Origin of the sequence: Rhodococcus sp. DT1 (genome assembly GCF_049844875.1) — a bacterium.
Classification (GTDB): Bacteria; Actinomycetota; Actinomycetes; order Mycobacteriales; family Mycobacteriaceae; genus Rhodococcus.
Genome location: NZ_JBNCLW010000002.1, coordinates 1 through 55,021 on the forward strand (window position 1 = coordinate 1; position 55,021 = coordinate 55,021).

The 55,021-nt window shown below is 65.7% G+C and carries 61 protein-coding genes (1 of these 61 cut by a window edge); 31 read left to right on the forward strand and 30 right to left on the reverse strand.

What is annotated here, in order from left to right:
• Positions 1-101: 101 nt before the first annotated feature.
• On the forward strand, positions 102-401 hold the full coding sequence (locus ACLQ3J_RS04290; RefSeq protein WP_169622180.1) for a WhiB family transcriptional regulator: 300 nt from the start codon (positions 102-104) through the stop codon (positions 399-401).
• 103 nt (positions 402-504) lie between these two features.
• Complete coding sequence (locus tag ACLQ3J_RS04295) at positions 505-1,140, forward strand: trimeric intracellular cation channel family protein (protein WP_169651562.1); 636 nt, start codon at positions 505-507, stop codon at positions 1,138-1,140.
• 49 nt (positions 1,141-1,189) lie between these two features.
• Here the strand turns inward: ACLQ3J_RS04295 and ACLQ3J_RS04300 are convergent, their stop codons facing one another.
• Positions 1,190-2,023, reverse strand: a complete 834-nt coding sequence (locus tag ACLQ3J_RS04300) for an SDR family oxidoreductase (RefSeq protein ID WP_169621985.1) — start codon at positions 2,021-2,023, stop codon at positions 1,190-1,192.
• 43 nt (positions 2,024-2,066) lie between these two features.
• Here ACLQ3J_RS04300 and ACLQ3J_RS04305 point away from each other — a divergent pair, with 43 nt between their 5' ends.
• From ACLQ3J_RS04305 to ACLQ3J_RS04320, 4 genes are read left to right on the forward strand one after another with little or no spacing between them, the layout of a single operon-like run.
• Positions 2,067-3,686 carry a methylmalonyl-CoA mutase family protein gene (locus tag ACLQ3J_RS04305; protein WP_169621986.1) on the forward strand — a complete coding sequence of 540 codons (1,620 nt, stop codon included), beginning with the start codon at positions 2,067-2,069 and terminating at the stop codon, positions 3,684-3,686.
• On the forward strand, positions 3,686-4,087 hold the full coding sequence (locus ACLQ3J_RS04310; RefSeq protein WP_169621987.1) for a cobalamin B12-binding domain-containing protein: 402 nt from the start codon (positions 3,686-3,688) through the stop codon (positions 4,085-4,087). The genes ACLQ3J_RS04305 and ACLQ3J_RS04310 overlap by 1 nt, the downstream gene beginning before the upstream one ends.
• A 46-nt stretch (positions 4,088-4,133) precedes the next feature.
• Positions 4,134-5,090: an LLM class F420-dependent oxidoreductase gene (locus ACLQ3J_RS04315; RefSeq protein ID WP_425902294.1), complete on the forward strand. Its 957-nt coding sequence runs from the start codon at positions 4,134-4,136 to the stop codon at positions 5,088-5,090.
• On the forward strand, positions 5,087-6,145 hold the full coding sequence (locus ACLQ3J_RS04320) for a CaiB/BaiF CoA transferase family protein (protein ID WP_425902295.1): 1,059 nt from the start codon (positions 5,087-5,089) through the stop codon (positions 6,143-6,145). The genes ACLQ3J_RS04315 and ACLQ3J_RS04320 overlap by 4 nt, the downstream gene beginning before the upstream one ends.
• Positions 6,146-6,222: 77 nt before the next feature.
• On the opposite strand, the gene ACLQ3J_RS04325 is transcribed toward ACLQ3J_RS04320, so the two are convergent.
• Positions 6,223-7,284 carry a 2Fe-2S iron-sulfur cluster-binding protein gene (locus ACLQ3J_RS04325; RefSeq protein ID WP_425902296.1) on the reverse strand — a complete coding sequence of 354 codons (1,062 nt, stop codon included), beginning with the start codon at positions 7,282-7,284 and terminating at the stop codon, positions 6,223-6,225.
• 103 nt (positions 7,285-7,387) lie between these two features.
• Here ACLQ3J_RS04325 and ACLQ3J_RS04330 point away from each other — a divergent pair, with 103 nt between their 5' ends.
• From ACLQ3J_RS04330 to ACLQ3J_RS04350, 5 genes are all read left to right on the forward strand, one after another.
• Positions 7,388-8,839, forward strand: a complete 1,452-nt coding sequence (locus ACLQ3J_RS04330) for a class I adenylate-forming enzyme family protein (RefSeq protein ID WP_425902297.1) — start codon at positions 7,388-7,390, stop codon at positions 8,837-8,839.
• Positions 8,817-9,722 (forward strand): acyl-CoA dehydrogenase family protein, encoded by a 906-nt coding sequence (locus ACLQ3J_RS04335; RefSeq protein ID WP_296550686.1) that lies wholly within the window; start codon positions 8,817-8,819, stop codon positions 9,720-9,722. Before ACLQ3J_RS04330 ends, ACLQ3J_RS04335 begins: the two co-directional genes overlap by 23 nt.
• Positions 9,709-10,797: an acyl-CoA dehydrogenase family protein gene (locus ACLQ3J_RS04340; protein WP_425902299.1), complete on the forward strand. Its 1,089-nt coding sequence runs from the start codon at positions 9,709-9,711 to the stop codon at positions 10,795-10,797. Before ACLQ3J_RS04335 ends, ACLQ3J_RS04340 begins: the two co-directional genes overlap by 14 nt.
• Before the next feature lies 1 nt (position 10,798).
• Positions 10,799-11,566, forward strand: a complete 768-nt coding sequence (locus tag ACLQ3J_RS04345) for an enoyl-CoA hydratase/isomerase family protein (RefSeq protein WP_296550687.1) — start codon at positions 10,799-10,801, stop codon at positions 11,564-11,566.
• Between the two features lie 122 nt (positions 11,567-11,688).
• The gene (locus tag ACLQ3J_RS04350; RefSeq protein WP_425902301.1) at positions 11,689-12,612 is read left to right on the forward strand and encodes an alpha/beta hydrolase; all 924 of its coding nucleotides are present in this window, start codon (positions 11,689-11,691) and stop codon (positions 12,610-12,612) included.
• A 102-nt stretch (positions 12,613-12,714) separates the two neighbouring features.
• Here the strand turns inward: ACLQ3J_RS04350 and ACLQ3J_RS04355 are convergent, their stop codons facing one another.
• From ACLQ3J_RS04355 to ACLQ3J_RS04385, 7 genes are all read right to left on the reverse strand, one after another.
• Positions 12,715-13,041: a DUF4286 family protein gene (locus tag ACLQ3J_RS04355; RefSeq protein WP_169621996.1), complete on the reverse strand. Its 327-nt coding sequence runs from the start codon at positions 13,039-13,041 to the stop codon at positions 12,715-12,717.
• A 39-nt stretch (positions 13,042-13,080) separates the two neighbouring features.
• Positions 13,081-13,842, reverse strand: coding sequence for an SDR family oxidoreductase (locus ACLQ3J_RS04360; RefSeq protein WP_296550689.1), 762 nt, complete (start codon positions 13,840-13,842; stop codon positions 13,081-13,083).
• A gap of 32 nt (positions 13,843-13,874) precedes the next feature.
• Positions 13,875-15,146 (reverse strand): amidohydrolase family protein, encoded by a 1,272-nt coding sequence (locus tag ACLQ3J_RS04365; protein ID WP_425902304.1) that lies wholly within the window; start codon positions 15,144-15,146, stop codon positions 13,875-13,877.
• Positions 15,147-15,211: 65 nt separating this feature from the next.
• Positions 15,212-16,558, reverse strand: a complete 1,347-nt coding sequence (locus ACLQ3J_RS04370; protein ID WP_296550691.1) for a cytochrome P450 — start codon at positions 16,556-16,558, stop codon at positions 15,212-15,214.
• Positions 16,559-16,603: 45 nt separating this feature from the next.
• Positions 16,604-16,795 carry a ferredoxin gene (locus tag ACLQ3J_RS04375; RefSeq protein WP_169622000.1) on the reverse strand — a complete coding sequence of 64 codons (192 nt, stop codon included), beginning with the start codon at positions 16,793-16,795 and terminating at the stop codon, positions 16,604-16,606.
• 373 nt (positions 16,796-17,168) lie between these two features.
• Positions 17,169-17,921 carry an SDR family NAD(P)-dependent oxidoreductase gene (locus ACLQ3J_RS04380; RefSeq protein ID WP_296550692.1) on the reverse strand — a complete coding sequence of 251 codons (753 nt, stop codon included), beginning with the start codon at positions 17,919-17,921 and terminating at the stop codon, positions 17,169-17,171.
• Positions 17,918-18,685, reverse strand: a complete 768-nt coding sequence (locus ACLQ3J_RS04385) for an SDR family NAD(P)-dependent oxidoreductase (RefSeq protein WP_169622002.1) — start codon at positions 18,683-18,685, stop codon at positions 17,918-17,920. The genes ACLQ3J_RS04380 and ACLQ3J_RS04385 overlap by 4 nt, the downstream gene beginning before the upstream one ends.
• A 53-nt stretch (positions 18,686-18,738) precedes the next feature.
• Here ACLQ3J_RS04385 and ACLQ3J_RS04390 point away from each other — a divergent pair, with 53 nt between their 5' ends.
• Genes ACLQ3J_RS04390 through meaB form a run of 3 tightly spaced genes read left to right on the forward strand, consistent with a single transcriptional unit; the run spans position 18,739 to position 22,212 of the window.
• The gene (locus ACLQ3J_RS04390; RefSeq protein WP_169622003.1) at positions 18,739-20,175 is read left to right on the forward strand and encodes a class I adenylate-forming enzyme family protein; all 1,437 of its coding nucleotides are present in this window, start codon (positions 18,739-18,741) and stop codon (positions 20,173-20,175) included.
• Positions 20,168-21,307, forward strand: coding sequence for a thiolase family protein (locus ACLQ3J_RS04395; RefSeq protein WP_169622004.1), 1,140 nt, complete (start codon positions 20,168-20,170; stop codon positions 21,305-21,307). The genes ACLQ3J_RS04390 and ACLQ3J_RS04395 overlap by 8 nt, the downstream gene beginning before the upstream one ends.
• The gene (gene meaB / locus ACLQ3J_RS04400; RefSeq protein WP_206037175.1) at positions 21,304-22,212 is read left to right on the forward strand and encodes a methylmalonyl Co-A mutase-associated GTPase MeaB; all 909 of its coding nucleotides are present in this window, start codon (positions 21,304-21,306) and stop codon (positions 22,210-22,212) included. Before ACLQ3J_RS04395 ends, meaB begins: the two co-directional genes overlap by 4 nt.
• On the opposite strand, the gene ACLQ3J_RS04405 is transcribed toward meaB, so the two are convergent.
• The 3 genes from ACLQ3J_RS04405 to ACLQ3J_RS04415 are packed head-to-tail and all read right to left on the reverse strand — an operon-like array spanning position 22,205 to position 24,864.
• Positions 22,205-23,296 carry a dihydrodipicolinate reductase gene (locus ACLQ3J_RS04405; protein WP_425902307.1) on the reverse strand — a complete coding sequence of 364 codons (1,092 nt, stop codon included), beginning with the start codon at positions 23,294-23,296 and terminating at the stop codon, positions 22,205-22,207. The genes meaB and ACLQ3J_RS04405 overlap by 8 nt on opposite strands.
• A gap of 55 nt (positions 23,297-23,351) precedes the next feature.
• Positions 23,352-24,170: an acyl-CoA thioesterase gene (locus ACLQ3J_RS04410; RefSeq protein WP_169622005.1), complete on the reverse strand. Its 819-nt coding sequence runs from the start codon at positions 24,168-24,170 to the stop codon at positions 23,352-23,354.
• Positions 24,171-24,216: 46 nt separating this feature from the next.
• Complete coding sequence (locus ACLQ3J_RS04415) at positions 24,217-24,864, reverse strand: TetR/AcrR family transcriptional regulator (protein WP_169622006.1); 648 nt, start codon at positions 24,862-24,864, stop codon at positions 24,217-24,219.
• 180 nt (positions 24,865-25,044) lie between these two features.
• On the opposite strand from ACLQ3J_RS04415, the gene ACLQ3J_RS04420 reads away from it, so the two are divergent.
• Genes ACLQ3J_RS04420 through ACLQ3J_RS04430 form a run of 3 tightly spaced genes read left to right on the forward strand, consistent with a single transcriptional unit; the run spans position 25,045 to position 27,992 of the window.
• Positions 25,045-26,040: an acyl-CoA dehydrogenase family protein gene (locus ACLQ3J_RS04420; protein WP_169622007.1), complete on the forward strand. Its 996-nt coding sequence runs from the start codon at positions 25,045-25,047 to the stop codon at positions 26,038-26,040.
• Positions 26,024-27,199, forward strand: a complete 1,176-nt coding sequence (locus tag ACLQ3J_RS04425) for an acyl-CoA dehydrogenase family protein (protein ID WP_169651552.1) — start codon at positions 26,024-26,026, stop codon at positions 27,197-27,199. The genes ACLQ3J_RS04420 and ACLQ3J_RS04425 overlap by 17 nt, the downstream gene beginning before the upstream one ends.
• 10 nt (positions 27,200-27,209) lie before the next feature.
• Positions 27,210-27,992: an enoyl-CoA hydratase gene (locus ACLQ3J_RS04430; protein ID WP_169622009.1), complete on the forward strand. Its 783-nt coding sequence runs from the start codon at positions 27,210-27,212 to the stop codon at positions 27,990-27,992.
• Between the two features lie 60 nt (positions 27,993-28,052).
• Here the strand turns inward: ACLQ3J_RS04430 and ACLQ3J_RS04435 are convergent, their stop codons facing one another.
• On the reverse strand, positions 28,053-28,820 hold the full coding sequence (locus ACLQ3J_RS04435) for an SDR family NAD(P)-dependent oxidoreductase (protein ID WP_169622010.1): 768 nt from the start codon (positions 28,818-28,820) through the stop codon (positions 28,053-28,055).
• Positions 28,821-28,903: 83 nt separating this feature from the next.
• Between ACLQ3J_RS04435 and ACLQ3J_RS04440 the strand changes: the two genes are divergently transcribed.
• The gene (locus ACLQ3J_RS04440; protein ID WP_169622011.1) at positions 28,904-29,335 is read left to right on the forward strand and encodes a nuclear transport factor 2 family protein; all 432 of its coding nucleotides are present in this window, start codon (positions 28,904-28,906) and stop codon (positions 29,333-29,335) included.
• Between the two features lie 32 nt (positions 29,336-29,367).
• On the opposite strand, the gene ACLQ3J_RS04445 is transcribed toward ACLQ3J_RS04440, so the two are convergent.
• From ACLQ3J_RS04445 to ACLQ3J_RS04500, 12 genes are all read right to left on the reverse strand, one after another.
• Complete coding sequence (locus tag ACLQ3J_RS04445) at positions 29,368-30,186, reverse strand: acyl-CoA dehydrogenase family protein (RefSeq protein ID WP_425902308.1); 819 nt, start codon at positions 30,184-30,186, stop codon at positions 29,368-29,370.
• Entirely contained in the window at positions 30,183-31,271 is a 1,089-nt protein-coding gene (locus ACLQ3J_RS04450; RefSeq protein ID WP_425902309.1) for an acyl-CoA dehydrogenase family protein, read from the reverse strand. Before ACLQ3J_RS04450 ends, ACLQ3J_RS04445 begins: the two co-directional genes overlap by 4 nt.
• Positions 31,268-31,684, reverse strand: coding sequence for a nuclear transport factor 2 family protein (locus tag ACLQ3J_RS04455; RefSeq protein ID WP_169622014.1), 417 nt, complete (start codon positions 31,682-31,684; stop codon positions 31,268-31,270). Before ACLQ3J_RS04455 ends, ACLQ3J_RS04450 begins: the two co-directional genes overlap by 4 nt.
• A complete protein-coding gene (locus ACLQ3J_RS04460) occupies positions 31,671-32,882 on the reverse strand; it encodes a metal-dependent hydrolase family protein (RefSeq protein WP_169622015.1) in 1,212 nt (403 codons plus the stop codon). The genes ACLQ3J_RS04455 and ACLQ3J_RS04460 overlap by 14 nt, the downstream gene beginning before the upstream one ends.
• A 4-nt stretch (positions 32,883-32,886) precedes the next feature.
• Positions 32,887-33,210 (reverse strand): hypothetical protein, encoded by a 324-nt coding sequence (locus ACLQ3J_RS04465; RefSeq protein ID WP_169622016.1) that lies wholly within the window; start codon positions 33,208-33,210, stop codon positions 32,887-32,889.
• Positions 33,194-34,468, reverse strand: coding sequence for an aromatic ring-hydroxylating oxygenase subunit alpha (locus ACLQ3J_RS04470; protein ID WP_169622017.1), 1,275 nt, complete (start codon positions 34,466-34,468; stop codon positions 33,194-33,196). Before ACLQ3J_RS04470 ends, ACLQ3J_RS04465 begins: the two co-directional genes overlap by 17 nt.
• 245 nt (positions 34,469-34,713) lie before the next feature.
• On the reverse strand, positions 34,714-35,025 hold the full coding sequence (locus tag ACLQ3J_RS04475; RefSeq protein ID WP_425902312.1) for a DUF1330 domain-containing protein: 312 nt from the start codon (positions 35,023-35,025) through the stop codon (positions 34,714-34,716).
• Positions 35,026-35,257: 232 nt separating this feature from the next.
• Entirely contained in the window at positions 35,258-35,446 is a 189-nt protein-coding gene (locus tag ACLQ3J_RS04480; protein WP_169651547.1) for a ferredoxin, read from the reverse strand.
• The gene (locus ACLQ3J_RS04485) at positions 35,443-36,735 is read right to left on the reverse strand and encodes a cytochrome P450 (RefSeq protein ID WP_425902313.1); all 1,293 of its coding nucleotides are present in this window, start codon (positions 36,733-36,735) and stop codon (positions 35,443-35,445) included. Before ACLQ3J_RS04485 ends, ACLQ3J_RS04480 begins: the two co-directional genes overlap by 4 nt.
• 268 nt (positions 36,736-37,003) lie before the next feature.
• Complete coding sequence (locus ACLQ3J_RS04490) at positions 37,004-37,327, reverse strand: hypothetical protein (RefSeq protein ID WP_169622016.1); 324 nt, start codon at positions 37,325-37,327, stop codon at positions 37,004-37,006.
• Positions 37,311-38,585 (reverse strand): aromatic ring-hydroxylating oxygenase subunit alpha, encoded by a 1,275-nt coding sequence (locus ACLQ3J_RS04495; RefSeq protein WP_425902314.1) that lies wholly within the window; start codon positions 38,583-38,585, stop codon positions 37,311-37,313. The genes ACLQ3J_RS04490 and ACLQ3J_RS04495 overlap by 17 nt, the downstream gene beginning before the upstream one ends.
• Before the next feature lie 6 nt (positions 38,586-38,591).
• On the reverse strand, positions 38,592-39,059 hold the full coding sequence (locus ACLQ3J_RS04500) for a carboxymuconolactone decarboxylase family protein (protein WP_425902735.1): 468 nt from the start codon (positions 39,057-39,059) through the stop codon (positions 38,592-38,594).
• Positions 39,060-39,510: 451 nt separating this feature from the next.
• Here ACLQ3J_RS04500 and ACLQ3J_RS04505 point away from each other — a divergent pair, with 451 nt between their 5' ends.
• From ACLQ3J_RS04505 to ACLQ3J_RS04540, 8 genes are all read left to right on the forward strand, one after another.
• Entirely contained in the window at positions 39,511-39,822 is a 312-nt protein-coding gene (locus ACLQ3J_RS04505; protein ID WP_422424168.1) for a hypothetical protein, read from the forward strand.
• Between the two features lie 242 nt (positions 39,823-40,064).
• A complete protein-coding gene (locus ACLQ3J_RS04510; protein ID WP_169622184.1) occupies positions 40,065-41,231 on the forward strand; it encodes an acyl-CoA dehydrogenase family protein in 1,167 nt (388 codons plus the stop codon).
• A complete protein-coding gene (locus tag ACLQ3J_RS04515) occupies positions 41,231-41,998 on the forward strand; it encodes an SDR family NAD(P)-dependent oxidoreductase (RefSeq protein WP_296550701.1) in 768 nt (255 codons plus the stop codon). The genes ACLQ3J_RS04510 and ACLQ3J_RS04515 overlap by 1 nt, the downstream gene beginning before the upstream one ends.
• Positions 41,998-43,254, forward strand: a complete 1,257-nt coding sequence (locus ACLQ3J_RS04520; RefSeq protein ID WP_296550702.1) for a CaiB/BaiF CoA transferase family protein — start codon at positions 41,998-42,000, stop codon at positions 43,252-43,254. Before ACLQ3J_RS04515 ends, ACLQ3J_RS04520 begins: the two co-directional genes overlap by 1 nt.
• Complete coding sequence (locus tag ACLQ3J_RS04525) at positions 43,251-44,117, forward strand: enoyl-CoA hydratase/isomerase family protein (RefSeq protein WP_425902316.1); 867 nt, start codon at positions 43,251-43,253, stop codon at positions 44,115-44,117. Before ACLQ3J_RS04520 ends, ACLQ3J_RS04525 begins: the two co-directional genes overlap by 4 nt.
• Positions 44,110-45,258: a thiolase family protein gene (locus ACLQ3J_RS04530; RefSeq protein WP_296550744.1), complete on the forward strand. Its 1,149-nt coding sequence runs from the start codon at positions 44,110-44,112 to the stop codon at positions 45,256-45,258. The genes ACLQ3J_RS04525 and ACLQ3J_RS04530 overlap by 8 nt, the downstream gene beginning before the upstream one ends.
• Positions 45,259-45,366: 108 nt before the next feature.
• A complete protein-coding gene (locus ACLQ3J_RS04535) occupies positions 45,367-45,969 on the forward strand; it encodes a TetR/AcrR family transcriptional regulator (protein ID WP_378529018.1) in 603 nt (200 codons plus the stop codon).
• Positions 45,970-46,010: 41 nt separating this feature from the next.
• A complete protein-coding gene (locus ACLQ3J_RS04540; protein ID WP_378529017.1) occupies positions 46,011-46,472 on the forward strand; it encodes a hypothetical protein in 462 nt (153 codons plus the stop codon).
• 70 nt (positions 46,473-46,542) lie between these two features.
• Here the strand turns inward: ACLQ3J_RS04540 and ACLQ3J_RS04545 are convergent, their stop codons facing one another.
• Genes ACLQ3J_RS04545 through ACLQ3J_RS04560 form a run of 4 tightly spaced genes read right to left on the reverse strand, consistent with a single transcriptional unit; the run spans position 46,543 to position 50,619 of the window.
• The gene (locus ACLQ3J_RS04545; protein ID WP_425902736.1) at positions 46,543-47,511 is read right to left on the reverse strand and encodes an NADPH:quinone oxidoreductase family protein; all 969 of its coding nucleotides are present in this window, start codon (positions 47,509-47,511) and stop codon (positions 46,543-46,545) included.
• A 5-nt stretch (positions 47,512-47,516) separates the two neighbouring features.
• Positions 47,517-48,302, reverse strand: coding sequence for an enoyl-CoA hydratase-related protein (locus tag ACLQ3J_RS04550; RefSeq protein WP_169622027.1), 786 nt, complete (start codon positions 48,300-48,302; stop codon positions 47,517-47,519).
• Positions 48,299-49,321: a phosphotransferase family protein gene (locus ACLQ3J_RS04555; protein ID WP_425902318.1), complete on the reverse strand. Its 1,023-nt coding sequence runs from the start codon at positions 49,319-49,321 to the stop codon at positions 48,299-48,301. Before ACLQ3J_RS04555 ends, ACLQ3J_RS04550 begins: the two co-directional genes overlap by 4 nt.
• Complete coding sequence (locus ACLQ3J_RS04560) at positions 49,318-50,619, reverse strand: acyl-CoA dehydrogenase family protein (protein WP_169622029.1); 1,302 nt, start codon at positions 50,617-50,619, stop codon at positions 49,318-49,320. The genes ACLQ3J_RS04555 and ACLQ3J_RS04560 overlap by 4 nt, the downstream gene beginning before the upstream one ends.
• A 101-nt stretch (positions 50,620-50,720) precedes the next feature.
• Between ACLQ3J_RS04560 and ACLQ3J_RS04565 the strand changes: the two genes are divergently transcribed.
• From ACLQ3J_RS04565 to ACLQ3J_RS04575, 3 genes are read left to right on the forward strand one after another with little or no spacing between them, the layout of a single operon-like run.
• The gene (locus tag ACLQ3J_RS04565; RefSeq protein WP_425902319.1) at positions 50,721-51,164 is read left to right on the forward strand and encodes a VOC family protein; all 444 of its coding nucleotides are present in this window, start codon (positions 50,721-50,723) and stop codon (positions 51,162-51,164) included.
• Between the two features lie 40 nt (positions 51,165-51,204).
• The gene (locus ACLQ3J_RS04570; RefSeq protein WP_425902320.1) at positions 51,205-52,035 is read left to right on the forward strand and encodes an SDR family oxidoreductase; all 831 of its coding nucleotides are present in this window, start codon (positions 51,205-51,207) and stop codon (positions 52,033-52,035) included.
• Positions 52,032-52,889 (forward strand): TIGR03619 family F420-dependent LLM class oxidoreductase, encoded by an 858-nt coding sequence (locus ACLQ3J_RS04575; protein WP_425902321.1) that lies wholly within the window; start codon positions 52,032-52,034, stop codon positions 52,887-52,889. Before ACLQ3J_RS04570 ends, ACLQ3J_RS04575 begins: the two co-directional genes overlap by 4 nt.
• A gap of 33 nt (positions 52,890-52,922) precedes the next feature.
• Here the strand turns inward: ACLQ3J_RS04575 and ACLQ3J_RS04580 are convergent, their stop codons facing one another.
• Positions 52,923-53,582: a TetR/AcrR family transcriptional regulator gene (locus tag ACLQ3J_RS04580; protein WP_169622033.1), complete on the reverse strand. Its 660-nt coding sequence runs from the start codon at positions 53,580-53,582 to the stop codon at positions 52,923-52,925.
• Positions 53,583-53,671: 89 nt separating this feature from the next.
• Between ACLQ3J_RS04580 and ACLQ3J_RS04585 the strand changes: the two genes are divergently transcribed.
• Entirely contained in the window at positions 53,672-54,967 is a 1,296-nt protein-coding gene (locus ACLQ3J_RS04585; RefSeq protein WP_425902322.1) for a hypothetical protein, read from the forward strand.
• Positions 54,968-54,974: 7 nt separating this feature from the next.
• Positions 54,975-55,021, forward strand: partial view of an acyl-CoA reductase gene (locus tag ACLQ3J_RS04590; protein ID WP_422425076.1) — the 5' end (the start) only. It continues 1,363 nt past the right edge of the window; the window shows 47 of its 1,410 coding nt (coding positions 1-47); its start codon is at positions 54,975-54,977; the stop codon falls past the right edge of the window.

The following is a 55,021-nucleotide window of genomic DNA, read 5'->3' on the forward strand; positions in this document are numbered from 1 at the left end:
TTGGCGCCGGTGTTGGGGGGTGTGGGTGAGCCGGAGTCGGGTGATGCGTCTACGGACAACCTGATCCGCATATACCGTCGTATGGCGAAGGAGGTGTGACCGTGCCCGCGCTGAAGTTGCTCAAGTTGCCGCCGCCCGTCGCGGAGTCGTGGGATTGGCAGATGCATGCCGAGTGCCGCGACGTGGACGGCTCGCTGTTCTTCCACCCCGACAACGAGCGCGGTGCCGCGCGGGAGAACCGCCTCGTCGCTGCGAAGACGGTGTGCGGGCAATGTGCGGTGCGGGAAGAATGCCTGGAATACGCTCTGGAATCCGGCGAACGCCACGGTATCTGGGGTGGGCTTTCGGAAGACGAACGCACCCGGGTGCGACGCGGGCACAGGCGCACCCCCCGCTCCTAGCGCGAGCGTGTGCCTCCGGCTCGCCGGGACGGCGGTGGCTCGTCACACCTCCGATCCGCCGAAAACGGAGAATCTTCCGGTGGCACCGGGTATATCTCGTGCAATGCCGACCGAAACACCAGTGTGGCTGGTGCTCGACCTCGTCGGGACATTTGCGTTCGCACTCAACGGTGCGTTGACGGCCGTGCGGGCCGAGAAACTCGACATCGTCGGGATCGTCACGCTCGGCATGTTCACCGGTCTGGGCGGCGGGACGGTCCGCGACGTGCTTCTCGGGGCCCTGCCCCCGGCAACTTTCCTCGACTGGCGATATCTCGCCCTCGCTGCTTCCGGCGGTCTCGTCGCCTTCGCCCTCGGCCACAGACTCGATCGGCTCAACGCGACGATCACCGTGTTCGATGCGATCGGATTGAGTGTGTTCGCAGTGCTGGGCGCATACAAGGCCCTGGACTTGGGTTTCGGGGTGACACAGGCCGTTCTCGTCGGTGCCGTGACCGCGGTGGGTGGCGGGACCATCCGTGACGTCATGATCGGTCGTGTGCCTACCGTCCTGCGGAGTGAGCTCTACGCAATTCCTGCCCTCATCGGAGCCGGAATATTCACGGCTGCACACAGTTTCGGGTATCAGGGCACCCTAGTCGCGTTCGGCGCGGCGGCGGTGTGCTTCGTGATCCGCATGATCGGCGTGCGTTTCGACCTTCACGCGCCGTACCCACCCGGCCGGCACGGCGCAGGGTGAGTACGGCGCGGAGTGAGTACGGCGCAGGGTGAGTACGGCGCGGGGTTCGTCAGTCCTTGTCGAGGAACAGGTCCCACTGCGGGTTGTCGCCGCCGCCGTAGCCGGACAGATCGGTCACACCCGATTCGGTGAGTACATCCGCGTCGATGAAGCAGCGACCCGTGGCGTCCTTCGCAGAGCGCGACAGGATCGCCACCGCGGCGTCGGCCATGATCTCCGGGCTGCGCGAGGACGACAGGAGCGCGTCACCGTCCGGCATGTGCGCGACCGCCGACGTCGCGATGAACGTCTCGGGCCAGAGGCAGTTCGCCGCTATGCCGGCCTCGGCGAACTCGGCTGCGAAACCCAACGTCAGCAGGGACATTCCGTACTTCGACAGGGTGTAGGCGGGGTGCACTCCGAGCCAGTAGGGGTTCATGTTCAGCGGCGGGGAGATGGTGAGCACGTGGGCGTTGGGCGAGTTCCGCAGGTGCGGCAGCGCCGCCTTCGTGAGGAGGAAGGTGCCGCGGCAGTTGATTTCCTGCATGAGGTCGTACTTCTTGGCCGAGAGCTGTTCGGTCGGTTCCGTGGCGATCGCGCTCGCGTTGTTGACGCAGAAGTCGATACCGCCGAAACGCTCCACCGCGGCATCGACTGCCTGCTGGACGTCGCTTTCCTTGCGCACATCGCCGACGACGGCGACGGCTTTGCCGCCGGCCGCCTCGATCTCGGCGACAGCGGTGTGGACCGTGCCCTTCAGCCGGGGGTGGGGCTCGGCGGTCTTGGCGAGCAGGACCACGTTCGCACCCTGCCGGGCCGCTGCGGTGGCGATAGCGAGGCCGATCCCGCGGCTGGCGCCGGAGATGACCATGGTGCGGTCGGTGAGTGCGTTCTGGCTCGTCATCGTTCTCCCAGGTCGTATCAGTGAAACCGTTCCGTTCTCAGCGATGATATTGGCATTCTCTTTTTCTGCAAGTAATGTATCCAGCGTGAACGACTTCACCGAAACCTCGTCGGGTATCCCGCTCGAGCCGGTCTACGGGCCGGACGACCGGGGTACCGAGCCGCCTGCGCCGGGCAAATTCCCCTTCACCCGCGGCAACTTCGCCACCGGCTATCGGGGCCGGTTGTGGACGTTCCGCCAGTACTCCGGATTCGGAACCGCCGAGGAGTCCAACCGGCGGTACCGCTACCTCCTCGAGCAGGGCGGCACGGGCCTGTCGGTCGCGCTCGATCTCCCTACTCAGTGCGGTTACGACTCCGACGATCCGGAGGTCGGTGAGGAGGTGGGTCGCGTCGGCGTCGCCGTCGACACCCTCGCCGACGCCGAGATCCTGTTCGAGGACATTCCGCTCGACAAGATCAGCACGAGCTTCACCATCAACGGAACCGCCGCCATCCTGCTGGCCTTCTACGTCGCCGCCGCCGAGCGCAAGGGGGTGCCGCGCGAGAAACTCACCGGCACCATCCAGAACGACATCCTCAAGGAGTACGCGTCCCGCGGCACGTGGATCTGGCCTCCGGAACCGTCGTTGCGGCTCATCGCCGACACCATCGAATTCTGTGCAGCCGAGGTACCGCGCTTCAACGCGATCTCGGTGGCAGGTGCGCACTTCCGTGACGCCGGCGCCAACGCGGTCCAGGAGATGGCGTTCACTCTCGCCGACGGTGTCACCTACTGCGACACCGTTCTCGCGCGCGGGCGGATGACCATCGAGCAGTTCGCTCCGCAGATCTCGTTCTTCTTCTACACCCACGGTGACTTCTTCGAGGAGATCGCCAAGTACCGTGCCGGGCGCCGGCGGTGGGCGACCATCGTCCGCGAGCGTTACGGTGCGACCACCGACAAGGCGTCGATGTTCCGCTTCGGGTGCGTGGCCGGTGGTGCCTCGCTCTACGCGCCGCAGGCTCAGAACAACCTGGTGCGGGTCGCCTACGAATCCATGGCGTCCGTGCTCGGCGGTGTGCAGTCGATGTTCACCGCTGCGTGGGACGAACCGTTTGCCCTCCCCAGCGAAGAATCGGCGACCCTCGCGCTGCGCACGCAGCAGATCCTCGCGTACGAGACCGGCGTGACCCGTGTCGCCGACCCCCTCGGCGGTTCGTACTTCGTCGAGGCGCTCACCGATGCCACCGAAGAACGCATCATCGAGATCATGGCCGACCTCGAAGCACACGGCGGCATGGTCCGTGCGATCGAAGACGGTTACCTGCAGGGTCTGATCGCCGACGAGGCATACAAGACCCACAAGGAGATCGAAGGCGGTGAGCGCCCCGTGGTCGGCGTCAACAAGTTCGTCTCCGACGAGCCCGCGCCGGAGATCTCCACGTACGAGCTCGACGCGCTGGGACGCGAGATGCAACTCGAGCGCCTGGCGAAAGTGAAGGCGGAACGCGATCCCGAGGCCGTGCGCACCACCCTCGCCGAATTGTCCCGCGCTGCGGAAGGAACCGAGAATTTGATGCACCGCCTGATCGACTGCGCCAACGCGTATTGCACCGTCGGAGAAATGGTGTCCGCGCTCAAGAACGTCTGGGGCGAGTTCCAGCAGCCGGTGGTGTTCTGATGAGCGCCCGCATCCTCGTTGCCAAGCCCGGTCTCGACGGGCACGATCGCGGCGCCAAGATCGTCGCCCGTGCCCTCCGCGACGCCGGATTCGAAGTGATCTACACCGGCATCCGTCAGAAGGTCGAGGACATCGTCTCCATCGCGGTGCAGGAAGACGTCGCGGTGGTGGGTCTCAGCATTCTCTCGGGGGCGCACGTCGCACTCACGACCAAGGTCGTCGAACAACTCCGTGCGGCCGACGCCGGCGATATCGCCGTGATCGTCGGCGGCACGATTCCGCAGAGCGATGTGCCCAAGCTTCTCGCCGCGGGCGCAGCAGCCGTGTGTCCCACCAGTACTCCGCTGGATGTCCTCGTCGACGAGGTCCGGAAACTGACGGGCACGGCTGCGCCGCTGTGACGACGCGCGGCACCCACACAATCGAGTTCGGGAAGTTGGAGGAATCGTGCGTATCGGAGTGATGGTCGGCCCGGAGCAGGGTGATACCGCCCGCAAGGTCGACCGCATGCTGAAAGACGTCGAATGGGCGGAAGCCGCAGGATTCGACACGGTGTGGGTTCCGCAGATCCCTACGGACTTCGACGCCCTCACTGCGGTTGCGCTGATGGGCACGAGGACCAGCCGCATCGAGATCGGCACGGCGGTCGTACCGCTCCAGGCGCAGCACCCCATCGCACTCGCCCGGCAATCGCTGTCGACGCACGCCGCTCTGAACGGGCGGCTCGCGCTGGGTGTCGGTCCGTCGCACCACTGGATCGTGGAGGACATGCTGGGGCTCTCCTACGACAAGCCCGCCAAGTACACCCGCGATTACCTCGAGGTTCTCAACGCGGCACAGCGCGGGCCGGGTTCGGTGGACGTGGAGAACGACACGTTCACCGTGCACAACCCGCTCGACATCGCCCCGGTCGCACCGATGCCGATCCTGGTGGCCGCGCTCGGGCCGGTCATGCTCCGGATCGCGGGCGAGCACACGGACGGAACGATCCTGTGGATGGCCGACGAGCGCGCGATCGGTGAGCACATCGTGCCGCGCATCACCAAGGCGGCGGCGGAGGCCGGGCGCCCGGATCCGCGGATCGTGGCGGGTGTTCCGGTGTGCCTCTGCGCGCCGGACGAGGAGGGGGTCGCTCGGGAGCGAGCCAACCGGATCCTTGCCGAGGCCGAGATCTCGCCCAACTACCAGCGACTGCTCGAGCAGGGTGAGGCCAAGGATATCGGCTCCATGGCGATCGTCGGTGACGAAGAAGCGATCCTCGCCGGGTTCCGTCGTTACCGCGACGCCGGCGTGACCGACCTGTCCATGCGCCTGCTGCCCATCGGCAACACCCGCGACGAACTGGTCGCATCGAAGTACAAGACCCGCGAAGTCGTTGCCGAGCTGGCGAAGGAACTGAGGTGACGGCGGGTCCACTCGCGGGAATTCGTATTCTCGAGGTCGGCCACATCCTCGCGGGCCCGTACGCCACGATGATGCTGGCCGATCTCGGCGCCGAGGTCACGAAGATCGAGCCGCCGACCGGGGATCTCTCCCGGCAGGTCAGCGACGCGTACTTTGCGAGTCTCAACCGCGGGAAACGCAGTATCTGCCTCGACCTTTCGACCGAGGAGGGCCAGCAGCGGCTCGGTGAGCTGGCGTCCGTCTCCCATGCGTTGCTCGTCAATCTCAAGCCCTCGGCGATCCGGAAGTTCGGACTGACATACGAGTCGTTGCGCACCCGAAACGACAAGATCGTGTGTGTCGCACTCACCGGGTACGGCCTCCACAACGGCGACGATCCGGCGTTCGACTACGTCATCCAGGCTGTCACGGGCGTCGCCGCCCTGACCGGTGACCCTGACGGGCCGCCCACGCTTCCGGGTTATTCGGCGGCGGACAACTCCACCGGCCTGACCGCCGCCCTGGGCCTGCTCGCGCAGATCGTGTCCGGTCGCGGTGGGCAACTGGACGTCTCGTTGCACGACGTGATGCTGTCGCAGCTCAACTACCGTGCCTCGGCGTATCTGAACGAGGGCACCGCGCCGCGACGCATGCCCCACGGTGCCCACTCGTACTATGTTCCCGCGCAGCTGTTCCCGACCGCCGACGGAACTCTCGCGCTGTTCATCACGCACGACGGTTTCTGGCGGACGTTTGCCGCCGAAGCGGGCATCGACGGTTTCGGCACGATGGCCGAACGCGCCGCGCGCCGCGACGAGGTGCTCGAGGTCGTCACGGCTGTGCTGGCCGGCGACAGCGCATCGGGATGGGAACGCCGGTTACGGCCGCTCGGGGTTCCGGCCGCAGCGGTGCGATCGCTGCCGGATGCGCTCGAGGCAACTCCGGACGCGGTGATCACCGCCGGCGATTTCCGCCTCGTGGGCAGTCCGATCCGCATCGAGGGATACGAACCGCGGTACGGCGCACCGCCGCGTCTCGGCGAGCACAACGACGACGTGCCCGCTCCCTCACTCTGATCCTCTGCTCGCAACAGTGATCTGCTCGGGAATCTCCCGAGCAGATCACTGTCCGTCGTGCAGGTTCCGGTGAACCTCTACTCGTACCGCACCCGGATGTCGTTGCTGTCGGGCACTGCCTGGCACGTGAGGACGTAGCCGTCGGCGATCTCGTCGTCGCTGAGTGCGTCGTTCACGCGCATCGTCGCACTGCCGTCGACGATCTTGGCGATGCAGGTCGCGCAGTTCCCTGCCTCGCACGAGAACGGCGGTGCCAGCCCGGCCCGCCGGGCGCTCTCGAGCAGGGTCTCGCCCGGATGCCGCGGGACGGACACCCGCTGGCTCCCGAGACGGATCGAGACGGTGCCCTCGATCGGCGGAGCAGGTGCTGCGGCGGGCACGGGCGCGTCCGTAGCCGGGAGGTCCGCGGCCGGGAGGTCCGCGGCCGGGACATCGGGGCGGATGGGTTCCGCGGCACTTCCGAAGCGTTCGCTGTACACGTTGCCCGGGCCCGTCAGCGCACCTTCGATCATGTCCATGAAGGGTTCCGGCCCGCACAGGTAACTGTCGGCCGCGGTGTCGGGTCCGACGAAGGCCGCGACGGAGGCGTGATCGAGCAGTCCGCTCTCGTCGTCGTAGTGCCGGACGACGTCGAACCGGCCCGGATACCGGGCGACCAGGTCGGCGGTGACCGTCTCGAAGATGGCGGAGGCACGATCGCGGTCGGCGATGAGCAGGCGGACCCGGCGGTCGGTGGAGGCGAGGGCACTCTTGGCCAGCGACAGAATCGGAGTGATGCCGCTGCCGCCCGCGAATCCGAGCACCGGGCCCTCGGCCGGGCGGAGCAGGAAAGTGCCAGCCGGGCGGGTTATTTCGACTTCGTCGCCCTCTGCCACATGATCGTGGAGCCAGTTCGAGACCGCGCCTCCGGGTACCCGCTTGACGGTGGTCATCAGTTCGGTGTCGGTCTCGGGAGCACTCGACATCGAGTACGACCGGTACAGGTCGGTTCCGTCGACCGTCACCTTGAAGGTGCAGAACTGCCCGGACTTGTAGGTGAAGGGTCCGTCGTGCGGAGCGAGCACGTAGGTGCGCGCGTCGTCGGTCTCCTTCACGATCCGGGTCACGGTCGCGCGCTGAAACAATGGTGGTCTCGCCATGGACCGTCTCCTCCTGGTATGAATATTCTACTAAGTGGAGAGTACTATTCTCACACGCGAGAGTGAAACCTCTCGGGACGATTCCCATACGCGAGAGAGCGCCATGACAGAGCCCGCCGTGCTGGCATTCGAAGATCGCGAGTACACACTCGCCGATCTCGACGCATGCGCCGACGGTCTCGCACTGCGTCTCCGCGACCAGGGCGTCGGTACGGGCGACCGGGTCGCACTGATGTCGTCGAACCGTCCCGAGTTCCTGATCGCGGTCAAGGCGATCTGGCGCCTCGGCGCCGTCGTCGTCCTCCTGAGCCCGTCCTGGAAGCGGACCGAGGTCGAGCACGCCTTCGCCGTCACCGGCCCGGTGGCGGCGGTAGGGGACGCGGCCGTCCTCGCCGAAGCCGCAGCGGACCGCGACGTACCCCTTCCGATGGTGCACCTCGACGATCCCGTCCCGGAGCGGCGGGAAACCGCCCGCGGCGGATCGGGCTTTCCCTCGGGTGCGGATCGGGATGCGGACGCGGTGCTCGTGTTCAGTTCGGGAACCACGGGCCTGCCCAAAGCCGTCCGGCACACACACGCGTCCTTCGGCGCCGCATTGGTGCACTGGCGCGACGCTCTCGCATTGACGCCGGCAGACCGGATCCAGATCGCCACGCCGCCGTCGCACATCCTCGGCCTCCTCAACATCGCCACGGTGCTCGAAGCCGGTGCCTGGATGCGACTCCACAGGCGGTTCGACCTCGAGACCGTCTTGCGTCACATCGAGCGGGACAAGATCACCGTGGAGATGGCCGTCGCTCCCATCGCCATGGCCATCGCCTCGTATCCCGACCTCGAGTCGCTGGACCTGTCCTCGCTCCGCTACATCATGTGGGGGGCGACCCCGGTCACCGAGAGTGTTGCCGCGACGATCACGCGCCGCACCGGTGTGCCATGGGTCCCGGCCTACGGTGCGAGCGAAGTACCCGTCATCGCGTGCAACCCGGTGAGCGGAGCCCGTCTCGACAGCGTCGGCCGCGCCGCCCCCGGTGTGGAGTTGCGAGTCGTGTCGCTCGGCACGGGCCAACAGGTCGCGCCGGGTGAACGCGGCGAGATCCAGGTGAAATCCCCGTCGCTCATGGCCGGTTATCTTCCGGACGAGGCGACCGTCGACGCCTTCGACGACGGGTGGTACCGAACGGGCGATGTCGGGTCCGTCGACGAAGACGGCTGGGTCCGTATCACCGACCGATCCAAGGAAATGATCAAGGTCAAAGGCTTCCAGGTCGCTCCCGCCGAAGTCGAAGCGGTACTGCACGGCCACCCGGACGTAGCCGACTGCGCGGTGTTCGGAGTCGCCGACGAGACCGCGGGCGAGGCAGTGGTAGCGGCGGTGTCGGCCACCGCGACCGCGACGATCGATCCCGACGAGGTCATCGCCTATGTGGGCGAACGGCTCGCGTCCTACAAGCGACCCAGCCGCGTGATTCTCGTCCCCGAAATTCCCCGCTTGCCCTCCGGCAAGGTGTTGCGCCGACTACTCGAGGAGCGCCATGGACGTACGTCTGACGAATGAACAACAGCAGCTGAGAGACGCTGCCGCCAGGCTGGCCGACGAGCTGGGACCGGGATCGGTCCAGGACCTCGACGACGCGGCGCGCCGCGCGCGACTGGAGAAGACCGTCGACTCCACCGGCTGGCGCTCGCTGCGCTCCGACGGTGCGTCGGGAGTCGAGGTGGCGATCATCGCCGAGGAATTCGGCCGCGGCCTCGTCGACGTTCCCTTCCTCGGGCCCGTGCTCGCCGACGATCTGCGTCGTCACCTCAGTGAGGACCAGCAGACGTGGGCGATAGCGATCGGTGACGACGCGTTCGACGCACACGGCCTGAAGCAGGCCCTGGTGGTCCGCGGCACGACAGTGCTGTCTGCCGAGATCGGCGAGGCAGCACCCGGCGCCGACCTCACCCGCGGATTCGCCACCCTCACCGAGCCGTACACCCCGATCGGAGATCTGGACGCCGAGCCCATCGAGCGCGGATACGCGCTCGCGTTGGTGGCGACGTGTGCCGACCTCGTCGGCACGTCCCGCGGAGCGCAGACTGTCGCGATCGAGTACGCCAAGATTCGCGAGCAGTACGGCAAGGCGATCGGCTCGTATCAGGCCGTGGCGCACCTGCTCGCCGAGAGCCAAGCGCTGATCGAAGGATCGATCAGCGTGCTGCGTCACGCGGCGTGGGCGGTCGACGAGCTTGCTCCGGCCGACGCGGTCCGCGCAGCGCGCATCGCGAAGATCTACTGCGCGCGAGCGGCACGCACGGTGTGCGAAACCGCCGTCCAGGTGCACGGCGGCATCGGCAACACCTGGGAGTGCATCGAGCACGTCTATCTGCGGCGGGCGCTGACGTCCACCGAACTGTTCCCCGTGAGCCTGGAGGAGATCGACCTTGGACTTTCGTGACTCGCCGGACGAAGCAGCCTTCCGCGAACGCCTGCGCACGTGGCTCGCTCAGGTAGCCGGCACGTTCCCCACCTCGGGCGACGAGTACTGGGCTCGCCAGGGTGACTGGCACCAGGCACTGTACGGCGCCGGATTCTTCGGTTTGTCCTGGCCGAAAAAGCATGGCGGACAAGACCTGCCGCCCGTATACGATGTGATCCTCGACGAGGAACTCGCCATCGCGGGTGCGCCGCCGCGACCCAGCCTGGGTTACCTCGTCGTGGGGCTCGGCCACCACGCCGGTGAAGAACTGTGCGATCGGTTCCTGCCGGGGATGATCAACGGGACCGAGCGGTGGTGCCAGGGCTTCAGCGAACCCGGTGCCGGCTCCGACCTGGCGTCGCTCACGACCACCGCCACGCGAGACGGCGACGAATACGTCCTGCACGGGCACAAGGTCTGGACGAGTTATTCCGATGTGGCGGACTGGTGCCTGCTGCTCGCGCGCACCGATCCGACGGCGCCTCGGCACAAGGGGATTTCGGCGTTCATCGTCGACATGCACCAGGACGGGATCGAGCAGCGGCCCCTGAAGATGATCAGTGGCGTCACCAAGGAATTCGGGCAGGTGCTGTTCGACGGCGCCCGGGTTCCTGCGGACCGGATGGTCGGTGCGCCCGGCGAAGGCTGGCGTGTGGCGATGACGGTCGTCGGTCACGAGCGGGAACCGTCCACGCTCGGATTCGCGGCGCGCTACGGCAAGATCGTCCGCCAGCTCGCCGCCCGTGTCGAGGGCAGGCCGCCCGAAGACCTGGCCTGGGCCGCTGTGCAATCGGAGATGTTGCGACTGCACGTGCGACGCCGGTTGTCCGAACAGCTCGACGGCGTCTCGCACGGGTCGGAGGGCTCGCTCGACAAGCTGCTCATGACGTGGGTCGACCAGTCGGTCGGGCACGCGGCCTTGTCCGTGGCCGGTACCCGCGATCCCGAGCTGCTGGGGTCGTACATGTACAGCCGGGCACAGAGTGTCATGGGCGGCACCTCGCAGATCCAGAAGAACATCATCGCTTCACGCATCCTCGGATTGGGGGTCTGACATGTACGACATGCCCGACGAAATCGACGTCAGGGCCGATGGTTCCCTGCGGATCATCACCCTCAACCGGCCCGACGACCTCAACGCCGTCAACGATCCCCTGCACGAGGGACTGGCCCGGTTGTGGCCGCGCCTGAGCGCCGACCGCGACGCGCGTGCTGCGGTGATCACCGGTGCCGGCCGGGCATTCTCCGCCGGTGGCGACTTCACCTACCTCGCCGAACTGGCGAAAGACGCGGACCTGCGGGCGAAGACGATCGCCGACGGCCGGGAGATCGTGCTCGGAATGGCACGGTGCCGCATTCCCGTGATCGCGGCGGTCAACGGTCCGGCCGTGGGTCTGGGCTGCAGTCTGGTCGCGCTCAGCGACATGGTCTACATGGGCGAGAAGTCGTACCTGGCGGACCCCCACGTCCAGGTCGGTTTGGTCGCCGCCGACGGTGGCCCCCTGACGTGGCCGCTCCAGATCAGCTTGCTGCAGGCCAAGGAGTTCGCGTTCAGTGGCCAGCGGATTCCTGCCGAACGTGCCTGCCAGCTGGGCCTGGCGAACCACGTCGTCGCCGACCCGCTGAGCGAGGCGCTCGCGTGCGCCAAGCGCATTTCGGAGCAGCCACAAAAGGCTATCGAGGCCACCAAGAGACTGCTCAACATTCATCTCGAGCGGGCTGTGCTGGCGACACTCGACTACGCGATGAGTGCCGAGGAGATGACGTTCCAGAGCGCGGACTTCCAGTCCAACATCGCAAAGCTGACTGCCGCAAAGTCCTGATTAGCGGGCATCGAGGCGGGCACCGGGCACCGAGCACCCGGTGCCCGTCTCGATGCGTCTATTATCGCCGGACCCGGAACGACAAGGAGATCAACAATGCCGGTTGCCGACCGAGGTGATTCTTGATCGATCGCCTGCGTTCGCTACCTGGATTCCATCCCGATCTGCGGTGGATCGCGCTGCTTGCACCCCGCCGGACGGTCACTCCGAGGTCGCTGCCGGTGCTGCGCACGCTCACTCGCGCGATCCGTGGCAAAGATCCGGATGTCTATGTGCTCGAACCCGGTGTCGCCGTCCGCTGGTTCCGTCCGTCGACCGCTCGGGGTGACGAACCAGGGCCCGCCCTGCTCTGGATCCACGGCGGTGGGTACGTGTTCGGGCGCGCCGCACAGGACGACGCACTCTGCCGGCGGTTCGCGGAAGAACTCGGAATCACGGTGGCCTCGGTCGAGTACCGGCTTGCACCGGAACATTCGTATCCGGTCCCGGTCGAGGACTGCAGCCGGATCTACGAGTGGCTGACCCGGCGTCCGGAAGTGGATGCCTCGCGGATTGCGATCGGCGGTGCGAGCGCCGGCGGGGGACTTGCTGCCGCGCTCGCGTTCCGCGCTCGTGACCGGGAGATCCCACCGCCGGTTTTCCAGTTGCTGGTGTACCCGATGCTCGACGATCGCACCGGTGCCGGACCGCGGCACACCCGTTTGTGGGACGAGAGGTCGAATCGGTTCGGGTGGGAAAGCTACCTCGGCGCTGCCGACCGGAGCGAAGCGGTGCCGGCGCGACGTGACGACCTCGGCGATCTTCCTCCAGCGTGGATCGGTGTGGGTTCACACGATCTGTTCTTCGCGGAGAATCGCGAGTACGCCGACCGGTTGGCATCGGCGGGAGTGCCGTGCGGATTCCACATCGTCGAGGGCGCATTCCACGGTTTCGATCTCGTAGCGTCGAGAAAGCGTGTGGCGCAGGGCTTCTTCGACGAGCAGTGTGCCGTGCTCGCCGACGCCTTGGGGGTGCGGCGCTCCCGGGGTGACCTCGGGGAGTGCTGAGCCCGAAAGTAAAGCACAGCCGCGAAGCGCGAAGGGCGAGGACGCTGTCGCGTCCCCGCCCGTGGCACAGGGGTTTTCGTCGCCCCCGCAGTTCGTGATGCGCTATACGCGCGGCTTGGAGTATTCCGATTGCAGCGCGAGGATGCGCATCTTCGGAATCGGGCCGTAGCTCAGCGAGTCGGACATGTTCAGCTGCTTCGCCGCCGCGGCCGCATGCACATTGTCCTTGGCGGCCTGTGGGTCACCGTCGAGTTCGTAGATGGTGACCGACGGTCCCCCGTCGGGGTCGGCCGGTGCCAGGCGGATAGCGCCGACGAATCCGTCGAGTGCTACAACCTCGGGGATATGGACCTCGTCGTACCACCGATTGAATTCCTCGAGACGCTCGGGGTGAGAGGGATGTGATTCGACGAGCAGGTAGTTCTTCATGCGTTCACTTTCTACGACAAGTATTGAAGGACAGCAGCATCAGACTCGTACGACCCAGCCGCCGTCGATGTTGAGGGTGTGGCCGGTCACCCAGTCGCTGCCGGACGAGACCAGATACAGGAGCCCGGGAATCAGCTCCTCCGGTTCGCCGAAGGGGAACGGGATGGCGTGCTTGACCATCTCCTTGAGCTCGGGCGGCGAGGCGATCGACCCGGCCTCGGTGTTGACCATTCCCGGTGCGATCGCGTTCACGCGGATACCGAACGGCGCCAGTTCGCGTGCCAGCGACACGGTCATGCTCACCAGGCCCAGTTTGGTGATGCCGTAGGCCTGGGCGGCCATGAAGGCGCCGCTCGACGACTGGTTCACGATCTTGCCGTAGCCGCGTTCCTTCATATAGGGAACTACGGCGCGGCTGCAGAGCAGGGGACCGGTGAGGTTGACGGCGAGCGTGCGGTTCCAGAGGTCTATGTCCATGGTGGTGAGAGAGCCCTCGCCGACCACTTCGGCCATCAGTCCGGCATTGTTCACCAGGATGTCGACGGACCCGAAGTGCGCGGCCGCCGTGGCCGCCATCTCACCGGTGCTCGTTTCGTCCCGGACGTCGACGGCGACGGCGAGTGCGCGATGTCCCGCGGCCGTCAGTTCGTCGGCAGCCGCTGTGGCGGACTCGATGTTGACGTCGGCAAGCACCACGGCTGCGCCGGCTTCGGCGAGTCCCCGGGAGTAGGCCCGCCCGATGCCGCCTCCGGCGCCGGTGACGATGGCAACCTTGCCATCGAGCTGCGGAGTATCTGTCATGTCGTGTTTCCTTTTCGGTCGGCGGTCGCCGCTTACGACTGGGCGAGTTCGTAGCGGCGGCGGTACTCGGTCTTGGAGGTTTCGCTGATGTCGACGTCCGTGGCCCGGGCGCGCAGAGCACCGACCGTCGCCTGCTCACGAGGGATGTGGGCGAACGGATCCCACTCGAAGAACCGCGCGGCATTTCCGAACGTGATCTTGTCGATCTCCTCGTCGGTGCAGCGTGCTCGATCCAGCTCGGCTTTCAGGATTTCCGGTGAGTTCGGCCAGGTCGAATCCGAGTGCGGGTAGTCGCACTCCCACGCGATGGTGTCGATGCCCAGGTGTGCGCGATTGTTCAGGCCGCTCGGCTCGGTGATGTAGCACGCCAGGAAGTTCTTGCGCCACACGTCCGTCGGGGTCGTGCCCGTGGGAAGGAAGCTCGCTCCCGTCCAGGACTGGTTGACGATGTGCCGCTCGAGACGGTCGAGCCACGGAGCCACCCAGCCCACACCGCCCTCGCTCATGGCGACCTTGAGATCCGGGAACTTCCGGAACGCTCCGCTGAGCATGATGTCGGTGGCGGCGATGGTCGAGATCAGCGGTGTCAGCATCAGCATGTCGTCGATGTTGAAGCCTTCGGGGCGCTTGACGAGGTTGATTCCCCCGCCGATGTGCAGGCTGAGCACGATGTTGTGGTCGACGCAGGCCTTGAAGATCGGGTCCCAGTAGCCGGACTTGAAGTCGGGAAACCCTTCGCCGACGCCGTACGGGGTTTCCGGGATGCTGATCGAGCGGCATCCCATCGCGGCGAGCCGCGCGATCTCCTCGACGGATTCGTCGACGTCGAAGAACGGGATGATGCCGAGCGGGATGAATCGTCCCGGGTGGGCGTTGGGGACCTCACCGACGACCCAGTCGTTGAACGCCTTACAGGCGGCGAGGGACAGTTTCTTGTCGGGAAGGCTCGCCAGGTGGGTGCCGGCGAAGCCGGGGAAGGTGGCGAACAGTGTGGCGGCGAGGGTGCCGTTGGCATCCATGTCACGCACGCGCATGTCCATGTCGTAGACGCCGGGGCGCATTTCGGCGTATCCGGTGGGGTCCATGCCCCACTCGCTCTTGGGCCAGGAGACCACGGCGTTGAGGCCGGAGCTGCCGACCACCGTGTCCTGGAACAGCCAGGCTTGCACGTTGGGGTTGCGTGGGTGGGCGGTCAGGCGCGGTGCCTGATCCATGAGGCTCTTGGGGAAATGCTTTTCGAAGATGTCAGCCGGTTCCACGACGTGGTCGTCGATGCTGATCATCACCATATCGTCGATATTCATCGATTCCTCTTCCGTGACCGGCCCGCGTGTGACTACAGAGGCGAACCGGCGACGCGTCGACGTTGCTACTTGTTGGCCGTCACGGGCGCGGCGAGTTCCTGTTCGTCGACCACCCGCTGGAGTTCGGCGAGGGTCTCCTCCAGGCCGGGACCGAGCCGGGTGCCGGGCGTGAAGGTGGCGGGGAGCTTGCGCATGCCCTGGATGACTCCGATGGAGTCGTAATGGACGGTGCCTTCCGGGTCGCACCGGAAGTCCGGCATGCGGTCGAGCACCGCGACCAGCATCCGCTTGAACATGATGCGAGCCAGGTTGGACCCGATACAGCGGTGCACGCCCAGCCCGAAACTGAAGTGCCGGTTGCCGGTACGTTCGAGATCGATGCTGTGCGGGTCGTCGAACAGCTCCGGATCGCGATTCGCCATCGCCCACGAGAGCCAGACCCGTTCGCCCTCTTTGAACTGCACACCGCCGAGATCGACGTCGGCGGAGAAAGTGCGGCCGTCGCCGGCGGAGGGGCAGAAGAAACGCAGGAACTCTTCGGTCGCCGAGTCGAGCAGCCTCTCGCGCTCGGTGCTGAGGATTTCACGCTGATCAGGATTCTGGGACAGCCATTCGAGTGCGTGGGACGTCAACGCGGTGGTGGTGTCGAACCCCCCGCCGATAAGCAGGCTGAGAACACCGAGAAGTTCGAGATCGTCCGGCTTTTCACCGTTGACGGTGGCGCGGGCGACCGCGTCGACCATGCCGGGGCGAGGGTTCTCCCGGATTTCGTGAAGGTTCGCGAGAAGGTCCAGTCCCATGTTGCGGTGCAGCTCTGCCACGCGGGGGACGTCGGGCGAATCGGGTGGGGTGTACATGGCTGCGTGGACAGGTTCGCAGTAGACCTGCCACTTGGCGACGGGAATCCCCAGCATCGCGAGGGTGATCACCGCGGGGACGATGTTCACGAGGTCGTCGATGAAGTCGATCTCACCGGACTCGATCTTCTCGTCGAGGCAGGCCCGGATCACGTCGTCGATCGGTGCGATCCACTTCTTGATCGCGGCGGGGGACAGGTAGGGATTGAGCACCGCGCGAAACTCGCGGTGCTCGGGATCGTCCATTTCGAGGATGCCGCCCCGGACTCCGGACGCCCTGGCCGCAGAGGGGATCATGATCCCCTTGTAACCGCGCCGGACCCCCTTGACGTCGTGATCGTTGGAGATGTCCGCAGAACGGGTGAGCGCGAATACTTCGTCGCTGCCGGCGGCGACCCAGTGGCCACCGTGGGTGTCGGACCACGCCACCGGGCACTTGGAGTGCATTTCGTCGGTGATGCTCAGAAAGTTGTCGCGGTAATCCGGTGCGTGCCGGTCGAACTGGAAAACAGGTGTCCGGTGACTGGAGTCGGTGACGGCGTCGTCGACACTCATGGCCTAGCCCTCTCGTCGTGCGGTGATCGCGATACGGATGGGACGTCAGAGAATGGTGATCGCCTGTTCGGGGCAACTGCGGGCGGCTTCCCTCGCGGTCTCCTCGCGGTCGGCGGAGACTTCGGCGTCCACGGCGGTGGCGTGTCCGTCGATGTCGCTCAACTCGAACAGTTCCGGCGCAGCCATGGCACACAGCGTGTGTCCCTGACAACGATGTGCGTCCACTTCCACCTTCATGAACAACCTCGATTCTGTGTGAAACAAATTGATGCACAGCATGGTTCGGCACCGGATGTCACGACCCCGGTGGTACAGGGCGCGGTCCGGTTCGGGGGGAGGTGTCCTCGGCGCGCGGACAGCCTCCAACTCTCCAATTCCAGAATGGGCTTCCGGATTGCGAGAACCATAGTCTCTCTAAGGTTCGACGGCAAGGATCCGGGGGCATCTCGTGTCACTACCGGGAGGAGAAGAGCCCGACCCCTGGAGGGGCGCACCACCCACACGACGACGAAGGTCCCGGTCATCCTGTGGATGACCGGGACCTCTGTGGTGGTGGATCGGTGGTGCTACGGAGTCGGCACCGGTGGCCGGACCGCTGTCGTTGCGAGAGTTACCGGCGTTGCGGGATCAGCACTTCGGACTGGGAAATCGTGCCCGAGATACCCGTCGAGTCCTGCGCTGCCAGAAGGACTGCGGCAGCGCCCATCGTCTCGGGTGGCTCCACCATTTCCGGCGGGATCGTCCGTCCGCCGCCGCCGGCTGTCCATCCTTCGGTGAGGACGACGCGCGACGGTGCCAGGCAGTTGACCGCGATATTGTCTGCCTTCAGGTCGGCCGCGAGGCCGGTGTAGAGGCGTTCGACACCTGCCTTCGACACCCAGTATGCGTTGGCGCCGCGGTCGATCATGGTGACGCCATTCGTGGTCACCGCGATCATGGATCCTCCCCCGCGGGCGCGCAGGTGCGGGATCGCCGCCTTCGTCACCGTGAACACGCCCGTGAGGTTGACGTCCAGGCACAATTGCCACCGCTTCGCGGGCGTCGATTCGATCGGCCCCATCCACAGCACGCCGGCGTTGGCGACGAGGATGTCGAGCCCGCCGAATGTCTCGACGGTCGCGGTGATCGCCTCGTCGACCGACTGTTCGTCGGTGACATCGCACGGAACGGGAATCGCACGTCCGCCGGCGTGTGTGATCCGTTCGGCGACCGAGTGGATCGTGCCCGGGAGCTTGCCTTCTCGTTCGGACCGTGCGGCAACCGCGACCGTGGCGCCTGCGTCGGCGAGTGCCACGGCGATCGCCGCGCCGATCCCCCGGCTCGCGCCGGCGACGAATGCGACCTTCCCGTCGAGCCGGCTCACTTCGGCGGGAACCTCAGGGCGCCGTCGAGGCGGATGACCTCACCGTTGAGGTAGTCGTTCTCGACGATCGAGGCGACCAGCGTCGCGTATTCGTTCGGACGTCCCATGCGCTTGGGGTGCGGCACCTGCGGGCCCCAGTACGCCTCGAGCTGATCGCCCGCCTTGCCGTACGCCGGAGTGAGGATGGTTCCGGGCGCGATGGTGTTCACCCGGATCCCCAGCGGAGAAAGGTCACGCGCGGCGACGAGGGTCATGCCGATGACCCCGCCCTTGGCTGCTGCGTAGGGAAGCTGGCCGATCTGGCCTTCGTATCCGGCGATCGACGCGGTGTTGATGATGACGCCGCGGCTGCCTTCCTCGTCGAACGGATCCTGCTGGGCGATCGCAGCGGCGGCGAGACGCATGACGTTGAAGGTCGAGGTCAGGTACGACTGGATCGTCTTCGTGAAGGCCTCGAGCGGCATCGCGCTGCCGTCCTTGCCGACGAGACGGCCACCGCCGGCGGGTCCGCCGTGGCAGTCCACCGAGATGCGGAGCGGTGCCAGCGACTGGGCCTCTGCGATTGCGGCCGAGACCGAATCCTCGTCACCGGCATCGGTGCTGACGTAACGAACTCCCAGTTCCTGCTCGAGTTCTTTGCCTTTTTCGTCGTTGACGTCGGCGATGACGACCTTGGCGCCGGCTGCGTGGAGACGACGAACGGTGGCCTGACCGAGCCCACCCGTACCGCCGACGACGATCGCGGAGCTACCTTCTACCTGCATCTCGATTTCCCTTCTTGCAACTGCGGCTCTGCACCTGTGAGAATAATGTTCTCATGAACCTAAGCATGATTCTAGAAATGGCCGCAAGCAACGGCGATCGGGCGGTGGCGACCGTCGGCGATCGCACGCTGACGGCCGCGCGCCTCGACACTCTGGCACGCCGCGCTGCCGTCGGCTTCCGGAATCATCCGGCGGTCCTGTATTCGGGAGCGAACCATCTCGCGTACCCCGTCGCCCTCTTCGGCGCGGCTCTGGCCGGTGTGCCGTTCGTCCCCCTCAACTATCGGCTCGGGGAGCAGCAACTCACCGCACTGAAGGATCGGCACCCGGGGGCACTCGTCCTCGACGAGGCCGACCTGGACGCGCTCACCGACGATGCGCTCGGCGAGGTCGACACGTCCGACCTGGAAGGTCAGTGGGACGGTGACGCGGTCGCGGCCATCATCTACACGAGTGGCACGACTTCGGATCCGAAGCCCGCAATCCTGCGGCACCGCCATCTGCTGGCATACGTTCTCAACACGATGGAGTTCGCCTCGGCCGCCGAGACCGACGCGTCGCTCGTGTCGGTCCCGCCGTACCACATCGCGGGACTGACCAACCTCCTGTCGAACTTCTACACAGGACGCAGGGTGGTCTATCTCGCCGCATTCGACCCCAAGGTGTGGCTCGACACCGTCCGTCGCGAGAAGGTCACCCACGCCATGCTCGTGCCGACCATGCTCGCGCGCATCGTCGCCGAACTCGGCGACGACGAGGCGGCCACGCCCTCGCTCGCCAGCCTTGCCTACGGCGGGTCCCGGACGCCGCGTCCGGTCCTCGAACATGCGTTGCGGGTGTTCCCGCACACGGGATTCGTCAATGCCTACGGGCTCACCGAGACCGCGTCGTCGATCGCCGTGCTCGGCCCCGACGACCACCGGGTGGCCTTCGCTTCCGACGATCCCGCAGTCCGCGAACGGCTCGGCTCCGTCGGACGTCCGCTGCCCGGCATCGAGATCGAGATCCGCACCGAAGACGGAGAGCCGGTGGAACCGGGTCACAGCGGCCTGATCTACGTTCGCGGGGAACAGATCTCCGGCGAATACGGCAACCGGAGCGTCCTCGACGGCGAGGGCTGGTTCTCCACCCGCGACCTCGGGCACCTCGACAGCGACGGCTACCTCTTCGTGGAGGGCCGGTCCGACGACACCATCATCCGGGGCGGCGAGAACATCGCCCCCGCCGAGATCGAGGACGTGCTGCTCGCTCATCCCGGGGTCACCGAAGCTGCCGTCATCGGTGTCTCCGACGCGGAATGGGGTCAGCGCCTCGTCGCCGTACTCGTCGGCTCCGCGGACCCCGAAGAAGTCCGCCAATGGGTCAAGGACCGGCTGCGCTCGTCCAAGACACCGGACACGATTGTGTTCCGCGACGAGCTTCCGAAGACCGAAACAGGAAAACTTTTGCGCCGCAACCTACTCGCCGAACTGGAGAACACCCATGCCTGAAGCCGTCATAGTCTCTGCACTGCGTACCCCGATCGGTACCGCCATGAAGGGCACTCTTCGTGACACCACCGCATTCGAGCTCGCCCATCACGTGGTGTCGGCCACCGCGGAGGACCTCGACAAGAGCCTCATCGACGACGTGATCCTCGGTGAAGGCCTGTACGGCGGCGGCGTGATCGCGCGTCATGCAGCGCTTACCTCCGGGCTCGTCTCCGTACCCGGTTTGTCCCACAACCGGCACTGCGCGGCGGGCCTCGCCGCGGTGCAGACCGCCGCGGCAGGGATTCGTGCCGGCATGGACCAGCTCGTGATCGCCGGAGGCGTGAACTCCGCCTCCACCTCTCCGCGGTCGATGGTCCGGCAGGGTGACGAGTGGGTGCCGTGGATGTCGCCCACCCACCCCGACCAGCCCGACGCGCCCAACCGCGACATGTCCATCACCGTCGGCTGGAATGCCGCGGTCAAGGCAGGCGTGACCCGGGAAGAGATGGACGCCTGGGCGTTCCGGTCCCATCAGATGGCACTGCGGGCGATCGACGAGGGACGGTTCAAGGAAGAGATCGTTCCCATCGAGACGCCGCACGGCCTGTTCTCCGTCGACGAGCATCCCCGCCGCGACACCAGCCTCGAGAAGCTCGCCTCGCTGAAGGTGCTGCACCCCGAGATCGAGGGCTTCGGCATCACCGCGGGCAACTCCAGTGGCGGTAACGACGCCGCGGCGGCACTCGCCATCGCCAGCAGCGACCTCGGCCTGCCGGCGCTCGGCACCGTGCGCGCTTGGGCCTCGGTCGGTGTCGATCCGGCCATCACCGGTCTCGCACCCGTCGAAGCGATCCCGAAGGCGCTCGCCCGCGCCGGACTGTCCATCGCCGACGTCGACCTCTTCGAGATCAACGAAGCATTCGCCGCGCAGTGCGTCGCATGCATCAAGCTGCTCGACCTGGACCCCGAGAAGGTCAACACGAGCGGCAGCGGTTGCTCGCTCGGCCATCCCGTCGCGGCAACCGGTGCCCGGATGCTGGTCACGCTCGTCCACGAGTTGCGCCGTCGCGGCGGCGGCATCGGTGTCGCGGCGATGTGTGCGGGCGGAGGTATGGGCTCGGCCACCGTCATCGAGGTGCCTGCGCCTTGAGTGGTTCCGGCACAGCGAACATCGCCGATCTGCTCACTGCGGCGCGCGGAGGATCTCCGCGCGCCGCAGGGCGGCTGCTGAGTCTGGTCGAGAGCCCGCGTCGCAACGAGGTGCTCGAGGCTCTGGGGCCGGCCACCACTCGGGTGGTCGGTGTCACCGGCCCACCCGGGGCAGGCAAGTCCACCACTGTCGGTGCGATGGTCGCCGGGTACCGGGCGCGCGGGCTGCGGGTCGCGGTCCTGGCGGTGGACCCGTCGTCGCCGTACAGCGGCGGCGCCCTTCTCGGTGACCGCATCAGGATGGCCGAGCACGTCCACGACCGTGACGTGCTCATCCGTTCCGTGGCCTCGCGTGGGCATCTCGGTGGGCTCGCGGCTGCGGTGCCGGCTGCGATCCGCCTGCTCGCCGCCTTGGCCTACGACGTGATCGTGCTCGAGACAGTGGGCGTCGGCCAATCGGAGATCGAGATCGCCTCGGTCGCCGATCCCACGGTGGTGATACTCAATCCCGGTGGTGGAGACACCGTTCAGGCCGCGAAGGCAGGATTGCTCGAAGTCGCCGACCTTCTCGTGGTCAACAAGGCCGATCGGGAAGGCGCGGATCAGACCGTCCGGGATCTCCGGACCGAGGCGAAGGTACCGATCCTCAAGCTGGTCGCCTCCACCGGAGCAGGGATCCCGGAGTTGCTCGACGCCATCGAGGCGCACCAGCGCGCCGACACCCCGGAACGACGGAGTGCGCGCGCCCGGGCCCAGATCCTCTCGCTTGCCCACACACTGCTCCGCACACATCCGGGGCTCGGGGACCTGGCGGATTCGGTCGCGGACGGCAGCAGTGACGCGTACGCGGCCGCCGAACAGTTGATCTTCGGCGCCGGTGCCGTCTCCCGTGGACCGGTCAGCTGAACTCGGGAACGATCAGGGGCAAGTCGACGGTGGTCCGGATGCCGGGCGCCGCCGCACACACCGCGGGAATCGCGTTCACCGCGCGGTTGGCCGTGTACGACGGCGACACCTCGCTCATCCGCTCGAGCGGGACCGGGAACCGCATCTCGATGTCGAGGGGGGCGTCGCCGTCGACGGAGATGTGCCACCCGGTGGAATGAAGATCCCAGTCCGCATCGAGATCGTCGGTGCAGTACCAGGTGGGGCGGAACCGCATGAGTTCTCGGCCGTCCTTCATGCCCGACACGGTGATTCTCTGGGCGGCGACGGTCCCCGCTTCGATCGTTCCTGCCGCGATGGTCACCGAGTGCCGGGCGACCGCCACCTCGCCGGACGCTTCGACCGAGTCGAGAGAAACTCCGAGTGCGTCGGCCAGTGCGGAGAGGGACGGACCGAAGTTGGACTGTACGTGGGCGAGGCGGGCGTCCGCGAAGTCTCCGGCCGGACCACCGAAACCCATGACTTCGAACAGGATTCCGGGCGAATTACGTTGTGACAGGTCGGCGTACTCGTCGATGGCCAGGTGCTCGAGACGGCGCTGAATGGACGCGAGGACGAGCGGTACGGCTTCGGTGATGAAACCCGGACTGCTCCCGGTGCTGTGGATCGATGTGCCGCCGAGCGTGCACGCTTCCTCGACGGCAGCACGCAGCGCCGGATCCATGGTCCTCGGATGATGGAACTCCCCACGTGTGGTGACGACGTGCGTTCCCGACGCGAGGATCCGGCAGACTTCGTCGAGATCGAATCTCAACGGCATGTACAGGACGCAATCGGCACCCAGGGCCAGGATGTCGTCGATCTTCCTGGTGGCACGCACGCCCACCGGGTCGCGTCCGCACAACTCCCCGGCGTCACGTCCGGCCTTGTCGTCGCTGTGGACGTACACGCCCGCGAGGGTGAGCGCCGGATGATCGATCACCGCCCGGAGGGCACGTGTGCCGATGTTTCCGGTTGCCCATTGAACCACCCGCAGGGGACGGGTGTTCTCCCCGTCCGGAGCGACTGCGGTGCCGATCGGCCCGGACACGGGAGACTCTTCCACTTCACACCTCGGTATCTACGGGTACCACGCGAAAAGGGTTGTTCTGCAACGAGACCTATACGGGGAGGCGAACGAGCGCTTCCTGCGCGTACGAGGCGACCAGGGAGCCGCCTTCGGTGAGGACATCCCCACGGCCGAAGCAACGGCCGTGGGTCAGCACGGGACTGTGCTGGCGCAGCAACAGCCATTCGTCGCTGCGGAAGGGGCGGTGGAACCAGAGATTGTGCGACGTGACCGCCGACGTGAACTTCGTTCCGTTGCCGGTGTGGTCGAAACCGTCGATCCCGAGCAGCGCGGTGCCGATGAGATTGAGGTCGGTCGCGTACGCGGCGAGCGCCGGCGCATAGACGGAGTCGACTTCGGGTGTGCGCATCCACATTTCGAACTCCGGGGCCGAGACTCCGGGATCCGCGAGATCCGTGGTCGTACGTGTTTCCCACGGGATCAGCGAGAATTCGGTACGGGTGTCGGCCGGCAAGACTCCGGGCACCGCATCGGTGGTCTGGAGGTCGGGACCGTCTTCGTGTGCGTGCATGGACACCGACGCGGTCGCGAGAACGCCACGCGATTGCCGTGCGACCGCTGTCAGGGTCGCGAACGAACGACCCTCGTGCTGCCGGGTGACGTCGTACCGCACGGGTTCGTCCGCGCGTCCCTCACGGGCGAACACCGCGTGCAGCGACTTGATGCTCTTCTCGGGGCAGGAGAGTTGCGCGGCGCGCACGAACTGTCCGAGGAGTTGCCCTCCGAACAACCGGTGATACTCCAGTTGCAGGTTGGCTCCGTCGAAGAGCGTGACGTCGTCTCGGGCTTCGTCCGAGGGGCACGCGCGTAGGTCGAGGCAGTTGAGGAGATCGTTCCAGAGCTCGGGCACACGCCGAGTGTAAGCGAATTGACCGAGTTTGAGAATACGATTCTCGTCAGCGAGCAGCGAAGCCTTCGGAACAGAAAGCCCATACCTCGTCGGCGGTAATCGCGCGGGCTGTGTCGTCTCCACCGCTGGACTGTGCGATGAACATCACGGTCTGCATCGTCATCGCGGCCATGCGTTTCGGGTTGGCTCCGGCGCGCATCTTTCCTGCGGCGTCGACCTTTTCCATGAGTTCCGTGAACAAGGTGAGCATCGCCGCGTGCGCCACCTTGACCTCGGCGGGATGCGTGAGCAGCAGCTGGGGCGCGAAATCGGTGAAGAGGGGACGCTGGGCCGTCGGGTCCGGGCGCGACGATTCGAAGAGCAACTCCACGGCGACGCGAAGCTGGTCGAGGGGGTCGTCTTCGCCCGCCGCAGCGGCGCGGATCTGGTCGGCCGAGCGACCGAGCGCGTCCTCGAACAGCGCGAGCAGAAGCTCGTGCTTCCCGTCGAACTGCAGGTAGAAGCTGCGGAGCGACTGCTTCGACCGGTCGACGACTTCCTGGACGGTGAAGTCGGTGCTTCCCTTTTCGGTGATGATCGCCTGTGCTGCGTCGAGGAAACGCTGTACGCGCTGCTCGGCGCGCAGCTTCGCGGTCCGGATCGACCGCTCGACTGCCCGCTGCTTCCAGGCCGGCTCTTCGCTCGGGCCGGTCACCGCTGGGACTGCGCTTCGTCACGTGGGGTGGACATAGGAGCACTGTACCGGAGGGTAGGGACACTTCGGGGTAGCAACAGTACCCTCCGGACGCGAACATGAGACTCTTACTATCTTCATAAGAGAATGTTATTCTCACTCCAATTGTGCATTGCAGCACTGGCAAGGAGGCATGCCGGAATGCTCTTCGAGTTCGACTCCGATCAGCAGTTGTGGCAGAAAACCGTCCGTGAAGTGACGGCGAAGGAATGTCCACCCACTCTCGTACGTGCCGTGGTCGACAGCGGTGCCGATCCGGCACCCCTGTGGAAGACGTACGTGGGGATGGGATGGACCGAACTCGCCGATCCCGAGTCGGCGGTCGAACTCGCCATCGTCATCGAGGAACTCGGACGGGCAACCGACCCCACTCCGTTCCTGGCGACGACGACACAGTTCGCCCCGCTCGCGGGGGTGACCGGACCCGATCGTGCAGGGGCCGCGGTCTACGAGGGTGTGAAGGCCTACCGCGACTCGACAGGCTGGGTCCTCCACGGAACAGCGCTGCGTGTGCTCGACGGTGACAGGGCCGAGCAACTCGCCGTCGTGACCGAGGCCGGCGTCTTCACCGTCGACGCCGACAAGGTTGCGGCGAGACGCAGTCCGGTCTTCGATCCGGTTCTCCACGTCGCGGATCTGTCGTTCGACGGTGTGCGGGTCGAGGGCGAACCCCGGACCGGGATCGATGTCGAGGGAGCGCGCCATATCGCGCTCACCGGTCTCGCACTGTCCACAGTCGGTGCGTGCCAACGCGTTCTGGACCTCGCGCTCGACCACGTGCGCAACCGTCAGCAGTTCGGTGTGCCGATCGGGTCGTTCCAGGCGGTCAAGCACCGGGCGACCGACATGCACGTCGCAATCCAGCGTGCCCGGGCACTGGCGTACTTCGCGGCGCTCACCGTCGCCGAGAACGATCCCCGCCGCAGGCTGGCTGCCTCCATGGCGAAAGCGGCTGCGGGGGAATGCCAATCGCTCGTCTTCCGCAGTGGCCTCCAGCTGTTCGGTGCGATGGGCTTCACCTGGGAGAACGACCTTCAGTTCGCGCTCAAGCGCGCTCGCGCAGCCGAGCACATGCTCGGGTCCGCGTCGGAGCACCGGGCGCTGATCGCCGAGGAGTACCGTGCAACTTTCGTTTGATTCCGATGTCGAGGAGTTCCGCGCCGAATTCGTCGCGTTCCTCGAAGACAACCTTCCCGACGAGTCGGAGGCCGCCGAGCGCGCCCACTCGAGTGCCGACGTACCGGAGTGGGCTCGACGGTGGCAGCGCACCCAGTTCGACCACGGATGGCTGCTGCCGGCCAACCCACCGGAATTCGGTGGCCGGAACGCGACGATTCTGCAGCAGTACGTGCACCTCGAAGAGTTGTCGAAGCGGCGGATCTATCACAGCTTCAACCCTCAGGGCCTCGGGATCATCGCGGCGTCCCTGCTGTCGTTCGGGTCGGAAGAGCAGAAGAAGAACTGGGCGATTCCCATCCTGCGCGCCGAGATCACCGCGGCCCTCGGTATGAGCGAACCCGGCGCCGGATCCGACCTCGCCTCGCTGCGTACCCGTGCCGTGCTCGACGGTGACCACTTCGTCGTCAACGGACAGAAGGTATGGACCTCCGGTGCGCACGACGCCGACGTCCTGCTGACGTTCGTGCGCACCGACCCGGATGCGCCGAAGCACAAGGGCATCAGCGTTCTGCTGATCCCGACCGACACCCCGGGTGTCGTGCGGCGCCCGTTCCCCTCGATCGCGGACGGCGACGATCGGGACTTCAACGAGGTGTTCTTCACCGACGTCCGGGTGCCCGCGGAAAACCTCATCGGAGAGCTGAACGGCGGCTGGAAGGTCGCCAACGGTTCGCTCGGCCACGAGCGGACGCTGCTGTGGCTCAGCTTCTCGGATCGGCTGCAGGACCTCGTCGAGGATTTCCGCCCGCAGACGGTGCTCGATCGCGACCGGTTCGCCAGTCTCGTCATGGACCATCAGGCACTGAAACTTCTCGGTTCGGCTGCGCTGGTGCGTGAATCGCGCGGCAACCAGGATGTACCGGCATTGTCGGTACTCAAGCTGCTCGGTTCCGAAGCGGTGCAGAACGGTGCCGAGTACGCGCTCGACGCCGCCGGTGCGGAAGGGCTCGTCCATCCCGCCACCACGTCGGCGTACGTGCCGTGGAATCTCGACAACTTCTCGTCCAGCTGGTTCGAACGTTTCGTCCGGAGTTTCGCCGGCACCATCGCGGGCGGCACGTCGGAAATTCAGAGGAACATCATCGCCGAGCGGGTGCTCGGCCTTCCCCGTGGATGAGGAGCCCGACATGTACATCCTGTACGAGGTCGAGGACAAGATCGCGACGATCACGCTCAACCGGCCTGACGCCGCGAACGCCCAGAATGCTGCTCTTCTCGACGAACTCGACGAAGCATGGCGGAAGGCCGGCGACGATCCCGAGGTGTCGGTGATCGTCCTCCGAGCGGAGGGCAAGCACTTCTCGGCGGGCCACGACATGCGTGGTGGGGGCCCCGTCCCCGACAAGATCACGCTCGAGATGATCTATTCGACCGAGTCCCGCCGGTACCTCGAATACTCGATGCGGTGGCGGAACATTCCCAAGCCGTCCATCGCCGCCGTCCAGGGCAGGTGTATCGCGGGTGGCCTGCTGCTGTGCTGGCCGTGCGATCTCATCGTCGCGTCGGAGGACGCTTCGTTCTCCGACCCGGTCGTGATGATGGGCATCGGCGGTGTCGAATACCACGGCCACACCTGGGAACTCGGCCCGCGCAAGGCCAAGGAGATTCTGTTCACCGGCCGCCCGGTGACCGCGGACGAGGCGGAGAAGACCGGCATGGTCAACAAAGTCGTGCCCCGGGATCGTCTCGATGCCGAGGTTCGCGAACTCGCCGAGCAGATCGCTCAGATGCCGCCGTTCGGTCTGCGGCAGGCGAAGCGGGCTGTCAATCAGACGCTGGACGTGCAGGGCTTCTACGCAGCCATCCAGTCGGTGTTCGACATCCACCAGACCGGGCACGGAAACGCGCTCAGTGTCGGTGGCTGGCCGGTGCTGATGAAACTCGACGAGATGAAGCAGAACATCAAGTAGAGCGCACGCCCGAAGGGCGCCCCTCCGATGCGGAGGGGCGCCCTTTCGTCGTGGTCGTGGTCAGACCTTGCGGGTGACGCCGCCGTCCACCCGGATGATCGCTCCGGTGGTGAAACTGGACGCGTCACTGGCGAGATGCAGTGCGAGCGGGGCGATCTCCTCCGGCCGGCCCATGCGACGCAGCGGGACGAACGGTGCGTCCTCGTCCTCGGCCGGCGCCCACGCCTTCGACAGATCGGTGCGGAACGGTCCGGGCAGGATCGCGTTGACCCGCACCTTCGGGGCATATGCCTCTGCGAGGCCGACGGTCAGCGCGTTGAGACCGGCCTTCGCGCACGCGTAGGGCAGTTCCCGCACGCTGGCGACCAGCGACCCTGCGGTACCGACATTGATGATCGACCCACCGTCGTGATCGGCCATGTACGCCCCGGCCCGAACGGCGAGGCGGAACGGGCCTTTCAGGTTGACCCCGAACGTCTTGTCGTAGAGGTCTTCGGTGATGGACTCGAGGTCCTCGTACAACGGGGACATGCCGGCGTTGTTGATGAGGATGTCGAGCCGCCCGAAATGCTCGAGAGTGGTGTCGACGAGGTCGTTACAGTCGTCCCAGCGGCCGACGTGGCAGGCGACGGGCAGGGGCTTTCTTCCCGTGGTCTCCGCGATTTCCTCGGCGGCGGTGACACAGTTGTCCAGTTTGCGGGAGGCGATGACGACGTCGGCGCCGGCTTCGGCGAGGATCTGGGCGATGGCCCTGCCGATCCCGCGCGAACCACCTGTGACGACAGCGGTTTTCCCGCTCAGATCATGAAGAGAATCGAGTTGTGACATGACACGATCATGCCCGAAAAAGCCGCCCTAGGAAAGCGTGTTCTCATCTGACAGAATCGAGTTCCGGACTTGAGGAGGCCCCAATGACACCGCAGGAATTGTGCGACAAGCACGAAATCGCAGAACTGATCTACCGTTATGCCACGTCTGTCGATACGAAGGACTGGGAGCGTATGGCCTCGGTCTTCACCGAGGACGCATATCTCGACTACAGCTCCGTGGGATATCCGCCCGGATCGCGGGACGACGTACTCGCGCTCTTGCAGAAGGCGCTCGATCAGTTACCGATGACGCAGCACTTCGTCACCAACATCGAGGTCGACCTCGACGGTGACAGGGCACGGGTGCGCGCGATGTTCTACAACCCCATGCGGCTTCCCGGCATGAGTGAATTGACCTACTGCGGAGGGAATTACCACCACGAGGTCATCCGGACCGACGACGGATGGAAGAGTTGCCGGCTCACCGAGGAAAGCCTGTGGTTCTCCAACCATCCCGATCCGGCCAAGGCATGATCCCTCGCCGGACCGGGATGCAGGTCGGTGTTTCAGAGGTTGACGAGACGGGGCGCTGACCCACCGGCACGGATGATGGCACCGGCCTCCCGGGTCAGCTCCCGGGAACTGCCGAGCATGCCGTCGAGCACGAGCGCGCGCCGGATATGCCGGTGCAGGTCGTGCTCGGCGGTGAATCCGATACCGCCCAGGACCTGCTGGCAATGACGCGCGGTGAGGATCGCGGCCCGGCCGGCCGCAGCTTTCGCGAGCAGTGAGCCCAGGTCGTCGGTGGCCGCATGCAGCGTGGCCTCGGCGCCCTCGATGGCGACGAAGGTTTCCGCGAGCCGATGCCGCACCGCCTGGAAACCCGCGATGGGCTTGCCGAACTGGGTGCGGTCGAGTGCATGGGTACGGGCCAGGTCCAGCATCGCCCGGCTCGTACCGACCAGCCACCAGCCGAGCGCCCGTCGCCCGGCGGACACCGGTATCGAGCTTCCGGACTCCACCACGGCGACAGGAAGTTCGGCGTCGAGAGCCTCGGTGTCCCGGTCGTGACGGGACCACTCGATCCACCGGTTACCGGTGTAGGGCAACGGCACGGTGGTACCGATGCCGGAGCCTGCCTCGGCGAGTACGACATCGTTGACGACGGGTGCATGCGCACCCGTCTCCCCGAGTAGCCCGAATACGAGAGGTATCGCCACTTCCGGCATCTCGGCGAGCATTTCCGGCCAGCCGAGTTCCACGAGTGCCGCATCGAGCGCGGCACCGGTGGTGGTCTCCATGGTCTTCCGCAGCGCATCAGCCAGGAGACCCAGTTCGGGATCCAGCGCCGCCGCATTCGGCTGGGCGGTCTTGTACGTCGTCATTCGGTCCCCAATCCGAGCAGCCGTCGCGCGATGATGTTCCGCTGGATTTCGGCGGTACCGCCGTAGATGGTCGCTGCGCGCGAATACAGGAATTCGGTGCGCCACTCCCCGTCCGACAGTTCGATCACACCGGGAAGAAGGTCGCGGGCGGTGTCGAACAACTGCTGCTCCGCGGTCGCGAGAAGGACCTTGTCGACCGAGGTCTCGGGACCCAGCGGTGCGCCCGACGCGAGGCGTTGCTGCGTCGCGTACGACCGGCTCCGCACGGTATGCAGCGCGAGATACGCGGCGCCGAGTTCGTCGTCGGACGCCGAGTCCGTCTCCTGGACCAGGCGATCCAGCCGGGTGAACAGGTACGCGATCCGATGCCAGAAGCACGTCGACCGCTCGTGCGGGAGCAGATCCATCGCGAGCTTCCACCCGTCACCGGGGTTACCGAGCATGCGGTCGGCGGGGACGACGACGTCGTCGAAGTACACCTCCGCGAACTCGTCGACCCCGTGCATGGTCCGCAGCGGACGCACAGTGATCCCGGGGGTATCCATGTCGACGAAGAACGCGGTGATGCCCCCGTGCCCGGGCGCGGTCCGCGTGAGCAGGACACAGCGGGAGGAGAACTGCGCGAGACTGGTCCACACCTTCTGGCCGTTGACGACCCACTCGTCGCCGCGCTGTACCGCCCGTGTGGACAGCGACGCGAGGTCGCTCCCGGAGCCCGGCTCCGAGAACCCTTGGCACCACTGTTCCTCGCCGCGAAGCAGTTTCGGAACCATTTCGGCCGCAAGCTCCGGCCGGGCGTACGAGATCATCGTGGGCGCAAGCACTTCGATCATCGAGTAGATGCCGGGTTCGGCGAGGTCGCGGGTCGCGACCTCTTCGCCGAGCACTGCCCGCAGCATCGCGTCGCCGCCGAGTCCACCGACCGCCTCGGGCCATCCGTAACGCATCCAGCCGACGTCGTACAACGCACGCCGGACCCGGCCCAGCTGTTCGACCTGTGCGTCGAACGAATGATCTGGGCCGGGCCGGAGGTCGTTCTCGTCGAGCCAGGCGCGTACGGCGTCCCTGAACTCGGTCACGTTCATGCCGAGGGCCGCTCGAATGCGTGCGGAATGCCCGAATCGTGTGCGCCACTGCGACGCATGAAGGTCATCGCCCGGGTCCGGAGCCGCCACCCGTCCTCGGTGCGGACGTAGGTGTCGTTGTAGTACCCGATCCGCATGTCGTGGGTCGCGTGATCGACGAAGCACAGGGGCTGCGTCCCCGTCGCGGTGTCGCCCTCGAGTTCCACCAGCGCCGTGCCGGTCATGAACAGGCCCTTCGGGGCCGCCGCGACCAGTTCGGGGAACTGGTCGAGGGGGAACGCGTCGCCGAACGCACTGTAGGTGCCGTCGGGGGTGAAGACGGACACGACACCGTCGACGTCGCCCTTGGTCATGTTCACCGCGTAACGCGCGAGAAGCTGATTGATCTCGACCAGGTCGTCAGTTGTTGACATAGACCTTTCCGCCTTTCATCACGAACCGCACGTTCTGGGTGACGGTGATGTCTTCGGTGGGATCGCCGGGAACGGCGATGATGTCGGCGAGCAGGCCCTCGGCGAGACGGCCGCGGTCGTCCACGTCGATGAGTTCGGCCGCATTGATGGTCGCCGCCTGGATGACTGCCAGCGGCGGCATGCCGCGGTCGACGAGTGCGACGAGTTCGTCGGCGTTCTTGCCGTGCGGTATGGCAGGTGCATCGGTGCCGACCGCGATCTTCACGCCGGCCTTGTACGCGGCAAGCACCGAAGTGCGTGCCTTGGGGAACATCTCGGCTGCCTTGGCCTGGAGATCGGCCGGGGCGTGGGAGATGTCCATCGCGTCGGCGAGCCGCGTCGTCGGCACGAGGAACGTGCCGTTCTGCACCATCTGGTCGATCGCGTCGTCGTCGATGAGGAAGCCGTGCTCGATGCAGTCGATACCTGCGGCAACGGCCGCACGGACGGCGTCAGCGCCGTGCGTGTGGGACGCGACCTTGAGTCCACGGCGGTGCGCCTCGTCGACGATGGCGCGGAGTTCTTCGTCGGAATAGTGCTGTGCTCCGGGAAGTCCCGTGTGCGACATGACGCCACCGGAGACGCAGACCTTGATGAGCTGCGCGCCGTGCTTGATCTGGTACCGGACCGCCTTGCGGACTTCGTCGACGCCGTTGGCGATTCCCTCCTCGATCGTCAGCTCGAGGACACCGGGTGCGAACGCGGCGAACATGGTGGGGTCGAGGTGTCCACCGGTGGGAGTGATCGCATGGCCGGCGGGCACGATGCGCGGTCCGTCGACCCAGCCGGCGTCGATCGCCTTGCCCAGTGCCACGTCGAGCAGGTACCCACCCGTTTTCACGAACAGGCCGAGGTTGCGGACGGTGGTGAAACCGGCACGCAGCGTGCGACGCGAGTTACCCACGGCGCGGAGCATGCGCAGCGGCGGATCGTCCTGCACGGTGGAGTAGACGGGCTTCTCGCCGCGGCCACCCATCAGCAGGTTGACTTCCATGTCCATCAATCCCGGCATCAGGATCTGGTCTCCGAGGTCGATGACCTCGCCCTCCGGTTCGCCGCCGACACCGACGATCCGGTCGCCGTCGATGCGCAGGATGCCCGGTCGGATGATCTCGCCGGTGTCTACATCGAGTAGTCCGGCCGCCTTCAGTGTCAGCATGCGCTCACACCACCGGTTCTTTGGTGATGGTGGCCCAGGCGGCGCCGCTGTCGGGGACGCGGGGCTGTTTCCAGACCTCGATGGGGAAGGAGACCATGACCAGCGACTGCATCAGGTGCATGAGGCTGCGTGCGTCGTCGGGCAGGTCGTCGAGGTCGAACTTGTCGCAGTAGGTGATGGCGTCTTCCAGGCGTGCGAAGGCGGCGTCGTAGAACTGCTGCATTTCGGGCATGGTCGAGGCGAGGCGCTTGGCGTAGCGCTCGGGTTCGGTGGCCAGGGCCCAGTCGGCGTAGGGCTCGAGGTCGGAGAACTCAGTTGGCAGCGGCATCGCGGTGCTCCTTGACGTAGTCTGCGACGGTTTTGTGGAGGTGGCGCAGGAGCATTTCCTGGTCGCAGAGGGGGAATTCGGTCACCGCGCGGGTGCCGATCATCGTTTGGGTGGCTTCGAGGGTGTTGGCGTCCTGAAGGGCGTATTCCTTGAAGGTGACTGCGGCGAGTTCCTGTGCGAGGCGCTCGCGGGCGTTCTTCGGGGGGACGAAGTACAGGCTTGCTTCGAAGATGTGCTTGTCGACAGCGGTGGGCCAGTAGTTGTAGGTCAGGTACCAGCCCGGCTCCCAGATGAGCAGGGTCATGTTGGGGAAGAACTCGAAGCTGTCCTGGCCCCAGCTGTGGAAGTTGGCGGGGTTGAGTGCCTTGGGCAGTTCGTCGAGGCCCTCGATGTCGGGCTTGTCCCAGGGTCCGAACAGGCCCGAGCGCAGGGCGCGTTCGATGGGCTTGACCATGTTGGGGTCCTTCGGCGGTGCCATGCCGCCCCAGGAGGAGATCATCGAGTGCGGGGGCTGGAGGTCGTAGTGCAGGGCCTCGTAGCCGTAGCCGGCGAGCTTTTCGGCTTCTTCCTTGACCGCTTGCTTCATGTGCAGGATCGGTGCGTGGTAGAACTCGGCGAAGGCGTCGATGAACAGCTTCCAGTTGGCGCCGATTTCGGAGCGGTAGCTGTAGACCTCGGTCATCTTGTCGAAGGGGTAGCCTTCGAGTTCTTTGGCGTAGTCGCCGAGGTAGTCGACCAGTGCGATCGCGTTGGGGTCGAGGTTGATGTAGATGAACCCTTCCCATGTTTCGCAGCGGACGTCTTTGAGGCCGTAGTCCTTCTTGTCCAGGTCGAAGAATTCGCCTTCTTGCTGGACGAAGGTCAGTTCGCCTTCGAGGCTGTAGCGCCAGGCGTGGTATTTGCAGGTGAACTGCTTGCAGCTGCCGGCGGTTTCTTCCTGGGGGAAGTCGTTCCAGACGAGTTTGTTGCCGCGGTGGCGGCAGACGTTGTGGAAGGCGCGGATCTTGCCGTCGTTGCCTTTGACGATGATCAGGGAGGTTCCGGGGCCGGCGGAGGGGAGTTCTTTGGTGAAGTAGCTGCCGGTGCGGGGGAGTTGTTCGACGCGTCCGACGTAGAGCCAGGTCTTTTTGAAGATGGCTTCGCGTTCGGCTTCGAAGAATTCGGGGTCGATGGAGTCGGTGTAGTCGACCGGGGCGGTACCGAGTTCGGGATAGTGCTCGGTCCAGCTTCCCTCGGCCGGTTTGGTGAAGTGGGGCAAGGCTTTCTACCTTTCGTCTTCGAACTTGTCACCGTGTGCGGAACTATCTGCCCGCAACCCGGAACCCGATCGCACCCGCTGTGTGATCTCTTGAATGAGAATGACGCTCTCATTCGTGAACATCAGATTTTCACACAACCGGTACCACGTCAACGGTCGACTCGACGTCGGGGAGAAAGCATGTAGGCCCGGACCGAGAGGTCCGGGCCTACGACTACAGGGAGCGCGGGGTGGGGCGCCGCCGTTCAGGACGGGCGGGCCGGCATCTCGAAGCCCTCGAGGATGACGGCGTTGGTGTCGGCAGCGGCATGGCGCAGAGGGACTGCCGCCTGATATTCCTCCGAGTCGTACCACACCTGGGCGGCCTCGACGGATTCGAACTCGAGAACGACAGTCCGGTCGCCGTGCCACTGACCCTCCAGGATCGTCGGCCGGGCATCCACGGAGAGCACGGACGCGCCGCTCCGGCGGAGCGAAGGGGCGGAGGCTGCGCTGTAGGCGTTCATCCCGTCGGGATCTTTGATGGCTTCGGTGAGGACGACATATCCCTTGGGCATGATTCTCCTTGTCGGTGGCGGAAACTCCCGCCGGGATTTCAGGAGACGGAACGCGGGGCTCCGATCATCGGATATCGACGAATTCCTGTATGGACGAAGAGAAGCAGAATCAGGACGGGTGCGCAAGGGGTGCAACGACTCTCGGGGCCGGGGGCAGTCCCCACGCGCGGTACAACGCCGTCAGCCCGGGCCGCGTGGGCCCGGGCTGACGGCGATCGTCGAGAGAGGTGGTTCAGGTGAGCGTGATCGCCCGTTCGGGGCAGCTTGCTGCTGCTTCGCGAACCGAGTCCTCGTGTTCGGCCGGTACTTCCGACACGAGGGTTACGGCGTACCCGCCGTCGCTGAGATCGAACACCTCGGGGCAGAGAGCAAGACAGACGCCATGGCCGCGGCAGGAGTCGTCGTCGACGGAAACCTTCACTTCGCGTCGGCTTCCGCGAGCGTGAAGTCCAGGTTCAGGGTGAGCAGACCACGAAGAATGAAGGTGGGCAAGTAGTCGAACTTGCGGTCGCCTTCGGGGCCGTGCACCTTCTCCGAGATGGTGATGTTGCTGGTCCGCTCGAGCAGTCGCTCGAAGCCGACCCGCGCCTCGGTGCGAGCGAGCGGGGCGCCCGGGCACGCGTGGATGCCGCGGCCGAACGCGATATGGGTACGCGCGTTGCGACGGTCGAGATCGAACTCGGCCGGATCGGCGAACTGGCGGGGGTCGCGGTTGGCGGCACCGTTCACGAGCATCATGATCGTGCCGGCCGGGACCTCGACACCGCCGACCTCGGTCGGAACCTTGGAGAGCCGGAAGTCGCCCTTGATCGGGCTCTCCATCCGCAGCGTCTCCTCGATGAAGTTGTTGATCCGCTCGGGGTCTTCGCGCAGGGTCTGCTGGAGCTCGGGGTCCTCGGCGAGGATGCGGAGCCCGGAGCTCACCAGGCGGACCGTGGTCTCCTGGCCCGCGGAGAACACGTTCGCGGCGATGCGCAGGACGTCGTCGACCGGCGGGAGCGTGCCGTCGGGGAAGGTGGCGGTGGCGAGGCCGGTCAGGACGTCGTCCTGCGGGTTCGCGCGCCGGTCCTCGATGTAGGCACCGAACTTCTGGTAGAGGAACTCCATGGGGTTGAGCTTGAGCTCGGTACCCTGCGTGCTGCCGATCGAGATGCCGTCCTTCATCACCAGGTTGAGGCCCTCGATGAATTCCTGGTGGTCGCTCTCCGGGACGCCGAGCAGGTCGGCGATCACGAGCATGGCGAACGGAGCGGCGAACTCACTGATGACCTCGCCCTCGCCCTTGGCCAGCAGGTCGTCGAGCAGCTTGTCGGCCAGGCGCCAGATGAACTCTTCGTTCTCCTTGAGGCGCTTCGGGGTGATCAGGCGCATCAGCAGGGCGCGATGGTCGGTGTGCTGCGGCGGATCCATCGTCGGCAGCTGGTCGTTCATGGGCAGCTTGGGACGCGTCTCTTCGATCAGATCCGTGATGTCGTCGCTGTCGGTGGGGAGGGGGAATCCCGAGTACGGGCCCGTCACCGAGATGCACGAAGAGAAGGTCTGTTCGTCATTCAGGATCTGGACGGCTTCCTCGTACCCCGTGACCATCATGACGTTGTGGTGCGGCTCGCGCTTGACCGGGCAACTTTCCCGCATCGCGTCGTAGTACGGGCTCGGATCGCCCACGAGGGAGGGGTCGGTGAAGAAGTTCAGCTTCTCGAGTTCGGTCATGTTCTTCCTCTCAGAAGAAGTGGAGCTGCGGGGGGTGCGAGGAACCGGGGCCACTGTCGGGTAGACGGGTAGCCGACCAGGATCTGGTCCACATCCAACCATGTTGATCTTGACTCCGAAATTCGGGAGCTATCGTACATTTCGGACTCTGTGATAGTGGACCATTGAAACCGCAAAATTTTGTGGCCGACAACAAAAGCCCGCATCCGTACCCCGACCCGAGGGGGTCGGTGCACGGATGCGGGCGCTGTAGGCATCGGTGGTGGGGTCACACCACCGGTTCTTTGGTGATGGTGGCCCAGGCGGCGCCGCTGTCGGGGACGCGGGGCTGTTTCCAGACCTCGATGGGGAAGGAGACCATGACCAGCGACTGCATCAGGTGCATGAGGCTGCGTGCGTCGTCGGGCAGGTCGTCGAGGTCGAACTTGTCGCAGTAGGTGATGGCGTCTTCCAGGCGTGCGAAGGCGGCGTCGTAGAACTGCTGCATTTCGGGCATGGTCGAGGCGAGGCGCTTGGCGTAGCGCTCGGGTTCGGTGGCCAGGGCCCAGTCGGCGTAGGGCTCGAGGTCGGAGAACTCAGTTGGCAGCGGCATCGCGGTGCTCCTTGACGTAGTCTGCGACGGTTTTGTGGAGGTGGCGCAGGAGCATTTCCTGGTCGCAGAGGGGGAATTCGGTCACCGCGCGGGTGCCGATCATCGTTTGGGTGGCTTCGAGGGTGTTGGCGTCCTGAAGGGCGTATTCCTTGAAGGTCACTGCGGCGAGTTCCTGTGCGAGGCGCTCGCGGGCGTTCTTCGGGGGGACGAAGTACAGGCTTGCTTCGAAGATGTGCTTGTCGACAGCGGTGGGCCAGTAGTTGTAGGTCAGGTACCAGCCCGGCTCCCAGATGAGCAGGGTCATGTTGGGGAAGAACTCGAAGCTGTCCTGGCCCCAGCTGTGGAAGTTGGCGGGGTTGAGTGCCTTGGGCAGTTCGTCGAGGCCCTCGATGTCGGGCTTGTCCCAGGGGCCGAACAGGCCCGAGCGCAGGGCGCGTTCGATGGGCTTGACCATGTTGAGGTCCTTCGGCGGTGCCATGCCGCCCCAGGAGGAGATCATCGAGTGCGGGGGCTGGAGGTCGTAGTGCAGGGCCTCGTAGCCGTAGCCGGCGAGCTTTTCGGCTTCTTCCTTGACCGCTTGCTTCATGTGCAGGATCGGTGCGTGGTAGAACTCGGCGAAGGCGTCGATGAACAGCTTCCAGTTGGCGCCGATTTCGGAGCGGTAGCTGTAGACCTCGGTCATCTTGTCGAAGGGGTAGCCTTCGAGTTCTTTGGCGTAGTCGCCGAGGTAGTCGACCAGTGCGATGGCGTCGGGGTCGAGGTTGATGTAGATGAACCCTTCCCATGTTTCGCAGCGGACGTCTTTGAGTCCGTAGTCCTTCTTGTCCAGGTCGAAGAATTCGCCTTCTTGCTGGACGAAGGTCAGTTCGCCTTCGAGGCTGTAGCGCCAGGCGTGGTATTTGCAGGTGAACTGCTTGCAGCTGCCGGCGGTTTCTTCCTGGGGGAAGTCGTTCCAGACGAGTTTGTTGCCGCGGTGGCGGCAGACGTTGTGGAAGGCGCGGATCTTGCCGTCGTTGCCTTTGACGATGATCAGGGAGGTGCCGGGGCCGGCGGAGGGGAGTTCTTTGGTGAAGTAGCTGCCGGTGCGGGGGAGTTGTTCGACGCGTCCGACGTAGAGCCAGGTCTTCTTGAAGATGGCTTCGCGTTCGGCTTCGAAGAATTCGGGGTCGATGGAGTCGGTGTAGTCGACCGGGGCGGTACCGAGTTCGGGATAGTGCTCGGTCCAGCTTCCCTCGGCCGGTTTGGTGAAGTGGGGCAAGGCTTTCTACCTTTCGTCTTCGAACTCGATACCGAAGGTGTTGTACGCCATCGCCATCAGGCTGTAGCCACCTACGGTGAAGATCAGGTCCATGAGTTGTTTGGTGTCGAGACGGGCTGAAAGTGCCGTCCATGTCCGCTCGGAAATCCGCGAGGACTCGTGTAGCTCGTCGACCGCCTCGAGCAGCGTGCTCTCGAAGGGATCGTCCGACCTGCCGTCCAGCGCTGCGGAGATTTCGTCTGCGGTCAGGTCGGTTTCTGCCGTCGCAATGACTTTGTGATGCTCACGCTCGTACTCGCATTCGTGAAGATGGGCGGTACGAAGGATGGCAAGTTCGCGCAGGCGGGGCGGCAGCGTGGACCGGAAGAGCAGATGCACACTGAACCCGAGGAATGCCTTCGTCAGTTCCGGATGATTCACGAGCGTCGCCATGGCGACACCTGCACGTTCCGGATTCCGCATATCCCGGGGCATGAGCCCTTTCAAAGCGGCATCGACCTTGTCGTCCCATCGATCTGCCGGCAGTGGGGGCAGCAGGACCACTCCCAGCCTCCTCCCTCTCGGAGAATCACATTCTCATTTCTGATCGATAGGTTTCCATGCCTCGCCCCAGGTGTCAAACACTCATGTTTCACCGGATGTATCCGCAGGTCACCGAGGTGTCGAACCGTTCTCCCCGCGCGCGCACGTCGCGCGAGGTCTGAAAAAGGAGGTCACTCCGCTTAGGGGTGTTTGCCGGGAGAACAGGTTGATTCTCCGGATAGGAGAAGATAGTTTCCTTGTATTGAGCTGCTCGAACCGCCGCTCTGTGCCGCTCGTGCTCGGGGGTGCCGTGGAATGCGGCACCCAGGCCCGGGCTTTCCGGATGTTCGCGCACTCGCAGAACCCACGCTCGGTGTCCGAGCGATCGACAGAGAGGTACGCCGTGACCACACCTTCACCGCTCCGCCCCGGTCAGCAGCTCGCCAGCACCACCTGCTCGACGAGGATCGTCGTCGTCCGGGTTCCCTCGGAAGGCGTGCAGGAGTTCGCCTGTGGCGGAGAAGCCATGATCCCGGCAGCTCCCGGCCGCCCGTCGGAACCGGCGAGCGGCACCGGGACACTGCTCGGCAAGCGGTACGTCGACGCCGGCGACACGGTCGAGGTGCTCTGCACTTCCCCGGGCGCAGGCGAACTCAGTTACGCCGGGGTTCCCATGGCCGTGAAGTCGGCACAGGCATTGCCGGCATCCGACTGACCGATCCGGGTCGGTGCGTTCGAAGTGGTGCTCGAAAACCGTCGAGCACATTCCCGGGAACGGTGCACAGCCGGTGCACGAATCGCAGAAGGGCACGAAGTGAGCGTCCAGGTACGCAGTCACCGCAAGATCGGTGAATCCGAACAATTCCGAAGCTGTCGGGAGACTGCGCGGCACTACCGTCGTGCCCGCGCGCTCGCCCGGCCGTACGGCTCGGACGTGAGGGGACAGTCATGGGAGGCATGAGTTTCGACCTCACCGAGGACCAGGAACTGATCCGTTCCTCGGTCGCCGAACTGACGAAGAAATTCGACGACCAGTACTGGATGGAAAAGGATCTCGCACACGAGTTCCCGTCCGAGTTCTACAAGACGATGGCCGACGGCGGCTGGCTGGGCATCACGATGCCCGAAGAATATGGCGGGCACGGTTACGGCATCACCGAGGCGACCCTGCTGCTCGAGGAGGTGGCGCGTTCGGGAGGCGGTATGAACGCCGCAAGCGCCATCCACCTGAACATCTTCGGTATGCAACCCGTGGTCAAGCACGGGTCCGACGAACTCAAGGCGCGGACGCTGCCCCGCATCGTGAACGGTGACCTGCACGTCTGCTTCGGCGTCACCGAACCGGGTGCGGGTCTCGATACGTCGCGGATCACCACCTTCGCCAAGCGCGTCGGCGACCACTACGTCGTCAACGGGCGCAAGGTGTGGATCTCGAAGGCGGCCGAGTCGGAGAAGATCCTGCTGCTCACTCGCACCCAGCGTTACGACGAGGTCGAGAAGAAGACCGACGGCATGACCCTGTTCATGACAGACCTCGATCGCAGCAAGGTCGACATCCGGCCCATCCGGAAGATGGGACGCAACGCCGTCACGTCGAACGAATTGTTCATCGACGACCTGCACATTCCGGTCGAGGATCGCGTCGGCGAAGAGGGCCAGGGCTTCCGCTACCTTCTCGACGGTCTCAACCCCGAACGGATGCTCATCGCGGCCGAAGCCCTCGGTATCGGGCGGGTGGCACTCGACAAAGCCGTCAAGTACGGCAACGAACGCGAAGTGTTCGGCCGGCCCATCGGAATGAACCAGGGCATCCAGTTCCCCCTCGCGGATTCGCTGGCACAGCTCGACGCCGCAGAACTGGTGCTCCGCAAGGCAACATGGCTCTACGACAACGGAAAGCCGTGTGGCAGGGAAGCCAACACAGCGAAATACCTCTGTGCCGACGCGGGATTCACCGCTGCGGACCGCGCTCTGCAGACGCACGGCGGCATGGGGTATTCGGAGGAATACAACGTCTCGCGCTACTTCCGCGAGGCACGCGTCATGCGCATTGCACCGATCAGCCAGGAAATGATCCTGAACTTCCTGGGCTCACACGTTTTGGGATTGCCGAGGAGTTACTGATGGCGGAGAAGAACAACCTTTTCGACCTCACCGGACGGTCGGCGCTGGTCACCGGCGCGGCAGGTGGCATCGGGTCCGCGGTGGCGGAGGCCCTCGCCGCGGCCGGTGCGGCAGTTCTCGTCACCGACGTGGACGGTGATGCGGCTGCGCTTGTGGCCGAGCGGATTTCGCAGAACGGCGGCAAGGCAGACAGTGCCGCACTGGATGTTCGCGACCGGGCCGCCGCCGACTCTGCGGCTGCGCGGGCCGCCGGCTTCACCGAAGGCGTGCTGCACATTCTGGTCAACAACGCCGGTGTCACCGATCCCGCGATGTTCGCGGAGACGAGCACCGAATCCTTCCAGCGCATCCACGACATCCATGTGCTCGGCGCCTTCACCTGTTCGCAGGCAGCGCTTCCTTTCCTGGCCACGGACGGCACCGGACGCATCATCAACGTCACCTCGTCCGCCGGAATCACGGGCACTCTCGGCCAGGTGAACTATTCGGCCGCGAAGGCCGGCATCATCGGAATGACCAAGTCGCTGGCACGGGAGCTCGCGCGGAAGAACATTCTCGTCAACGCGCTCGCCCCGCTCGCTGCGACACCGATGACGGAGACGATTCGCACGAACGAGAAGTTCGCCGCGACCATGCTGAACCGAATTCCCCTGCGACGCTGGGCCGAGCCCTCGGAGGTCGCTGGTGCCTTCGTGTTCCTCGCCACGGACGCCGCGTCGTTCGTCACCGGCCAGGTGCTGCCGGTAGACGGTGGCATGGTGATGTGATGTCCGACCCGACGAGCCCGGAGGGCCCGCTGTCGGGGGTCACGGTCGTGACGCTCGAGCAGGCCGTCTCGGCGCCGATGTGTACTCGCACGCTCGCCGACTTCGGGGCGCGGGTCATCAAGATCGAAAATCCTCGGGGCGGTGATTTCGCCCGCGACTACGACGACGTCGTCAACGGTATGGCCGCGCACTTCGTGTGGGCGAACCGGGGCAAGGAATCCGTCACGATCGACCTGAAGTCGGACGCCGGAATCGCAACCTTGCACACGCTGCTGGCCGGTGCCGACGTACTCGTGTCGAATCTCGCTCCGGGAGCCACTGCGCGACTGGGCATCTCGCGGGAAATGCTGGCGGAGCGCTACCCCGATCTGATCGCTGTAGAGATCGACGGTTACGGCCAGGGCGGACCGCTGTCCCACAAGCGCGCGTACGACCTGCTCGTGCAGGCGGAGTCGGGCGCGTGCGCGGTGACCGGTTTCCCCGATATGCCCGCGAAACCGGGTCCTCCCGTCGCCGACATCAGCACGGGTCTGTATGCGGCCGTGTCGATTCTCGCGTTGCTGTGCGGAAGGGAACGGCATCGTGGACGTGCCGGGGCGCTGACCTCGGTGTCCGTGAGTCTGTTCGACACCATGACCGAGATCATGGGATATCCGCTCACCTACACGCGGTACTCGGGTGTGGATCAGCAACCGCGCGGGATGAGTTCACCGGCGGTCTCGCCCTACGGTGCGTACCGGACGGCCGACGACCAGACCGTGGTGCTCGGTACGACCAACGACCGTGAGTGGCAGCGACTCGCACGCGAGATCATCGGACGTGACGATCTCGCCGACGACGAGCGTTTCCGCACCAATACCGGACGATGTGAGAACAGGGCGGTTCTCGACGAGGCGATCTCGCAGTGGTGCGCACAGTACCCGCTCGACCACGTGCAGAAGGTCGCGGACGAGGCCGGGATCGGCAACGCGCGATACAACCTGCCGAGTGAAGTACTCGTGCATCCCCAATTGACGGCGCGTGACAGGTGGCGCGAAGTGGATTCGCCGAACGGTCCGATCGACGCGCTCTTGCCACCGCCGGTGATCACGGGCTTCGACCCGCCGATGGGCGCTGTTCCGGGCCTCGGTGAACACACCGCACGGGTGCTCGCCGACGCCGGATTCAGGTCGGATCAGATCGAGAAACTTCGTGCGGAGGGTGCAATCGGCCCCGCGTACCGGTTCCCGGAATCGGCTGCGAGGCAGAACCGGTGACGGCCGGGGAGTCACTGCTCGTCGACGATCGCGGTGGTGTGCGGACGCTGACACTGAATCGGCCCGCCCGCAAGAACGCACTCGACAGCGGTTTGTGGGATGCGCTGCGCAATGCCCTGGACGAGGCCGGTCAGGACCCCGAGGTGCGGGTGCTTGTGGTGACCGGCGCCGGCGGCGCGTTCTGTTCCGGAGCCGACCTGTCCAATCCCGGTCGGGCGCACCCTTTGCGCAAGATGCGTGTCCTCACCGACATCGCATTGCTTCTGCACGAGCTTCCGGTGCCGACCATCGCAAAGATCGACGGTGTGGCGGTCGGAGCCGGATGGAATCTGGCGCTGGGGTGTGACTTCGTTGTCGCGACTCCGAGATCCACGTTCTCGCAGATCTTCTCGCGACGCGGGCTGTCGTTGGACCTCGGCGGATCGTGGCTGTTGCCCAAGCTGGTCGGCCTGCAACAGGCCAAGAGGCTGGCTCTGCTCGCCGAGACGATCGACGCGGAACACGCCCATCGGCTGAACCTGGTGACCTGGGTCGAGCCCGAAGACACGATCGACGCGTTCGTCGATGACCTCGCCGGCCGTCTCGGCGCGGGTCCGCCGGTGGCGCTCGCGCAGACCAAGGCGCTGCTGAACGAGGGGGCCGATCGCACCCTCCGCGAATCGCTTGCCGGGGAGGCCCGCGCACAGGCGGTCAATTTCGCCACCGCGGATGCACCCGAAGCTTTCGCCGCCTTCGCGGAGAAACGGGACGCGAGGTTCACCGGTCGCTGGGCGATCGGTGGCGCCGCCGCCGGAAAGTCTGCGTCCGGTGCGTCAGGCGTGAGGCAACAACCGGATACGAATGGAAGAGAAGAAGATGCGTGAAGTTGTCATCGTCGAGGCGATCCGTACCCCGGTCGGTAAACGCAACGGAGGGCTGGCGGGGGTGCACCCGGTAGATCTGTCGGCGCACATCCTTCGGGCTCTTGCGGAGCGAACGGGTATCGATCCCACCGTGATCGACGACGTGGTGTGGGGTTGCGTGTCGCAGGTGGGCGACCAGTCCAGCAATGTCGGGCGCTACTCGGTGCTCGCCGCCGGATGGCCCGAATCCATCCCGGGCACCACCGTCAACCGCGCCTGCGGCTCGAGCCAGCAGGCACTGGATTTTGCGGCCCAAGCCGTGATGTCGGGTCAGCAGGATGTGGTCGTCGCCGGCGGGGTCGAGGTGATGAGCCGGGTGCCGCTCGGTGCTGCGCGCGGCACCGGTATGCCCTACGGTCCCCAGGCGCTGGCCCGCTATGACGGCTTCGCGTTCAACCAGGGGATTTCGGCGGAGAAGATCGCGCAGAAGTGGGGTCTTTCGCGGACCGACCTGGACGAGTACGCGGTGCTCTCGCACGAGCGTGCCGCTGCGGCGCAGGATCGCGGAGCGTTCGACGGGCAGATCGTGCCGGTCGCCACCGACAACGGATCGGTCTCCGCGGACGAAGGCGTCCGTCGCGGAAGCACGGTGGACAAGCTTGCCGGGCTGAAGCCTGCTTTCGCCGAGGACGGAGTCATCCACGCCGGCAACTCGTCGCAGATCTCGGACGGCGCGGCCGCCCTCCTGGTGACGACCCCTGACAAGGCGCGCGAGCTGGGACTGACGCCGCTGGTGCGATACCGCGCCGGTGCGGTCGCCGGAGCGGATCCGGTTCTCATGCTCACCGGCCCGATCCCGGCGACCGAGAAGGTGCTCGGCAAAGCCGGTGTCGCGCTCGGGGATGTGGGTGTTTTCGAGGTCAACGAAGCGTTCGCGTCGGTGCCGCTGGCCTGGCTTGCCGAGACCGGAGCCGACATCGCGCGGGTCAATCCACTCGGAGGTGCCATCGCCTTGGGTCATCCGCTCGGCGGATCGGGTGCGGTGCTGATGACGAGGATGATTCATCACATGCGTGACCAGGGACTCCGGTACGGACTCCAGACGATGTGCGAAGGCGGTGGGACCGCGAACGCCACGATCGTCGAGCTGATGGATCACTGACGCTGTGACGTGAGTTGCAAAATAAACTCGATGAGACCCTTGTCACATGGGACCAAACCGACCTAATGTGTGTTCGGTAGGTTTGGTCGACGAGGAGGCGAAGCAAGGGTGCAACACCGTGCGTACGACACGCTCCTCGCCAGGGGTGAGGATCGGAGGGCGCAAATTCTCGGCGTCGCCCAACGGTTACTGGCGAGGAACGGGTGGCGGAGCACGAGTGTCGCTCAGATCGCCCGGGCCGCAGGGTTGAGCCCGGCGGGTCTGTTGCATCACTTCGATTCGAAGACCGAGTTGTTGCATGCCGTGCTCGACGCACGGGATGCCGACGACCTTGCTCGTGTGGACCGCTCGGGAGATCTCATCGAACAGATCATGAAGATCCCCGGTCGCTTCCGGGACTCTCCCGATCTGGTGGGGATGTACGCGGTGCTCCTCGTGGAGAACCTCGAACCGGACGCGCCACTGCACGATCGCCTACTCGGTCGATATCGAGCGGCACTCGACACGGTCGAGGCCGGGATCCGGCGCGGACAGCGCGCCGGACGATACCGAACGGATCTGGACCCAGCCGTCAAAGCGGTGGAGATTGTCGCTTTCCTCAACGGAATGGAAACCTCATGGCTACTCGATCGTTCGCTCCCTCTGACCGAGATCTTCGAGGACTACACACGGTCTCTCGAGCAACAGCTCATGCACGCAAGCACATTCTGAGGAGGCGACTCGCGGTCGTCGCGCCTCGTGTCGCCGACGCAGTGCGATACACCGGCGGCTGGCTGTACGACCAGGTGGCCGCGGGTTGGGAGGTCGTCGTCCTGGTGCCCGGAAATGCCGATATCCGGCCCCTCGAGATCCTCGGTGCCACCACGGTCGACCTCGAATCGGCACTGGAGTGTTCCCCGCACGGCCCGATGCCCGACACCGTCGCGGTGGCGACAGACCTCTACGAAGCCGACGCACGGATCCGTCAGGGCCTGCTCGAGACCTTGGCGAAGCACCCCACCACGATCACGATGTGGGGCAAAGACGTTCCTTCCGAGCTCGACTCCCGGTTCGGTTCCACTCAGCACCGGTTGAGCAGAGCGGCACGAGTTTTCAAGGCGCACGCACTCCAGGCTGCGACGAACGCACCCGTCGACGTCGGGTTCACCGAGTCCTTCCGTACCGACGGAATTGGATCGATGCCGGCGACAGGTACCCTCACCAGCATTCGTTGACGAACACGACACGGCCCGAACCTCCCTGGGATTCGGGCCGTGTCGTCGTGTGGGGACCTTTCGCGCAGGGTCACCGCGCGATATCCACCACGACCTTTCCGATCGCGAGACCGTCCGCCACGTGACGCAGGGCGCGGGAAGCCTCGTCGAGCGGGTAGTGCGCTCCGATGTGGGGTACCGCCCGGCCGGATATCAGCAGGTCGACCAGTTCTGCCTCGTTACGCCGGTATTCATCGGGATCGAGGTCCTGGAACTGGAATCCCATGATGTGAAGGCCCTTCACCAGAACGAGATTCAGCGGAACCTCCGGTATCGTGCCCGACGCATAGCCCACCGTGACGAATCGGCCGCCGCGTCCGAGGGACCGGAGTGCCGGTACCGAGAGGTCGCCGCCGACCGGATCCACTACGACATCTGCTCCCTCCGGCAGCATCTGCTTCAGGGCGCCACGCAGATCGCCCGCCCGGTGGTCGATCAGGTGCTCGGCCCCGTACTTCTCGGCGACCGCGAGTTTGTCTTGCGACGACGCGACAGCAGTCACGGACGCACCCAGCGCGACACCCAGCTGGACCGCGGCGAGACCGACACCGCCTCCGGCGCCGAGCACGACCAGTCGCTCGCCCGGCTGGAGCCGGGCAACCGACCGGAGCGTGTGGTACGCGGTGCGATGGGCTACGCCGAAGGACGCAGCCGTGCGGTCGTCGATCCCGTCGGGAATCGCCTTCAGCGATGCCGCCGGCGCCACCACTTCTTCGGTGAAGGCTCCGACCAGGCTGGTGCCCGTGACCCGGTCTCCGACGATGAACTCCCCGGTGTCGCCCGCGATCTCGGTGACCACGCCGGCGTACTCGCTACCCGGAACGAACGGGGGCGGCACGCTGATCTGGTACTTGTTCGCGACCAGTAACACGTCGGGAAAATTCACCGCCGCCGCACCCACCCGCACCCGGACCTGCCCGGGTGCGAGTGGTTGCGACGGGAGATCCCGGATCTCGACGATCTCCGGTGGCCCGTACTCCGCACAGACCGCCGCACGCACGGTGCTCATCGCCCCTGCCAGGCCGGCGCTCGCTTCTCCATGAACGCCGCAGCGCCCTCCTTGGCATCGTCGCTGGCGAACACCAGGGACTGCCAGTATCCGAGCCGTTCCGACGCATACTCGGGATCGGTCAGCGAGGACCGTACGAGTTCCTTGACCGCGGCGAGTCCGAGAGGTGCGTTCGCAGCGATGCGGCGCGCGTAGTCCAGAGCGGTGTTCAGCACCTCGTCGGGTTCGACCACGGCGTTGATCAACCCGAGTTCGTACCCGCGTTGCGCGGTGATCGGATCGCCGGTCAGGGCGATCTCGAGTGCGGCGCCGATCGGAATACGCGTCCCGATGGAAGTTCCTCCGCCGGCCGGGAAGAGACCCCTCTTGACCTCGGGCAGACCGAACTTCGCCGCAGACGAGGCGACGATGATGTCGGCCCCGAGGAGAAGTTCGAGCCCTCCGCCCACCGCGCTGCCGTTGGCGGCACCGATCACCGGTATCCCGAGCTTTCCCTGGCAGAGCCGCGCATAGGCGGCAGCAGCCTCATCGGACCCGAGGCCGATGTCCTCGCCGCTCGCGAACGCCCGCAGATCCATCCCGGCGCAGAACGCGCGGTCCCCGGTAGCGGTGAGCACGACGGCACGGATCTCCGGATCGCGCTCGGCGTCCGCGACCGCGGCACCGAGGCCGCGAATCACCGCGCCGGTCAGTGCATTGCGGGCATCGGGGCGGTCGATGCGCAGCACGAGGATCGGGCCGTGCTGCTCACGAATCAGTCCCTCGACTGCTGCTGCGGTCATCCCTTGTACTCCGTGGATTCGGCGAGGTCGGCGGCCGACTTCATCAGGTCGACGATCACCGGCCCGTACGACTGCAGTTTCACGTCGTCACCTGCACGCTGGAAACCCTGCTCCAGGACGATCGCGAGCTTCCACTTGGCCAGCACGAGGTAGTAGTCGAGGTCGTCGACCTGGCGGCCGGAGATCTCCGAGTAGTGCTGGACCAGGTCGGACCGGTTCGGCATTCCCCGGAGGTCGACGTAGGTAGCCTCGGCGGCGCTCGGCGAGTTCATGTCCTCGGGCCAGTTCATGACCATCCAGGCGAGGTCGAGCTTGGGATCGCCGACCGTGCCCATCTCCCAGTCCACGAGGGCGGCGAGTTTCGCGGGCCCCCCGTGCTGGAACATCACGTTCGCGAACTGGTAGTCGCCGTGCATCAGACCCGGGATGTAGTCGAGCGGGCGATGGTTCTGCAGCCACTTGGTAGCGACGTCGAGACCTTCGATCTCACGTCCCTTGATCCGTTCGAAGAACGCGGTCCAGCGGTCGACCTGACGGTCGTGGAAACCCTCGGGGCGGCCGAGGTCCTGCAGGCCCTGAGCCTTCCAGTCGACCTTCGAGAGCAACGCGATGCCCTCGGCGAGCTGATAGGCCAGGCCCGCGCGCGCGTCGAGATCGGTGTCGAAGGGTGCCGGCCACGCCTCCCGGTGATCCATCGGCGACCATCCGTCGACGTATCCCATGAGGTAGAACGACCGGCCCAGGACGGACTTGTCCTCGCACGCCGCGACGGCTTCGGTGTGCGGGACATCGGTGCCGTCGAGGCCCTGGATGATGCGCCACTCCCGCATGATTCCCTTGTCGCGGTCGGCGGGTGCCGCAGCCGGCGGGATGCGGATCACGCTGGTGAAGTCATCTCGGGTGAGCTTGTAGATTTCGTTCTGGGTACCGCCGGACAGGTACTCGGCTTCGAGCGGCGCACCCTTGCCGGGCAGGCCCTGCTCGTCCATCCATTCGGCGAGTCGCGAGGTATCGATCACTGGTTTCCCACTTCGAGTTCGAGGTAGTCGGCGAGTTTCGCCCGGGCTGCTTCCTGCTTCTTCGGAATCCACTCCGACGGCCACATGTCGTCGGTGGGCTCGTAATCGCGGAGGACCTGCTTGGCGACCGTGGTCTTGTGCACCTCGGTCGGTCCGTCGGCGAGTCCCATCACGGCGGCGCCGTGGATCATCCTGAAGAACGGCATCTCGTTGGTGACACCGAGAGCACCGTGCACCTGCATTGCGCGCCAGGCGATGTCGTGCAGCACGGTCGGCATCACGATCTTCGCGGTGGCGATGTCCTTGCGGACCTTCTTGTAGTCGTTGTACTTGTCGATCTTCCATGCCGTGTTCAACACGAACAGCCGGAACTGGGCGAGCTGCGCGTACGAGTCGGCGATGTAGCCCTGCACGGTCTGCTTGTCCGCAAGGCGGCTACCGGCGGTCTCCCGGCTCAGGACGCGCTCGCACATCATGTCGACGGCCTTCTGTGCGAGGCCGATCGTCCGCATCGCGTGATGGATCCTGCCACCGCCGAGGCGTGTCTGGGCCGCCGCGAAGGCCTGACCCTCCGCGCCCAGGAGCGCCTCGTGGGGCACGCGCACATCGTTGTAATGGATGAGTGCGTGGGTGCCGTCGTTCATCGGTTCGCCGTACAGTCCGACGTTGCGAACGATCTCGACCCCGGGTGTGTCGGTGGGGACGAGGAACATGGATGTTCCCTTGTGCACCGGGACGTCGGGGTCCGTCACGACCATCACGATGAGGAACGCCGCAGTCCGCGCGTTGGAGGAGAAGTACTTCCACCCGTTGATGACCCAGTCGTCGCCGTCCCTGACGGCGCGGGTCCGGAACTGCGCGGGGTCGGCGCCGCCCTGGGGCTCGGTCATCGAGTACGAGGAGAAGATCTCCCCGTCGAGCAGCGGCTGCAGGTAGCGCGCCTTCTGCTCGGGGGTTCCGTAGTGCGCGATGATCTCGGCGTTACCGGTGTCCGGAGCCTGGCAGCCGAACACGATCGGTGCCCACGACGACCGCCCGAGGATCTCGTTGAGCAGCGCGAGTTTGAGCTGGCCGTAGCCCTGGCCGCCGAGTTCGGGGCCGAGATGCGTCGCCCACAGTCCCTGCTGCCGGACCTGCTCCTTGAGGGGATCGATGGCCTTGCGGCGGAGTCCGTCGAGCGGCACGAACTGCTGGTGCTCCCACACCAGGTCGAGCGGCTCTACCTCGTTTCGCACAAACGCGTCAGCCCAGTCCAGCTTTTCCTGGTACTCGGGATCGGTTTCGAAGTCCCACGCCATTGTGCCTCCTCTCCAACTGTGAGAATATCTTTCTCGCAACTCAGAATACGATTCTTACACGGGTTCGGGTGGTTGCGAAACCCCTACGTTCGGAGGCGGCAGTGAAGGCAGAGGATCTGTTCCATTTCGGGATCGTCGCGGACGACCCGGGGGCGGCACGTGACGAGCTGTCGGAGCTGCTCGGTTACAGCTGGGGGCCGCAAGTGGGCGGTCTTGTACCTGTGAAACTCCCGACCGGCGACGCCGTGGTGACGCTCGAATGCTCCTATTCCGTCACGACGCCACGGATCGAAGTCGTTGCGAGCGTCCCCGGAACCATGTGGCAGGCGACCTCCGGGGTGCACCACCTCGGGTACTGGTCCGACGACGTCGATGCGGACTGTGCCGAACTCGAACGGCAGGGTTACTCCGTGGAGGCCACGCGGGACGCGCCCGGAGGTGGACTGTTCTTCGCGTTCGCGCGCAGCCGGACGGGGCTGCTCGTCGAACTCGTCACCCGCGCAGCCGAACCCGGGTTGTCGGGATGCTGGGCACCGCAACACTGAACGCCGGACACGACACCGCACTTACCAGGGGGCGAAAACTGTGACAACAGTCGGGATTGCGACCGGGGCCGGCCGGGGAATGGGATACGCGTGCGCGGCGCGGATGGTCGGCACGGTCGACACGCTGCTGCTCATCGATCTGGACGAGGCGACGGTGACCGCCGCGGCCGAGGGGTTGTCGACCGAACGGACCCGGGTCGAACCGTTCGTGCTCGACGTCACCGACGCCGACGGCCTCGCGCGACTCGCTCGTCGTGTCTCCGAACTCGGTACCCTCCGGTCGGTTGCGCATGCGGCCGGTATCTCGCCGACCATGGCCGATTGGCGCCGGATCTTCTCCGTCGATCTCGTCGGCACGGCTCTGCTCGCGGAAGCGTTGCGTCCGTTGGCGACCGCCGGTACCGCCTCGGTGTACTTCGCCTCGATGGCGCCGACCATCGGGCAGATCCACGCCTCTCCGGAGATCACGGCGGTGCTGTCGGACCCGCTCGCCGAGGACTTCCTCGATCGTGTGCGCGAATCGGTGGGTGAGGCGGTGGAGCACACCGGCGTCGCGTACGCGTGGGCGAAATACGGCGTGCAGCAGTTCGCGCGCGACGAAGCGGTTCGGCTCGGCGCCGTCGGAGCGCGGGCATGCTCGGTCTCGCCCGGCATGATCGACACGCCACAGGGCCGGCAGGAGGCGGAGCACAACGAACGAATCGGCGCGATGGTGAATATGACACCGCTCGGCAGGACCGGCGACGCCGACGAACTCGCCGCTGTCGTCGCGTTCCTGCTGTCCGACGATGCGGGATTCGTCAACGGCACCGACGTGCTCGTCGACGGCGGTGTGTGTGCCGCGAGTGCGCGACGACGAGCGGACGCATGAGCCCCACCATGGGGGTCGGCCTCCACTACGGTGGCACCGACACATCGATGCCCCTCGTGGGCCTCGCGCGTGCTGCGGAGGAGCGAGGATTCGAATCCCTGTTCGTTCCTGAACATTCCCACATACCGACAGCGCGGAACACACCGTTTCCGGGTGGCGGGCCGGTGCCCGACCATTACTTCGGTCTGTGGGATCCGCTCGTGGGATTGTCCTTCGTCGCGGCGTCGACGAATCTCGTCGTCGGAACGTGCACGGCGCTTCCCGGCGGGCACGACCCGATCTCGTATGCCAAGGCCGTGGCCACGCTCGACGTCATGTCGGGCGGCCGGCTGGTTCTCGGTGTCGGATTCGGCTGGAACAACGACGAGTTCGAGGACCACGGGTTCGATGCTCGGGACAAGTACGCGGTGGTCGAAGAGAAGATCGCTCTGATGAAGAGTGTGTGGACCGACGAGGAAGCGGCGTACGACGGTAAACATGTTCGGCTTTCTCCCAGCAGAGTCGGGCCGAAACCCCTGCAACGCCCGCATCCTCCGTTGCTGCTCGGTGTGCGCCCGGGCGCGGTGGGCTTTCGCAGGGTCGCCGCATGGGCGGACGGCTGGATCCCGATGGGGCACCACGTGGTCGACACGCTGGAGGGTGATCTGAAACAACTCCGCGAGGAGTGGGAGCGGGTCGGCCGCGACCCCGGCGACATCCGCGTGACCGTCCTGCAGGCGATCCGCCCCGACCTCGCCGACGTGCTCGAGCGATTCCGGCAGATGCCGGTCGACCGTGTCGTCGTCGACATTCCGAGCGCCGGTGACGAGGTGCTGCTTCCCGTCCTCGACCAGATCGCCGCAGGCGCCTTCTGACGGGCGCCCGTCTCGCATGTCGCCGGCCGGTTGTCACGCCGGTCGCAGTCCCCGGAGAAACAGTGTCACCGCTGCGCGCGTGTGTGATTCGATATCGGCCGGCGTGCGGATGATGCCGAACGACGCGAGACGGGCGGGTGCGCTCGTTGCCATACCGAGAAACAACTCGGCGAGCATCTCCGGATCGTCCGCGTCGACGGCGCCTTTCCCGGCATGGTGCCGCAGCAGGTCGGCGACGAGTTTCGTCCGGGGCCACGCGCCGCGTCCGTACGTCCGGCGTGCGATCTCGGGATAGCTGGAAGCGTGCGCGATCGCGACCTGTTCGAGACGAACCATCGACGGATCGAGCGCCCGCCGGAGCGCGGTCGTGGCGATCTCGGTCAGCGCGGCCTCGAGGTCGTCGAGTGGGGGCGCCGGCGGTTCGGGGAAGGGCCAGTCGGTGCGCTGCACCGCCCATCCCATGACCGATCGGAACACCGCCTCCTTGGTGGGGAAACGCGCATACAGCGAGGGTTTCGTCGTGCCGGCTGCGGCCGCGATGCCGTTCATGGACGTGCCTTCGTAGCCGTGTTCCAGAAACAGCTCGAGGGCGCTTTCCCGGATACGGCGATCGAGATCCGAGGCCTGTTCGGCTGTGGGGCGTCCGCCCTTGTTTCGCTTCGTGCCTTCGCCGGGGGCCGTGGAACTCGTCATATCCGCCAGTGTGCCAAAGCGATCCGGGCATAGACAGAAAACTTGACTCGTGGGTATGGTTACCGGAATCGCATACCGCCGGAGGGGAAATGTCACTTACGCAAGACAAGAACGATGTGATCGAAGCGATCGACGCGAAGTTTCAGGAGCGACGCCATCAGGTCCCTGTGCTGCATCAGCGCGCCGAGGCAGAAGGCATCACCGCCATCACGTCCCGCGAGGACATGGTTCCGTTGCTGTTCCCGCACACGACCTACAAGAGCTACCCGGAATCGCTCATCGCCAAGGGCCGCTGGTCGAGCATGAACCGCTGGATCGACTCGCTGTCGACGCACCGCGTGACCGAGGTCGACGTCACGGGCGTCTCCGACGTCGACGAGTGGATCGAGGCACTCGAGGCGGCCGGCCACCTCGTGTCCAGCTCGAGCGGGACGAGCGGCAAAGGTTCCTTCCTCAACAAGTCGGTCCGCGACCGCGAAGCCAACATGCAGAACATGATCGACGGGCTCACCGAACTCGGAATGCCGCCGGAACGCCGCTGGCACGTCATCCCCGTCGGACCCGATACCGGGCAGAGCGCACACGTCGCCATGCGCGACCTGATCATCGACAACTACCGCCGTCCCGACGGCATCCCGTTGTTCGAAGGCACTCCGCCGGTCGGTCACCACCGCTATATGGCCCGGCTGCAAGCCATGCGACGAGCCATGGCCGACGGCACCGCCACCCCGGACGACATCGCTGCGTTCGAGGCGGAGGCGCACGGGCGTGCGGCAGAACAGGAACGGCGCCTGCACCACTGGGCGGACCACATCCTTGCGCGGCCCACCGAGGAGATCTTCTTCAACGCCCAGTTCACACAGCTGTTCCGCCTGGTGGAAATCCTCCGGGAGAAGGGTGCCCGCGAAGGCAGCATTTCGGGCGCCAACGCACTGACGGTCGGCGGCGGACTCAAGGGCAGCACCCTGCCCGCGGATTACCAGGAGCAGATCTTCGGAATGCTCAATATCGCGCCCGAGCGGTTCTTCCACTACTACTCCATGCAGGAACTCAACCTCCGCATGCCACGGTGCCTCGGTGGGCGCTACCACGTTCCCGACGGACTCGTGCTGTTCGTACTCGACAAGGACGGCGAAAAACTCGCGGACGTCGTGGACGGAAGAGCCGAAGGCCGTGCAGCTTTCTTCGACCTGACCGTCGACGGACGTTGGGGCGGAACGATCTCCGGCGACCGCATCGTCGTCGAACAGGGGGTGTGCCCGTGCGGGCACGCCGGCGAGACGATTCTTCCCGATATCGCGCGATATTCGGACCTGGGCAACGACGACAAGATCACGTGCGCCGGAACCATGGATGCGTACGTCCGCGGCTTCATCGAACAGTGAGACGACCATGACCACAACTGCTTCCGCGCCGCCCGCGTCCACGATCCGGGTGCC

Coding starts and splice junctions, on each gene's coding strand:
- ACLQ3J_RS04325 (WP_425902296.1), bottom strand. CDS start 7,284: ATGGCGAGACCACCATTGTTTCAGCGCGCGACCGTGACCCGGATCGTG.
- ACLQ3J_RS04440 (WP_169622011.1), top strand. CDS start 28,904: ATGACACCGCAGGAATTGTGCGACAAGCACGAAATCGCAGAACTGATC.
- ACLQ3J_RS04365 (WP_425902304.1), bottom strand. CDS start 15,146: ATGAATATCGACGATATGGTGATGATCAGCATCGACGACCACGTCGTG.
- ACLQ3J_RS04300 (WP_169621985.1), bottom strand. CDS start 2,023: ATGACGAGCCAGAACGCACTCACCGACCGCACCATGGTCATCTCCGGC.
- ACLQ3J_RS04355 (WP_169621996.1), bottom strand. CDS start 13,041: ATGAAGAACTACCTGCTCGTCGAATCACATCCCTCTCACCCCGAGCGT.
- ACLQ3J_RS04390 (WP_169622003.1), top strand. CDS start 18,739: ATGAACCTAAGCATGATTCTAGAAATGGCCGCAAGCAACGGCGATCGG.
- ACLQ3J_RS04295 (WP_169651562.1), top strand. CDS start 505: ATGCCGACCGAAACACCAGTGTGGCTGGTGCTCGACCTCGTCGGGACA.
- ACLQ3J_RS04450 (WP_425902309.1), bottom strand. CDS start 31,271: ATGAACGTGACCGAGTTCAGGGACGCCGTACGCGCCTGGCTCGACGAG.
- ACLQ3J_RS04520 (WP_296550702.1), top strand. CDS start 41,998: ATGTCCGACCCGACGAGCCCGGAGGGCCCGCTGTCGGGGGTCACGGTC.
- ACLQ3J_RS04385 (WP_169622002.1), bottom strand. CDS start 18,685: ATGCAGGTAGAAGGTAGCTCCGCGATCGTCGTCGGCGGTACGGGTGGG.
- ACLQ3J_RS04430 (WP_169622009.1), top strand. CDS start 27,210: ATGTACATCCTGTACGAGGTCGAGGACAAGATCGCGACGATCACGCTC.
- ACLQ3J_RS04580 (WP_169622033.1), bottom strand. CDS start 53,582: ATGACGAGTTCCACGGCCCCCGGCGAAGGCACGAAGCGAAACAAGGGC.
- ACLQ3J_RS04395 (WP_169622004.1), top strand. CDS start 20,168: ATGCCTGAAGCCGTCATAGTCTCTGCACTGCGTACCCCGATCGGTACC.
- ACLQ3J_RS04575 (WP_425902321.1), top strand. CDS start 52,032: ATGAGCCCCACCATGGGGGTCGGCCTCCACTACGGTGGCACCGACACA.
- ACLQ3J_RS04360 (WP_296550689.1), bottom strand. CDS start 13,842: ATGACAGATACTCCGCAGCTCGATGGCAAGGTTGCCATCGTCACCGGC.
- ACLQ3J_RS04435 (WP_169622010.1), bottom strand. CDS start 28,820: ATGTCACAACTCGATTCTCTTCATGATCTGAGCGGGAAAACCGCTGTC.
- ACLQ3J_RS04485 (WP_425902313.1), bottom strand. CDS start 36,735: ATGACCGAACTCGAGAAGCTGAACTTCTTCACCGACCCCTCCCTCGTG.
- ACLQ3J_RS04460 (WP_169622015.1), bottom strand. CDS start 32,882: ATGCTGACACTGAAGGCGGCCGGACTACTCGATGTAGACACCGGCGAG.
- ACLQ3J_RS04560 (WP_169622029.1), bottom strand. CDS start 50,619: ATGGCGTGGGACTTCGAAACCGATCCCGAGTACCAGGAAAAGCTGGAC.
- ACLQ3J_RS04420 (WP_169622007.1), top strand. CDS start 25,045: ATGCTCTTCGAGTTCGACTCCGATCAGCAGTTGTGGCAGAAAACCGTC.
- ACLQ3J_RS04490 (WP_169622016.1), bottom strand. CDS start 37,327: ATGCCGCTGCCAACTGAGTTCTCCGACCTCGAGCCCTACGCCGACTGG.
- ACLQ3J_RS04515 (WP_296550701.1), top strand. CDS start 41,231: ATGGCGGAGAAGAACAACCTTTTCGACCTCACCGGACGGTCGGCGCTG.
- ACLQ3J_RS04465 (WP_169622016.1), bottom strand. CDS start 33,210: ATGCCGCTGCCAACTGAGTTCTCCGACCTCGAGCCCTACGCCGACTGG.
- ACLQ3J_RS04335 (WP_296550686.1), top strand. CDS start 8,817: ATGGACGTACGTCTGACGAATGAACAACAGCAGCTGAGAGACGCTGCC.
- ACLQ3J_RS04550 (WP_169622027.1), bottom strand. CDS start 48,302: ATGACCGCAGCAGCAGTCGAGGGACTGATTCGTGAGCAGCACGGCCCG.
- ACLQ3J_RS04305 (WP_169621986.1), top strand. CDS start 2,067: ATGATATTGGCATTCTCTTTTTCTGCAAGTAATGTATCCAGCGTGAAC.
- ACLQ3J_RS04445 (WP_425902308.1), bottom strand. CDS start 30,186: ATGACGACGTACAAGACCGCCCAGCCGAATGCGGCGGCGCTGGATCCC.
- ACLQ3J_RS04455 (WP_169622014.1), bottom strand. CDS start 31,684: ATGTCAACAACTGACGACCTGGTCGAGATCAATCAGCTTCTCGCGCGT.
- ACLQ3J_RS04585 (WP_425902322.1), top strand. CDS start 53,672: ATGTCACTTACGCAAGACAAGAACGATGTGATCGAAGCGATCGACGCG.
- ACLQ3J_RS04530 (WP_296550744.1), top strand. CDS start 44,110: ATGCGTGAAGTTGTCATCGTCGAGGCGATCCGTACCCCGGTCGGTAAA.
- ACLQ3J_RS04310 (WP_169621987.1), top strand. CDS start 3,686: ATGAGCGCCCGCATCCTCGTTGCCAAGCCCGGTCTCGACGGGCACGAT.
- ACLQ3J_RS04370 (WP_296550691.1), bottom strand. CDS start 16,558: ATGAGTGTCGACGACGCCGTCACCGACTCCAGTCACCGGACACCTGTT.
- ACLQ3J_RS04345 (WP_296550687.1), top strand. CDS start 10,799: ATGTACGACATGCCCGACGAAATCGACGTCAGGGCCGATGGTTCCCTG.
- ACLQ3J_RS04510 (WP_169622184.1), top strand. CDS start 40,065: ATGAGTTTCGACCTCACCGAGGACCAGGAACTGATCCGTTCCTCGGTC.
- ACLQ3J_RS04475 (WP_425902312.1), bottom strand. CDS start 35,025: ATGCCCAAGGGATATGTCGTCCTCACCGAAGCCATCAAAGATCCCGAC.
- ACLQ3J_RS04330 (WP_425902297.1), top strand. CDS start 7,388: ATGACAGAGCCCGCCGTGCTGGCATTCGAAGATCGCGAGTACACACTC.
- ACLQ3J_RS04375 (WP_169622000.1), bottom strand. CDS start 16,795: ATGAAGGTGGAAGTGGACGCACATCGTTGTCAGGGACACACGCTGTGT.
- ACLQ3J_RS04500 (WP_425902735.1), bottom strand. CDS start 39,059: ATGCCCCGGGATATGCGGAATCCGGAACGTGCAGGTGTCGCCATGGCG.